Raw genomic sequence first — 56,632 nt, forward strand, 5'->3', positions numbered from 1 at the left:
GCCGGCTACGAGCACCTCTTCGCCCGCGAGATCACCGTCGAGCCCGGGCGCACGGACCCCATCACGGTCGACGTCGATCGACTGGGCACGATCACCGGTGAGATCGTCACCGTGCTCGAAGATGGCTGGACTCAGGACCTCCCCGGAGCCGACGTCACCATCACCCCCGGTGACGCTGACGATCCAGAGTTCACGACCTCCTCCGCCGAGGACGGCGGCTTCGCTGTGACGGGCACCGTCGAGCTGGAAGGACTGGTCGACGGGGAATGGAACGTGTCGGCCGAGGCTGAGCACCACGCGGACGCCGACGCTCAGGTCGTGCTCGACGACGGCGTCCAGCAGCAGGGTGGCGAACCCATCACCACGGTCACGCTCGGTCTGGAGCCCGACCCTGCGAGCCTGTTCGTGGCCGTCACCAACGGCACGAACCCGGTGGAGGAGTCGCTCGACGTCGTGCTCATGCTCTCCACCCCCAACGGCTTCCGGTCGGTCACCCCGTGCCAGGAGGGAACCACCGGTTGTGACACCGCGGATGGCACCTTCCACTTCGATGATCTGCTGCCGACCAGCTACACCCTCTTCGTGAGCGGGTCCGGCTACCTGCCGGTGAGCACGCCCGTCACGCTGGAGGCCGGCCAGCCGCAGCAGCTCCAGGTCCCGATCACCGCTCCCACGGGCTCAATCCAGGGGCAGGTCCTGCGCACCCTGCCCGACGGCTCCACCCGGCCGGTCGACGGAGCGCAGGAGGGGTTGTCGGTGATGCTGAGGAGCGATGGCGTCGACGACCGGCGCGTCAGCGTCAGCGCTGACGGCACCTACCTGGCCGATGACATCAATGCCGGTGTCCATCAGGTCGTGGTTCAGGAGGGTTCCGGGACCGACGCGACTGATGTGACGCCCGTCAGAACCGTCAGCGTGCTCGCCGGGCAGAGCCTTGCCCTGGACCTGACGATCCCGCTGATCACCCGGCCCGTCCAGCTCACGCTGAACTCGACCAACGAGACCGACCTGACCGGTGCCCTGGTGACCCTCACCGGCACGGTCGAGGGCGAGGGCGAGGAGCTCACCTTCGGCCCGCAGCCGGTGACCCGCAGCGGCGACCACACCTACGCCGTCACCTTCCAGCAGGTGCCGGTAGGCACGTGGACGGCCACCGTGGCCGGCCCGGCCGGCCACTACGGCACCCATACCAGCGGCGACATCGAGGTAGCTGGCGGCGACGGGGGTGATGGCGCTGTCACGGCCACGATGGACATCGCCGAGACCGAGCTGCGGCTGCAGGTCGCCCCGGTCACCGGGCCGCTGACCCCACCCTCGCGCGTCACGGTCACCGCGAGTCCTGACGGTACTGACGGCGAGACGGTCACCACCACACTGATCACCGGAGCCGGAGACACCGTGATCTATCTGCCCGCCGTCGGCTGGAACCTGGAGGCCGCGATCGAGGAGGATTCCGACTGGGAGGCGACGATCGACCCGGTCGCCATCGACGGCGGCGTCGCCAGCGAGCTCGCCCGGGTGAGCCTGGTCGCCCCCGAGATCGCGACGACGACCACGTTGGACCTTTCGTCAACGGAAGCCGTCATCGGAGCTGAGGTGACCGCCACGGTCACAGTGTCTGCGGAGGACGACACGACCATGCACCCGCCGAGCGGCACAGCCACGCTGAGCTGGCAGGGTCCGGGCGAGGGCAGCTGGACGGAGCTGGACACCGTGCACCTGACCGCTGGTACCGGACAGATCACGATCGACACCTCCACCTGGACTGCGGGCGAGTACCAGCTGCAGGCAACCGCGACACTGCCGGAGGGCTGGGCCCCCGAGCCGCCCGGCACCGCCGTGCTGACGCTCACCGAACCGGAGGACGACTCCGCAGGTGAGGGTGATCCGGAGGGCGGAGGCGACCCCGGCAGCGGTGACAGCTCCGGGGGGTGAGAGCGACCACCGGAGGGGCAGCGAGAGCGCAAGCGAGGGGCCCCGGGGAGGGTGGGGCGGCACCAGCCGGTTCAACCCCAGATCATGAACACGGCGATCACCACGCCCGCGGTCACGACTGTGGTGACGACCGAGGTGATCAGCAGCACCAACCAGATCGGCCAGTGGTCACACTGCACGATCTGCGCCGGCGGGTTGACGATCACCGGTGCGGGCGCCGGCGGCGGCTCGGGCTCCGGTGGCGGCGCCGGATGCAGCTCGGAACCGCACCGCACGCAGGTGCTCGCGCTCGCGAGGTTCCGCTCGGCGCACTCCGGGCAGGCGATCACCGAGGCGACCGTCGTCCCTGATGCGCCCGGTGCCCGGTTCAGCGCGCCGTCGGTCTCCGCTTCTGCAGGCCGTGCCGCCCGGCTCGGCTGCGCCCAGAACAACGGGTAGTCACAGGAAGGGCAGAAGTCGCTCGCGGCACGTCCGCCGCCCACGACCGTGATCGTGCCGCACTCCGGGCAGGTGATCTCGCGGCTGGTGCCGGTCGCCGTCATCGCTCCCGCCTTCCCGCCGATGCTGCCGACCCGTCCACCGGCCAGATCTGCTGGCCCGCGACGACGATCTCGACCCCTATATGCGCCGGCACCTCGTCGCGCACGAGCTCCACGAAGTCCTCCTCGGCCAGCGGACCCGTCGAGGTAACCTCCAACCGGACCCAGCGTGCGCCGTCGGGAGCTCGTCCTTGATCGAAGACGCCGCCGCTCTCGGAGATGATGGCCGGTTCCCCGGAATACAGCTCGAGCATGGTCGCCAACGCCTTCCGGGTGCCACGCCACGGCAGCGTCTTGGCGACGGTCAGCAGCATGAGGCGCTGCGCACGGGACCCGTAGGCGTCGTCGACCCCAGGGGCGGCGAGCCACCTGGAGAGATACCGGACCATCTCGATCGGGGCGAGGCGGGGGTCAGCCAGGTGCGGGAGGGTGTCGGCGTGGGAGAGGAGGGTCTGTGCCTCAGCCTGGAAGATCCTGACGAACCGGACGAAGAAGTCGTCCGCGAGCATGCCGGCCGGGAGCTGCCCGACCAGCCAGTCGTGCTGCCGGGCCGAATGGCCGACCACTGACGCCGGTGCGCTCGGCTGCTGTGTGGTGATCGCCGGGTCGGTCACCGGATCACCACCCGGTGGTCGGCGGAGAGGAACAGGGCGTTGTCGCTCAGCGGCAGACGCTCGCGCCCTTCGCCCAGACGCCGGCCGTTGCGCAGGTCGTAGGAGAACAGCTGCAGCTCGTCGACGGCCAGCACGCCGTCGACAGACTCGATCACCTGGGTGAGGGCTGCCGCCGTCAACGGCTCCCCGAACGGCCAGCCGACACCGTCGCTGCCGCCGACCCCCGGATGTACGAACCGGGTCAGGGCCTCCGTGACCCGTTGCCGGACCGCCGCGGCCGGACGGCCCGGCAACCCGCGCACCAGCGCCGCCACGCTCACCCCTTGGTAGTACGGGGTGCCCACCTCGACCGGGACCCCGACGAGGCGCCGTTCGTCGACCGCCCGTGCCACCTCTTCGAAGAGCTGCGTATCCAGCGCGTAGTCGTCGATGACGTGGGTCTGGATCGGCGTGCGCACCGTCGGCACCACGAGCAGCTGGACCACTCCCGAGCCGCTGGCATGAGTCGGCAGGCAGCGGGCGCGCGCCACCTCCACCGAGGCCTCCCGGGCCACCTGCTCGAAGTCGCCGGCGGTCACCGCGCGTTGCCCGCTGCGCAAGGACAAGGGACCTCGGACCTTGGCCTCGTCGACCGTCTCCGCGTCGACGCCGCCGACCGCGGAGCGAGGGTTGGACGCCGAGGCGACCATCGGCACCGCCGACCGGAGGACGGTGAGGGTGCCGGCACCGACGTTGCCGCGAGATCCACCGCCCGTGCGGTATCCGGTGACCCGCACGGTCGCGCCGTCGGGAGGGATCGCGCCGTACTGACGGCTGCTGCCGTCGGGTTGGCGCACGGCCGGGCCGAAGCGCACCTCACCTGTGGCCGAGTCCCAGACCACGTGCCGGTCGGTGGGTCCGGACCTGGCGAAGTCACTGACCTCGCTCCAGCGGTGGGACCCGCTCATATCGGCCACGACCACCCCCTCGTCCTCGCGCCGGGCGGCGACGGGGGCGGTCGAGACTGTGAACACCTGTCCGGCAACCCCGGCCGAGCGTCCGAGCACCTCTCCCGGCACGGCAGTGGAGTGCTCCGCTGGGACGCTGAGGCCCACCGTGCTCACGGTCAGCGCCCGGATCCGCGGTGATGCCTCGTAGCCGGGCCGCAGCGGTGTCGCGCGCAGCAACCGGGCACGGATCCAGAACGCTCCGGTGCCACCCAGCACCAGGAGGGCGTGGTCGGGCCCGATCAGCAACACCAGGCGGCCATCGGTGTTCAGACCGCCGGTGGTGTCCTGTTCCACCTGCGCTGGCGCCCAGGCCTCACCGGTCCAGACTTCCCACGCCAGCGGTGGCCGCGTCGGGTCGACGCCGATACCCGCCGCGTGCGCTGCGACGTCCAGCTGCACCACATGTCGCGCGAGCGAGCGGCGCATGCCGAGGTACAGGGCATCCCCCTCGATCAACGACTCGGAGAAGCAGGCAGCCTCCTCGCCGGGGACGTGTAGCGCTTCGGTGACGTCGATGATCTGCTCGCTGTCCGCGGCACGTGTGTGGGCGGCGAGCAGTTCGGGTGGTTCTGCCGTCGTCTCGGCCGAGGTGGTGAACACGACCGAGGACTCCCCGGTGCCTGCAGTCGTCGCTACCTCGGTCCCGGCGGGCACCACGACCGGCCGGGTCGCTGGTGCCGACAACCGGAAGATGATGTCGGTGCGGGCGACGCTCGGTGGGAACGGCTCGACGCCGACGAGGTTGAGGAAGTGGACGTACAGCCGCTCCGGTACCTGGTTGACCCGGTAGAGCACCGTCTCACTCATCCACGCGAACAGCTCGATCAGCGCGACACCGGGGTCGGAGAGGTTGTGATTGGTCCACTCGGGGGTGAACCTCGGGATCATGCGCTTGGTCTCGTCGACGATGTCCTGGAAGCGGCGATCGTCCAGGTTCGGCGGTTCGATCGGCATCAGGAGTCCTCCCGGGGGATCACGTAGAACGGATAGACCAGGTTGCGCCGGTCGTTGCTCGATCGGGTGCGGTAGGTGATGTGGATCCGCACGAGACCGGCCTGGTCCTCGTCCTGCACCGGGCTGACGTCCATGACCTCGATCCGCGGCTCCCACTGCGCGAGTGCGTCCCGGACCGCCTCGCGGATCAGCCCGAGCAGGTTCGCTGTGACCGGCTCGAAGAGCAGGTCCCAGATCCGGCACCCGAAGGCCGGGCGCATCACCCGCTCTCCCGGGGCCGTCAGCAGCACCACCCGGATCGCGTCGTCGAGCCCCGCCCCGTCACTGCTCATCGCGATGGCACCGGTGTGGTCGACGTGGAGCGGCCACGCGAACCCACTTCCGACGAAGTTGGCCGCATCCTGGCGTCGATCGTTCATGGTAGGCACCTCAGTTGATCTTCACGACGGCACCACTGATCTCGGTGCTGGTGCTGCCCTTGATCACAGTGGTCGTCCCGGTCACGACGGCACGAGTCTTCGCAGATGCCTCGAACGTCGTCGACGCCTTGGCTTCGACGTCCATGCCTTCGAGGGCCAGCGACCGCTTCGCCTTCATCGTGATGCTCGTGGCGTTGATCGTGAGGTTCCCCCTCCCGTCGAACGTGAGCGAGGCAGCGGCCGAGCCCTCCCCAGAGGTGATCACCAGCGGCTTCTCGGCAGCGTAGATCTCCGTCTTGTCCTTGCCGATCCGCACGTAACTGCGATCGTCGGCCAGCGCCATCCGCACGTACTGCTCCGCATCCGCCTTCCCGTCTGCCATCTCGATCCGATGACCTTCCCGGGAGACGAAGTGGCGGGTGCTCACCTCGGAGCTGTTCGGGGCGAGCGCCGGTTCCGGAACAGTGCTCTGCTTCCCGAACAACCCGCCGAGGACGACGGGCCGGCGTACGTCCCCGTCCTCGAACGCCAGGAGAACCTCATCGCCCACCTCCGGGAGCACCACCAGGCCCCGGTCGGGACCGGCGCCGAGGGAGAGCACCCGGGCCCACGACGAGGAGGCCGAGTCGGAGACACCTTCGAGTGCCACCCGGACACGGCCGCGTTTGTCCGGGTCATTGATGTCGTCGACCCGTGCGACCGTGATCCCGGTGTGTCGCAGGCTCGAGGCCGGTGGCGGCGCGCGCCACGGATCGGTGAGCCGCACCGGTGGCCGGTCCCCCACCACGAAGGTGGTGCGCAGGGAGGTGGAGTCGACCTGGTGCGAGACCTCACGCACGTAGTAGGTCCCGTCCGCGCTACCTGCGGACCGGATGGTGACCAGACCTCCCGGCCGGAGCCCCGGTAGGAAACCTCCTCTCCCTCTTCCGCTGACCCGGCCGGCAGCTGCCGCCAGTCCGCCGGCCACCTCCTCCGCCTCGGCATCGGTCATGGACAGCTGCCCGGTTGCCAGCACCGCGCTCTTCGTCCTGCTCTCGGCCGGAGCGAAGCCGTTCCGATCCCCTGGAATGCTGGTGGTCGCGGTTCCGGTCACGCTCCGTTGCTGCTCTGGGTCCCATCCCCGGACCGTGAAGGTGCTCGGCCCGGTCTCCTCGCGCCGGACCGCGAAGCCGATCAGCTCCACGCCGAGGTCCACCACGGGTGTCTGCCGCGCCCACGGTGCCGATCCCGTGACGGGCCAGATCGCGAACCGGTCCTCGAGCACTGCCCAGTCGCAGCCCAGTCTGCCCGCGATCTCGTCCACGAGGCCGAGCCGGGAGTCGGCCCGGAACGCCCACTCGTGGCTTCTGCCGGGGATGTCGACGTCAGCACGCAGCCCTGCCCCCTTGACCGTCGACCGGATGATGTCGGCATCGGACATCTTCTGGTGCGTGGTGACGGCGCGATCCCTGGAGAGGTTGTACGCCTGGTCGTGCACGGTGGCGGTCACGGTCGCGCCGCGGTCGGTCGCCTCGATCCCGACACCGGTCACGGTGCCGGAGAACACAACCTGAGCAGGCCAGACCGATGAGATCGCCACCGACTTTCCCAGCTCCACCACGCCGTCGGCGAAGGTCCCTCGGTCAAGGAACCGCAACTGTGCCCGCCCGATCGTCCGAACACCGGTGTCGACCCGAACCTCCAGCAGATCGTCAGCGAGCTCGGTCCGCAACTCGGTACCGTCGATCTCCACCCGCAGCTGGGTCTGGGTGTGCGGGTCCTGGTGCGCCTGCGCCGTCATGGTGCCTCCACCCGCGGCACGGCCAGCATCGTCCCAGGACGGACGGCCAGCGGATCGGCGACGCCGTTCGCGTCCGCCAGGATCCGCCAGCGGGTCGCGTCCCCGTAGTAACGGGCGGCGATGCGATCGAGGGTCTCCCCGGCAAGCACACGGTGCACGCGTTGGGGTTGCGGGGTCCCGGAGGTGGGGTTCTGCGGTCCGAATGCCCGTGACTCCTCGTACTGTCGCAGCACCAGGGCAAGCCGGGCACGCAGTGGCGTGCCGGAGGCAGCGAAGTACGTGAACGTGAGGTCGAGCGAGGCCACCACGGCCTTGAAGGAGTGCAGATCTCCCCAGTGGAAGGTCACGGCCGGTGGTCGCGCATTCCCGCTCGCGGCATCGGAGCCGGGCAGCGAGGGGTCGATCTCCATCAACTGCACGATCCGTCCGGTGTACTTCGTGACCGGGCTGCCGTCGTGGGTGGTATCGAAGAACAGGTCGACGGCGAGCGAGCCGGGTTCGGAGCCGGCGTACCGCAGGCGCGGTACACCGCGGCCGGGCCGGGTCCGGGCCTCCCAGCGGTTGCCCCTGGTCAGATGCAGCTGGGCAGGGTTGAACAGGCACGGTAACTTCTCGCCTCCCTCGACCTCGAGGAACGCCTTCACCGGTGCGGTCTCAGCCATCTAGAACACCTCCATCCCGCGGCGCCAGGCTCGTCGCTCGGTCTCCTCCCGCAGCTTCTCCTCGACGACGGCCATCACCCGGTCGTCGAGCTCGGTGTCGAGCCACGCATCGACCCGGCTCAGGACGCGGTCTTCGAGGTCACGCACCCACGTGGGCTCAGCGATGGCGCTGCTGCCACCGGGGTCACGCTCCTGGGCCGGCAGGAACGAATAGCTCATGCTCATCGGAGTGTCCTCTCGGCGGCGGGGGATCGATGGCGAGCCGGCAGCGGTCGGCGGTGGGGGCGGCCCGGAACCCGGGCGATGCTGCGCAGCCGGACCAGGCGGAGCCTGCAGTCCGGTCAGCCCCCGTGACCCCTGCGGGCCGGCACGGGTGTGGAGGTCGGCACGATCCTGGGGGCCGGCATGGTGCTGTGGCCCGGCGTGGGCCGGGGTGGCGGTCTGTGCTGGGGGGCGAGCCATCCGTGGCGGCACCACGGCGAGCCCCGGCGTCGCCAGGCTTGCGGACGGGAGGCCGCCGGGAGCCCCTCCCGCTGGGGGGCCCGGTGCGGGCCGGCCACCCATCACGTCGTCCCTCCCGGCCACTGCCGGCGTGACTGTGGTCGCGGCGGGCATGCCTCGGTGCCCGCCGATCGCTCCCAGGGTGCTCGGCCCGGGGGAAGCGCTCCTGCGGCCAGGTCCCGCACTGCCGGGTGGCGCCGGGTCCGCAGCCGGCCGCCAGGTTCCCCATCGATGCGACCCCGGCTGGAGCGACTGCCGAGTAGAGGCGCGGTCCCGGCCACGGCGCAGGTGCGCGTCGTCGATCCCGAGGCCGGTCCAGGAGCGACGCCGGATCGTGGCGGCGCGACGATGTCCGGCTCCAGGCAGGCGATGTGGACCGCCGGTACCCGGCAGGTGAGTTGGACCGGTACCCGGCAGGCGGTGTGACCCGATACCCATCCCCTTCGATGCTGTGGCACCGACGTGGTCCGGAGCCGCGCTGGAAGGGCGAAGCGTCAGAGGCATTCCGGACGGTGCCTCGCGATGTCCAGCGGCCCCCGCGGAGCCACCGGACGCGGGCACACTGCCCGTGGCCGTATCGCTGGCAGCACTCATCTCGGTGGACGTGGTCATCTCGGTGGGCAGGACACCGGGATCGCCGGCCCTGGGCACCCGCGACCCCGAGATCGCGTCACCGGTGGGCCGGCCCCGGACGCTCATGCGCCAGACCATCGCGGTAGCTGCCGGCCGCGGTCGTCCGAGGGGATGCACGCTCTGCACTGCCATCGATGCCGACGCGACAGGGCTGCTCGGGAAGTCGAGCAACCGCGCTGCCCTCGTGATCGGCCCGAGAACGCGACCGGACCGCTGTGCGAGTGCCCCTGGTGCGCCGTGGCCGCCTGCGCGCACGCGATCCGGCCGACCGCGCAGGCGGCGCAGGTCACCCCCGCCCGCCTCGTTGGGCGTGCGGCCCTCTGCCATCGTCTGCGCTGGCTCCGAACCGATTCGCGCTCGCCCGGGAGTGAGTGGGGCCGTCCCCCCGGTGGTGGCCTCGGCTCCCATTGCGGCCACTGCCTGCGTGGCCCGAACTCGGCGCCGCACCAGGCGTGAGGTCCGGGCTACAGCAGATCTACTGAGAGTCGACGCATAGCCCGGGTCTTCCCCGGCGGGCGAGCCCCCATCCGGCAACGAGCCCCACAGCGCCCCGGCAGGGCTCCTGGCACCGCCGGCCGCACTCGCCCCTCGGGCGCCGTCAGGACTCCTAGGATCGACGATAGGATCCGGGTTCCCTCCGGCTCGTCCGACATCGGGATCGGTTTCGTCACCGTGTCCGCCCGGCCCGTGGTGCGCATTCCGTCCGCCCTGTCTGCCGGGTCCACCCTGCCCGCCGTGCTGACTCTGCCCGGCCCGCCCGCTGTGCTGACTCTGCCCGGCCGGGCCACTCTGCCCACTCTGCCCGGCCGGCCCACTCTGCCCACTCTGCCCGGCCCGGCCACTCTGCCCACTCTGGCGTCCGCCGGAGACGGACCGCGGGCGACGGCGCACCACCCGGCGCGCACGCGCGTCGGCCGGGGTGGTCATCCGACCGACCGCTGTGACCTCCTCGGGCAGCTGCATCGGAACCGCCTGCGCCGTCATGGTGGCCGGGATCTCGCCGGGCCGGCGCGACGCCTCGTCCGGAACGGGTCCCACGGCCCGCCGCAGACCACGGGCGGGCAATGGGCTATCCGCGTTGGTGGCGCCGAACCACCAGCGGGGTGGCCGCACCCCAGACGCATCCAGATCCACGCTGCGGTAGGTCCCGGCCGTGGCCAGTGCCCGGCGCACGGCAGCCGGCCGGCCCCATCCGCTCACGAACCGCATCGACGAGGCGGCCACTGCCCCGATCGTGCTCGGGCGGGACCCACCCCAGGGGCCGGCATGCCGATAGCGCTCCGCGACATGCCCACCCACTGAGGTCTCGCCGGGCAGGTGCCGATCCGCCTGGTCCGGTTCCTGCCTCGCTGTCCGCTCCAGGTCCCCGGTCATGCCGTCACCGCACGGAATCCGTTGTGTGCGACCTCAAGGGTCTCGTTCAGCGGCGCATCCGAGTCCGCGAGTAGTTGCGGCCCGCTCCAGCTGACGGCGAAAACGCCCTCCAGCTCCCACGATCGCAACCGGTCGCCGGTGTGGTTGATCACCGTCACGGCCCCGGTGGCGCGGGTGAGCACGTTGTCGTTACCGGCGAAACCCGCACCCGAGCTCTTCGCCACCCAGGTGAACAACGCGTCGGACTGCACCAGCCCGCGGGTGAACACGAGGTGGGGCCAGCGCATCACACCGGGGAGCTGGTGCACGTAGGAGTTCTGGCCGCCCTCGGCGTACTCCTCGACCGCGACGTCCAACTGCAGTCCCGAGACCTCCCGGAACGTGCCGATCTCCACACCGTCGACCTCGAACAGGAAACGGCTGGACGTCGACGGCTCGCCTCCGAGCGGTGCCAGATCAGGCGTTCTCACGGACCATCTCCCACGCGTGTTCATTCATTGCCGAGACCGCACGGACCATCCGCACCCGGTCGAGATGCTCGAGGTCCAGCAGTTCGTCGAGCGGCCAGTGCAGGTGATAAGCGAGGTAGGCGATCTCCTGCCACAGCGCATCCGGCGGATAGTGGAGCATCCGGCGATCACCTGGTCTCGCCGGAGATCTCCTCGATGGCCGACCGGCGTGCCCGGTGCGGGCCGGCCGAGTTGGCAGAGGCGGCGGAGTCGGCGGAGTCGTTTGAGGCGCTCGGTGGCCGCGCCGGGGCCATATCGCCGGCCTCCGACCTCCGTTCTGCAGGCACCTGTTCCTCTGGCACCCGTTCGACCGGCAACGACTTCGCCAATGGCCGCTCGGCGACCGTCTGCGCAGCGACGAACTCGTCGAACTCTGCTTCGGTGCCGAAGTTGATCACGCCATAGAAGTCCTGCAAGAACGCCAGGTCCGCCGCGAACAGCCCCTCGATCTCGTGCGGCGTCACGAGTTCGAGCGATCCGAGCTGCTCGACCACGCGTGCCAGCACAAGCACGGTCAATCGCGGGTCGTCCGATCCCGTGATCGTCGAATCCCGCAACGGTTCGAGCTCGTCGCGCGCGGTCGCGAGCCGCATCGTGCCCTCGCGATGGACCGCGCCGTGATCGTCGACGTAGCCGCGCGGCAGCGTGAACTCATAGCTGGTACGCACGCCTACTTGATCCGTTCGAGCCGTTCGATGACGATCGTGATCGTCTCTTTCAGTGCATCCGATCCATCCACGGACAACTGATCGGTCGCGATCTTGCTCGGCCAGCCGTTGAAGAAGTTGAACCTGGCGACCTCTGTGCTCGCAGCGTCGTAGAGGACGACGGATCCGTTCTTGCGGTTGCTGGCGCGCTCGCCCGCGAGCCCACCTTCGCGGACCTTCTTGAACCACTTCCAGAGCTCGTCGTTGTCGATGTCTGCCGGAGCCACCCGGGTCAGTGACAGGTCGGGAACCTCGACGGTCTGGCCGAGGAACTTCACCTGCTGCTTCTGTCCCTTCTCGCCGATCTGGGTGGACTTCCCGACGCCGACTTCGACGTCGAGCCCGGAGACTGTCATGAGCGCGGAGACGACCTTGCCGTCAATCTCCAGGAAGAAGTTCTGCGTGATGATCGGGTCGGCGGTGAACAGGCCAGCCATGGGTTTGCTCCTCAGAATGGGGTCAAGCTCGGGTCAGGGGCGACGCAGCCGTCAGGAAGCGCTCAACTTGTTCTGACTGACGCGGAAGATGACGAATTCCGCCGGCTTGACCGGCGCCAGACCGACCTCGACCACGAGCTTGCCCGCATCGATGGACTCGGGTGGATTCGTCGTCTCATCACAGCGGACGAAGAACGCTTGGTCGGGTGTGGCGCCGAAGAGGGCACCTTCCTGCCAGAGCCCGTGGAGAAATCCGGTGAGCGTGCGCTTGACGCCTTCCCACAGGGCGGTGTCGTTCGGCTCGAAGACCGCCCACTGCGTGCCCTCGAGGATGGTTGACTCGACCATGTTGAACAGTCGACGCACGTTGAGGTACTGCCAGTCGGTGTCCGAGGAGAGCGTGCGCGCACCCCAGATCCGGATTCCGCGGATACCGAACGGACGGATGGCGTTGATCCCGATCGGGTTCAGGATCGACTGCTCGTTCTGAGTGATCGTCTGCTCGACGTCCAGCACCCCGCGGATCGTGTCATTCGCCGGGGCTTTCCAGACCCCTCGACTCTCGTCGGTGCGGGCCCACACCCCAGCCACGTGGCCCGACGGCGGGATCAGCACCTCGGCTGTGCCGTTGCTCCCGGTCGGATTGTCGACTTTGATCCACGGGTAGTAGAGCGCGGCGAAGCCCGAATCGTATTGCGCGACGTCGGCACGCCAGTCCCGCACGGCCTGCGGGCTCAGACCAGGAGGAGCGTCGAGCAGCGCCATCCGGTTGGAGTGCTGCTCGCAATGGGCGATCAACGCCGTCTGCACCGACTTCCACATCCCGAGGTCGAGCGAACCATCCTCCTTGGTGGCCGCCGTGACCAGGTCAGGGACGGCGACGATGGTGACGTCCTCGGCGAGCGCGAGTCCGTTGATGCCGGTGCGCGCAGTCTCGGACCCAGCGAACTTGCGCGGCGTGACGGGCACGCTCACCGGGTCGGCCTTCTCCAGCTCGTACACGCCGGGTTTGAGTAGTTCGAGTTGTTGCTCGATGTCGACATCCTCGGCGATCTCCACCTGGACCTTCACCTTGGTCGACCCCTCGTTCACGATGGTGGCGGCGTCGCGCGCGCCCCCGAACGTGAGATCGGCGAAGGTCTCAACCACCTCCTCGTTCTCCAGGACGATCAACGAGAACGGTGTCGGTCCCTCCAGATCATCCGGCGCATCGGCTGACTCGATCGCTATGGTGAGGTCGGCGTCAGGAGCAATCGACTCCACCGTGAGTGGCGTACCCAGCGCTCGATCAGCGGCCGGCAGCGCCCGGGTGGCGACCTCACCTGAGGGTTCGGCATGGGGCACCCGCACGATGTAGGCGAGAGAGCCACCGTTGAGGAAGTAGCCATAGACCGCCAGCGGCAGCATCGCCCCGTCGATAAATCCGCCGTACAGATTCTCGTACTGCGACCAGCTCGTCACCAGCCGGGGCGCGAGGCCCTGGGGATCGTCAGGGTCGGAGGGCGCGGACTGGGTGAACCCCACGAAGGCGGTCACCGCCGTCGGTGCGGCGGTCAGGACCTTCTGCGAGGAGGGGACTTCTTCGACGTAGACGCCGGGCGCTGTGTACGTGGGCACTGGACATCCTTTGGTAGGGCGAAACCGACGCTGGTGCGGGTCTCGATCACAGCCGTGGCCGGCCGCCTTCTCGAGCCCCGTCCGCCGTCAGCGTAGGAACCGCCCGCAGCTGGGCCATCGGTAATCGGTACCGAAGTTTCGGTACCGAGACCCACCGATCTGTGTACAACCGTTCAACCCTTCCCTATGGTCGATCGTTGTGAGAAGCGAGCCAGATCGCAACGGGCATGGTCCGCTCACGAGCGCCCATGCCGTGAGCGTGCGGCCCCATGACGTGGCCGGTCCTGCGAGTGCGAGTTCGCACCGAATCGACCATGTCACCCAGGTCGAGCAGTTCGAGCATGTCCACCAGGCCCACGAGATCCAGTTGGTGCGCTCGCTACGAGCCGGCCGCGGAGTCCTCGTCTTCGGCGAGGCCGGAACGGGGAAGTCCCATCTGGTCTCTCGCGTCCTCACCCAGGAGGGATACCCGGATGAGATCGCGCATTCCTCGCCCCCCGCCCTCCAGCGCACGGTTCCGCTGACCACAACCTTCGACGGTCTCGTCCACGCCCTCGGCCTCGATAGTCGCCCCGCCACGACCGACCAGGCTGCAATCGCGGTGCAGAAGCATCTGACACCCGCGCGCTCTAGCGCGTGCGCGCCGCTGCTGCGGATCGACCGGGCACACCTGCTCGACAGCGCCAGCGCCGCCGTGATCGCCGAGATGGTTCGCCTCCGGAAGATCACCCTCGTGGCGACGGCCCGCCCTCACACCGCATCGGCCGCCCCTTGGCATGGTCTGTGGCGCGACGAGGTTCTCGACCGCCTCGATCTGCACGCACTGGCCCCAGACGAGATCGCGGAACTGCTCACGACCATGGTCGGCGAGCCTGTCGCACCCGATGTCGTACGGCACCTGTGGGACCGCAGTGGCGGCAACGTCCTTCACCTGCGTGAACTCACCACGGGTCTGCCTGCACGCAGCGGCCTGGCAGCGACGGACCAGATCAGCTCACTCACCATCACGCCTGAACCCGTACCCGCACTACTGACGGTAGCCACGACCGAGCTGGCCGGCCTGAGCGACCGGGCACTGCAGGCGCTGCGGGCCCTGGCATTGCTGGGCCCCCTCACGCTCGGGACCCTGCTCGACAGCGTCGACCGGGATACGGTCGAGAACCTCCTGCACCGCGGGCTGATCCGCACCCGGCCGGCAGAACGTCTCCCGGAACTGATGGTCGAACCCGCCCACAACCTCCTCCGTGAAGCGTTGCTGAGCACCACGCCGCCCCATCAGCGTCAGGAGATCTTGCAGGAAGCGGCAGGCCGTGGCGCGAGCGGCGGGGTCCTCGGACGGCAGGCGGTGCTCCTGCTGCTGTCGAAGGGATGGCCGCTCGGGTACGCGACCATCCGCAGTGCTGTGGCAGAGGCATTCGCTCATCGCCGCCCGGACGAGGTCGTGTGGCTGATCGACGCCACCTTCGGCCCGACCGGCACCAATCGGCTGAGCACGATCGAGACGATCACCCTGCTGCTCGACCGCGCCGAGGCGCACCGGCTCCTGTCACACACCGACGACGCCCTGGACGACATCGCCGAGCTCCTGCCGCAGCTGCGGGGAGCCGTGGCCGCCGCCCCGGCCGATGCACGTCTTCCCATGCTCGTACTCACCGCGGCCCGGTTGCGCGCCGATCTCGAGCAGCACGACCGCGATGATCTCGACGCCGCGCTGAACTCCTTGGCGGAGGCGAACCGGTGGATGGCCGAGCTGCCGACGTCCGGCAACTCCAACCGGCCACGGATCGAGCTCGAGGTGTCCCGACTGCGCCATCTCGGATACGCCGGACGGCATCGTGACTCAGGCGCGCGCTCTCTCGACCTGCTGAACGAGATCGCCGACCCACGGGTGGTCCTCCCGCTCGTGTACCCCACCGGGCTCGGTCTGCTCCAGGCCGGGCGATTCGAGGAGACGTGGAGCATCGCCGCCCGCTATCGCGCCGCGATCGCCGCCGGATCGGATGTTCACGGTGACGCGGCGGCCGAGCTCGCTGCCCTCGGGGTCCTCGCGCACCTGGGGGCGGGTGAGATCGATCAGCTCGAGGCACTGACGCCGACGAGGTTCGAGAACCCTCCCACGGGGGCACCATGGTTGAACGCACAGGTCGGCGCAGGTCTGACCGCCGCCGCGCGCGGTACCTGGTCCCAGGCTCAGAGCAGGTTGTGCCGGGTACACGAGCAACTCGACCTGCATGGTCCCCCGGGGATCGGTGCCTACGCACGCGGGGTCGAGGCACTCGCGGCCGCAGCCGGAGGGGAACCGGCCCGCGCTCAGGATCTGCTCACCACCATCCGCGCCATGGCCCGGAGCCAGACAGCCGTGCTCAGCGGCGAGCTTCGCCTGCTGCGCCTCGACACCATGTTGTGGCTACGTGCACCATCGCTTCCCCGGGCAGCGCGTGCGCTCGCCTCTTGGGCCCACCTGTCGGGGCTCATGCGTATCGAGATGGAGGCGTTGCACCGATCCCTGGTGCTCGACCTGCGTGCCGGCCGTCCGCCCTATGACGGAGTCCTTGAACGTCTGCGTCAGCTCCGGGCTCAGTTCACGTCACCGCGGGTCGACGCACTCCTGGCACACGCCGAGGCCCTCGTGCGCGCAGACGCCGACCTCGCCGGAATCGCCGAGCGCCAGCTCAACGAACGCGGCCTGTGGCTGCCTCCCGGACCACAAACGCGTAGCCTCACGCCGCGCGAACGCGAGGTCGCGGCCCTCGCCCGGGCCCGCCTCACCAGTCGCACCATCGCCACCCGGCTCGGGGTCTCCGCCCGCACCGTCGACAGCCACCTCGCCAGCGTCTTCGCCAAGCTCGGCGTCTCCAGCAGGGAGGAACTGACCCATGCGCTCCGCTGAGCTCCCCGCACCCCCTCTCCCTCGTCAGCCGCCGACACCGTCTGAGCTGAACCAGCCGCCCCAGCCGGCGGAACCCCTGTCGGTCTCGCCCCTGGAGCCAACCCAGATCCTGGCGGCGCTCTCAACCGGTCACTCCGTCGTCGTCCAAGGAGAGCCCGGAAGCGGCAAGACGCACCTGATCAACGCCGCGCTGGGCGATGGCCTCCTACGAGAACGACGCCTCGTCGATCTCACATCCACCCCGAGCAACCCCTCATCGTGGCAGCCCCTGGTCGAGAAGGCCGGTTCCCGCGGCGATGTCGCAGCCGGGGCCAACGCACTGTGGGACTGGCTGGCGCTACCGAAGCAGGGCGAGACACTGCTCCGGCTCGATGACGCCCACCTCCTCGACGACGCGGTCCTGCGCGCTGTCGAGGAGGTAGCCGAGCGCCCGGGGGTGGCACTCGCCGCCAGCCACAGCGCCCATCCGAGCGGTCCGCCTGTGCTCGCGGACCTGACCGATGTGGTGGCGTTTCAGGTCCGGCCCATGAACACGGCGCAGACCGAAGCGCTCCTGGCGGACATGCTCGGCGGCTTTCCCACGGCGGACGCCGTCCACCGGCTCTGGATCGCCTCCCGCGGCAACCCCTTCTACCTGTCCGAGCTCGTGAGGGACCATCGGCAGCGTGGCGACCTTTTCGCCAGCGACGGTGTCTGGGTGTGGACAGGGGTCCCGACGCTAACGGACCGAATGATGGAGGCAGCCTTCCACGACCTCAGCGGCCTGGACGAGACGGAGCGAGCGGTCGTCGAACGCGCCGCCGTTGCCGGCGGGGTGCCCGCCACCGTTGCGGACAAGGTGAGCAGGCGACTCCTACGCCGCGGTTTGCTACGTCCTGGCCAGGGCGGGGAGAGTTCCGGCGGTCCTGCACACTTGGAAGTGACGCATCCGCTTCGGGCGGACGCCATCGCCGCTCAGGTCTCGAGCAGCCGGCGCCACGACCTGATCGCCGGTGGCCCGGTCGCACCGGCGCCGACCGCCCCGCAGGACCTCGTGCGGTCGGTCTCCCGTCGAGTGCGGGCCGAGGTCGATGTCCCACTGCCCGAGCTGCTGCGCGCCTGCGATCATGCGGTGCGCTCGGACGAACCGCAGATGGCCGTGGAGCTGACCGGTACGGTGCTGCGGCGCGGGATCGACCCTGTCGGGACCATCCAGCTCCTCACCGCCCGTGCCACGGCCCATCTGCGTCTCGGTGACATCAACGCGGCGCTGTCCGATCTCGCATCGGCTCGCTCAGCGATGGTGCTCTCGGACGGCTCCGGAGCGGAAGTCCTCGATGCCTACCTCCCGGCGATCCGCCACGAGACGACAGTGCGGCACTTTCTCGCCATGGACACCGAAGCGGCATTGGACATGCTCAGCTCCACCGCACGCTGGATGCGCCCCCAGGCGAAGACCAATGGGACTGTCGCACAGGCGCTGACGAACGTCGAGGCGCTGTATCTGTCCCACCTCGCCTGGGCTGGACGGCACCCCGAGATGGTGGACGAGGCACACCAGCGGTTGCGCGACACCCCGTACCTGGAGCAGGTCGTGCAGCTCGTCGGACCGGCGGCGGTTGCCCTCGCGCTCACCGGCCGCGCCCACGATGCCGACGCTCTGTTCCGCCGCTTTCTTCCGGTGATCTCTAGCGATCGTGTGCTGCGAGCGTGGAACCCGGGTTCCTTTACCCTGCTCAGATTCTTCCTGCTCGTGCTCACCGGCGAGATCGACGCGGCCGAACGCACCGAGCCGACCGCAGGCACCGATATCGACATGGTGGGCCGGCATCTGCGCCGCGGAACCGTGGCGTCTGCCCGCGGAGATTGGGTCACGGCACGACGAGAGCTCCGTGCAGCGAACGTCCGCCTGCGTGTGCGCGACACCCTCGGCGTCGTCGCCTACAGCCTCGCGCAGGAGGCGAAGGTGGCCGCAGCTGCCGGCGAGAGCAGCGACGCCCGAGCGCTACTCAGCGAGCTGGCTACGACACCCCGGCGATGCTCCTGGGTGACCGGCGCCTACCTGGACCTCCACAGGGTCGATGCCCTGCTCTGGCTGCGCGATCCGAGCATCACCGATGTCACGACGCACCTCGCGGCCGCAGCCGCCCGGGACCGCCAGTACGCCATCGAGCTCGAGTCGCTGCACCGGCTCGTCGTCGCCGTCGGCCCGTCGGCAGCACAGGCTGCGATCGGCGAACCACTGGCAGAGCGCGTCGCGCTGCTCGCCGACCGGGTCGACGGGCGGCGCAGCGATGCCGTGGTCGCCCACCTGAACGCGATGCTCGGGAGCCGGAGACGAGCGGCCACACAGGCGGCGGACCGACTGCGGGAGTGCGGTGTGGTCCTTCCTCCCACGCACGAACCTGCCCATCTGACCCGCCGCGAGCGGGAGGTCGCGATCCTCGCAGCCGGTGGGATGACCAGTAGGGCGATCGCGCAGCGGCTGGTGCTGTCGGTCCGCACGGTCGATTCCCATCTGGCCGGTGCCTACCGGAAGCTGGGGGTCTGCTCACGGGAGCGTCTCGCGGAGGCCCTGACTGCTGCTGGCGGGTGAGGGCGCTACCCCATCCCCGGGTCGTACCCTGCCCGCAACCAGACGTGCCGCGGAATCTGATCGACGATGCCGTACAGCAGGTTGGCGTAGGCGTCGATGTACTGCTCCTGCTGCCGCCCGCTGACGTACATCAGGATGTCCTGCCCCTCGATCGAGATGGTGCGGCGCAGAGCGTCCGGCTGCATCAACCGCTCCATCATCCGCGGGTGGATCACGTCATAGGCGTACTGCCCTGGAGGCGCTTTGACGCGCCATGCGTCGTTGAACGCCTCGGACTCGAACTCGATGTCCTGACCGCCGAAGAACTTGGCGATCGAGTCGCCCATGCCCTCCGGGCTCAGCTGCAACCATGGCAGTGGGGCGGGCAGGTGCATCGCAATCACGTGGAAGGTGTGGGTACTGCGGTTCTTCCCCGACCCGGTCGTGTACTTGTACGTCATCGACACCACGTGCCGGCCGTGAAAGTCGCCGCTGAGCACGTTGGTGGCCCGCCGTGAGCTTCCCCGCCCGAACGGCGCGCTCCGCCAGCGCGAGACCAGGTGCGGTGCCGAGGGCGTGTACTTCCACCCGCGTGCCGCCGCCCACCGAGCCAAGTGTTCCCGGCGCTTCTTCGCCTGATGGTGACTGAACACGATCACGCCGATGACGAACGCGGGTATGAGCACCCACATCAAGATCGGTACGAGCGAGAAGCCCGAGTCCACGCGTCACACCCTTCTTCGACTACTTCGCGACCCTAGCAACCCCACAGGCCCCGGCCGATGGGCACTCCTGCCCTCGGAACCAGGCACCGTGAGGCACAGAGAGGCACAGAGAGGTGGGACGGTCTCAGGCCCCTCCGGGCGGCCCCACCCACAGCATCACCCGGAACACGAGCGCGGTCACGGCCAGCGCCACAAGAGCGAACCGCACCGGACGGCGCAGCACCGCTGCGAGCACCCGTTCGACCAGCGTCCGCTCACCTCCAGCTCCTCGCAGCCGCCATTGCGGCCCCGCCAAGCCACGCCGCCGCACCCACCGTTCGAACGGGATCGTCGCGAACGGCGGGATGGCACTGGCCAGACCCAGCACGATCGTGCCGGCACGCCACCGCTGGTCGATCCCGACCACCACCGTGCTCACGCAGTACAGCAGGAACACGAACCCGTGGATCGGCCCGGCGATCGTCACCCCGAGGTCGGTGGTGGAGGTGAGGTACTTCAGCGCCATGCCGATCAGCAGCAGTGCCCAGGTGACCGCTTCGGCGTCGGCGAGGAGTCGGTGCAGGCGGCCAGGGCCGAGAGGTCTCATCGGGTCATTGTCTCGTGCCCGACGGCAGGCCGGTGAAGGATCGGCGCAGGCTGCGACGATCTGGTGAAGGCTCCGGGCGGATCGCGAGCAATGCGCCAGGTTCCCTCTCGCGCGCTGGCAGGCTCACCCACGTGACCCGCCAGCACCCCAGCCCCAGCGGCGAAGCCGCCCTTCCTGCCACCACGACGGCGCAGCGCACCCTCCTACGAAAGGTCACCTCCGCCGTCGTGCAGCTGACACGCTTCACCTGGCTGGAGGTGCAGTGCTGTCTGTTCCCGCTGGCGATCTTCGCCGGCCTGGCGGCCAGCGCTGTGGTGGATCTGCCGATCGCCCGCTACGACGCGCTCCTTGTCTACGCCCTCGCTGTGACAGCACTGTTCTGGGTGTTGCGGCTGGAGACCGGGCGGGAGGTGGCAGTGATCTTCGGCTTCCACCTGATCGGGCTGGCGCTGGAGATCTTCAAGGTGCACGTAGGGTCGTGGTCCTACCCGGATGAGGGCCTGCTCCGGGTGGGCGGGGTGCCGCTGTACTCAGGCTTCATGTATGCCGCGGTCGGTTCCTACATCTGCCAGGCGTTCCGGCGGTTCGACCTGCGGGTGGACCATTTCCCGGTGGTTCCGACCGCGATGCTGGCCGTGGCGGCGTATGCGAACTTCTACACCCACCATTGGCTGCCGGACGTGCGGTGGTTGATCGCGGTGGGGTTCGTGGTGGTGCTGTGGCGCTCGCGCGTCGCGTTCACCGTCGGCCAGGCGCGCTACCGGATGCCGCTGAGCGTGAGCTTCGTGCTGATCGGGTTCTTCCTGTGGGTGGCCGAGAACGCCGGTACGTTCCTCGGCGCGTGGCAGTACCCGAGCCAGGCGCAGATCTGGGAGATGGTGCACACCGGGAAGTGGGGCTCGTGGGCGTTGCTGGTCTCGCTCAGTTTCGTGCTGGTGGCTGCGGTGAAGATGCGCGAGGGCCGGTTCTACGGCGAGCGGGGCGCTACGCCTGCGGTGCAGCGGCGCTGACCTCGATCACCGTGTTCCACGGGTCGTCGAAGCGTAGGGTCTGCCCGTCGTGGCGCCCCTGGATGCCGGCGTGGGCGAGGCGGTCGGTGAGCGCGGTGACGTCGTCGGTGGTCGGTACCTCGATGCTGACCTGCCCCAGGCCGAGGGAGGCCGCGCGCGGACCCGCTCCGGCGGAGTTCCAGGTGTTCATGCCGATGTGGTGGTGGTATCCACCGGCCGCGATGAACATGGCCTGCCGCCCGAATGTGGCCATCACCTCGAAGCCGAGCGTGTCCACGTAGAAGGCCTTGGCGGTCGGGATGTCTCCCACCTGCAGGTGCACGTGTCCGATGACGGCGTCCGGCCCCGGAGCGGCGGCCTCACCCTGGGCAGGGGTTGCCAGGTGCTCACGCATGAAGGCGTTCGGGTCGAGCGGAAGGGAGTCCATCTGCACCCCGCCGCCGGATGTGCGGGTCCACTGCTCGCGAGGGCGGTCCAGGTAGAGCTCGACGCCGTTACCTTCCGGGTCGTCGAAGTAGAAGGCCTCGGAGACCAGGTGATCGGCGGAGCCGGTGAAGCTGGCGGGGGCGAAGCCCGCCACGCTGGCCAGGGAGCGGGCGAGCGCGGCGGCACTGTCGAACAGGATGGCGGTGTGGAACAGGCCGGCGTCGCGGCGGGAGAAGCTCGGCAGGTCGCGCTCTGCCCGCATCCTCACGATCGGCGTCCTCCCGCGGCCGAGCACGGCCGTCGGCCCGGCGTGCTCGAGCACATCGAGCCCGATCCCGGTGGCGTAGTAGGCGATCATGGCGTCGAGGTCGCGCACGAGCAGGTCCACGGTGCCCATGGCGGTGTCCTGGGCGAGACGGTCGGTCATGTCGATCACTCCTGGTAGTTGATGTTTAAACTATCTCACGGGGCCGAGCCCTTGACGACCCCTCCCTCCCCGAAATCAATCGTCGATCTGGCGGTTGGGAACGCGGCATCGACGACCACATCGACGTTTGATTTCACCCACCCCCGGGCAATACGTGGGTGACACTCCCCCCTGCTACGACAGCGCGTCGCGACGATACACGGATCTCTGTACTATGGGAGCATGCCTCTCTCCGCTGCTCGCTCCAGCACCGGTGGCGCGACGACGGCCTCCCTGGAGCTGCCGACCGCCACACTCACCCACACCGCTGCTGTCGCTCGGCTCGGGTACGCACTGTCCGACCACACCCGCACCCGCATCCTGCTTGCTCTCCGGGAAGCCCCAGCCTGCCCGTCCGACCTGGCCGGGGCACTGGGCGTCTCCCGGCAGGTGATGTCCAACCAGCTCTCCTGCCTCCGCGGATGCGGGCTCGTGGAGTCGGTACGAGAGGGCCGCCGCACCTGGTACCGCCTGGCCGACGACTCCCTCGCGCCGGCGCTGGACCAGCTCCTGACCCTCACCCTCGCCGTCGACCCGAACTGCTGCGGACCGGAGTGCACCTGCTCATGACCTCCCTTCCCCTCACCCCCCGCGCGCTCGACTCGGCCCGTCGCTGCGTGCTGGAGCGCCGCATCCGCTGGATCGTGACCGCGACCATCGCCTACAACGTGATCGAGGCGATCGTCGCGATCACCGCCGGCCGGATCGCCTCCTCTGCAGCGCTGGTCGGATTCGGGCTCGATTCCACGGTCGAGGTACTCTCCGCGGCGGCGGTGGCGTGGCAGTTCCGCGCCCCGGACCCCGAGGCCCGCGAGCGCATCGCGCTCCGGGTGATCGCCTTCTCGTTCTTCGGCCTCGCCCTGTTCGTCACGATCGATGCAGTGCGCAGCCTGCTCGGCGCGGCGGAGCCGGAGCACTCGACGGTCGGGATCGTGCTTGCCGCGGTGAGCCTGGCGATCATGCCGCTGTTGTCCTGGTTCGAACGTCGCACCGGCCGTGAGCTCGGCTCTGCTTCGGCGGTGGCCGACTCCAAGCAGACATTGCTGTGCACCTACCTCTCGGCGGTGCTGCTGGCGGGCCTGCTCCTCAACTCCCTGCTCAGCTGGACCTGGGCCGACCCCCTGGCAGCCCTGGTGATCGCCGGTGTGGCGGTCAAGGAGGGTGCGGAGGCCTGGCGCGGTGACGCCTGCTGCCACGCCCCCACGAGCGCGCTGACTCATGCCGACCAGACCACCGGCTGCGCCGACGGGTGCTGCACGGACTAATATGTCGCGTCGACATCTCTGAGATGACGCGCCACCCGGCACAACCCGGCGCGATCCGGCTCTCCCCTCACTCGCGTGGCCACTCACCACGGTGAGTCCGGCAGACTGACCTGCGATGACAACACTGGACGCAGACCTCGCCGTTCTCGGCCTCGGTGCCGCAGGCAGCTCCACCCTGTGGCGCTGCGCCACCCGCGGCGCCGACGTGATCGGCTTCGAGCAGCACACCCCCGGCCATCCGCACGGCTCCTCACACGGGCACAGCCGGCTGTTCCGCACCGCACTGGTGGAGGGCCCGCAGTACGTCGCTCTCGCCCAGCACGCCCTCCGGCTGTGGCGAGAACTCGAGCAGACCGACGGCACCGAGCTCCTCAGCCTCTGCGGCGGGATCTTCCTCGGCCCCGCCGACGGCCGCCTCCTGCCGCCCATCCTGGAGACCATCGAGGCGCACGATCTGCCGCACGAACGCCTCACCACAGCACAGATCCGGTCCGCCTACCCCCAGCACACCATCGAGGACGCCACAGTGGGAATCCGCGATCCTGGTACTGGGGTGCTGCGCTCCGAGGCGGGCATCCGCGCAGCGGTGAGGGCCGCCGTCGGGCTGGGAGCCCGGGTGCGCACCGGCGAACGGATCCTGGCCGTGCAACCTGGCGACCGCGGGGTCGAGGTGCGCAGCACCGGGCCTGAGGGGGAACGCACGTGGCGATTCGGCCGCGTCATCATGGCCACCGGCGCCTGGACGGCGGGGCTGCTGCCCGGACTGAGCATCCCGATGCAGGTGCGGCGCACGCTGCTGACCTGGTTCGGCGCACCCGACGCCGAGCAGTTCGGGCCGGGCAGTTTCGGGGTGTTCCTGCATGAGGCAGACGGGTACCTCGCCTGGGGCGCCCCCGCCCTGGAGGGGTACGGCGTGAAGGTTGGCCTGCACGACCTGCCGGCACCCGCCGTCGCGGATCCTGGCCGGAACCCGCTCGAGGTGGACCCGGCGGAGTGGGCCGAGGTGGCGGCGTGGGTGTCCCGGCGCCTCCCCACGTTGGACTCCGCCGACGTGCGCGCCGAGGGCTGCATGTACACCCACACCCCGGACGAGGCGTTCAGCATCGGCATCCCGCGCGCCTACCCCGGGGTGGTGCTCGCGGCCGCGTGCTCCGGGCACGGGTTCAAACACGCGACCGCTGTCGGTGACGTGGCCGCTGCCCTCGCCGTGGACGACGAGCCGCCGGTGGACCTGACACCGTTCTCCCCGGACCGGTTCGGCTGACGAAGCGCCAGTTAGAGCACGACGGCGTAGCCCGGCTCGATCCGCAACCTCACCTGCGCACCAGGTTCCGGTGCGGCCGCGCCCGCCACCGCGGTCACCTCACCCCACCCGGGCACCTGCACCCGGACCGTGGGCCGGCCCCGGGCGAACCCGGTGGCGACCACGCGACCGGCCGGCCCGTCACCGTCGGCAGCACCTGAGTTCGGATCCACCACCAGCGCACCCGGCCCGAGACCGAGAGTGCGCCCGTCGTGCTCGACCACCACGAAACCAAGAAACTGCGCGACCGTGGCATCGACCGGGCCCGCCCACAGCTCGGCCGGAGTGCCGATCTGCACGAGCCTGCCCTGCCGCATCACGGCCACCCGGTCGGCCACGGCGAAGGCCTCGTCGTGGTCGTGGGTGACGTACATCGCCGTGGTGGAGGTCTCGGTGAGGATGCGGCGCAGCTCCACCGACAAAGTCTCGCGCAGCTCGCGGTCGAGTGCCGAGAGCGGTTCGTCCAGCAGCAGTAGCCGCGGCCGGGGCGCCAGCGCCCGGGCCAGCGCCACCCGCTGCTGCTCACCTCCCGAGAGCGAAGCCACCGCACGGTCGCCGAAGCCGTCCAGACCCACCAGCGCGAGCAGCTCGTGCACGCGCCTGGTCCGCTCTGCCCGGGCCACACGCGCCATCCGCAGCCCGAACTCCACGTTGCCCGCGACGTCCCGGTGCGGAAACAGCTGCCCGTCCTGGAACATCAGCCCGAACCCGCGCCGGTGCACCGGTTCGCCGCTCACATCGGCGCCGTCCCACAGCACGTCCCCGCCGGTCAGCGGCTCCAGACCCGCGACGGCCCGCAGCAGCGAGGACTTCCCGCACCCGGACGGGCCGAGCACGGCGACCACCTCACCGGTGGCCACGTGCAGGTCCACCCCGGCGACCGCCGTCGTGGGTCCGTAGGCCACCCGTGCCCCGCGCACGTTCAGACCTCGTGACTCAGAACTCACCGGCCCGCTCCCCTCGTAGTCGTTCCGCCAACCCCATCACTCCTGCCGTCAGCAGGGCCAGCACCACCGAGGCCGCGAGCGCCATCCCGTAGTTCTCCGCACCGGGTTGCCCGATGAGGCGGAAGATGACCACGGGCAGGGTGGGCCGATCTGGACGGGAGAGGAACGCCGTCGCGCCGAACTCCCCGAGCGAGACCGCGAAGGCGAACCCGATGGCCAGCCCCATCGATCGGATCAGGAACGGTAGCTCGACGGCGGCGAGCACGCGGGCCGGGGAGGCGCCCAGCACGGTGGCGGCCTCCCGGAGGCGGGGGTCGATCGCACGCAGCACCGGCAGCACGGTCCTCACCACCAACGGCATCGCCACGATCGCCTGCGCGATCGGGATGAGCACCGGGGAGGAGCGCAGGTCCAGTGGCGGGGCGTCGAGGGTGATGAGGAAGCCGAAGCCCACGGTCACCGCCGATACCCCGAGCGGGAGCATGACGAGGGAATCCATCCACCCGATCGCCTGGCGGGCGGCCGGGTGCCGGGGGCGGCGCGAGAGCACGAGGGCCACCAGCACACCCATCACCACGGCCAGCACCGTGGCATCGACGGCGATGCGCAGCGAGTTCGCGGCCGCCTCCCATACGGTCACCGTGAGTGCGTTGTCACCACCGGTGGTGCCCAGCGCCACATAATTGCCCAGGCCCCAGCCCGACGGCGTGCGCAGCGACCTGATCAGCAGAGTCCCCAGGGGCAGCAGCACCAGGACGCCGACCACGGCGGCGGTCACCGCAGCCGGGAGGAGGTCGGCTCCGGCCCTCCAGGGGCCGAACTTTCGACCCTTGAAGCCGGGTTGCCCCGAATTTCGGGCCCGTGAAGCCGGGTGGGCCGGCTGCAGCCGGAGGGCGCGCTCGCGGCGGGCGCGGGTGCGGGCGAACAGAGCCAGCGACCCGGCCACCACCACCAGCTGCATCATCGAGAGCACGGCGGCGGCGCGCAGGTCGAGGAACTGGGTGGTCTGGATCCAGATCTCGGTCTCGATCGTGCCGAACTGGATGCCACCGAGCACGAGCACCACCCCGAACGCGGTGGCGCAGAACAGGAACACGACCGAGGCCGCCGAGGCGATCGCGGGAGTGAGCGCCGGGAGGGTGACGGTGAGGAACGCCCGGGCCGGGGACGCGCCCAGGGCACGGGCGGCCTGCTCGGTGCGGGGGTCCAGCCGTTCCCACATCCCGCCGACCGTGCGGACCACCACGGCGTAGTTGAAGAACACCAGCGCCAGGATGATCGCGGTGAACGTGCCGTCCAGGCCGAGGAAGCCGAGCGGGCCGGAGTCGGCGAGCAGCGTGCGGAACGCCACGCCCACCACCACGGTCGGCAGCACGAAGGGGATGGTCACGACCGCACGGACAAGGCGCTGTCCGGGGAAAGTGCAGCGGTAAAGCACGTAGGCGCCGGGGATGCCGAGCAGGACCGCTCCGGTCGTGCCGAGTATGGCCTGGGTGAGGGTGAGGCGGACGATCCGCCAGGTCCGCGGCCGGGCGAAGACCTCCCCGAAGCCACCCAGATCGAGAATCCCGTCCGTAACGAAGCCGCGGCCGATCAGGGAGGCGACCGGGTAGGCGAAGAAGACCCCCAGGAAGGTCAGCGGAACCGCTGCAGCAAGGATCCATATCAGGGTGCGGGTAAGACCGAGACCCGGTCGCCCGGTGCCACGGCCTCGACCATGCCCTCCGGCGTGGCCACTGCCGCCCGTGCCGTCCCCACCGGGGGTGAAGTTGACGTCGGTTATGGCGCCATAACCGACGTCAACTTCACCCCCGGTGAGCGGAGGGGCGGTGCGGCCCGTCGGGACGGCCGGGGCATCGGCTTCCGGCCGACCGGATCGCGCCCGGGTCACCCGATGACTGTCGCCGTCCATGCCTCGATCCACTCGTCACGGTGGGCGTCGATCTCCGCCGGGGCCACCTCGTGCGGGTCATCGGCGAGCGGGGCGAACTGCGTCCAGGACTCCGGCAGCTCAACCTGGTCGCTGACCGGGTAGACGTACATCTGCTCCGGGATGTCGGCCTGCACCTCGTCGGAGAGCAGGAAGTCGATGAACGCCTGCGCGCCCTCGGGATTGGCCGCACCGGAGATGACCCCGGCGTACTCGATCTGCCGGAAGCAGGTGTCCAGCAACGCACCGGTGGGCGCCTCGCTCTCTCCCTCGCCCACCTCGAAGGCCGGAGAGGTGGAGTAAGAGAGCACGATCGGCCGGTCACCCTCGCCGGTGGAACCGGAGAAGTCGACCGAGTAGGCGTCCGACCATCCGTCCACCACCTTCAGCCCGTTGCCGGCCAGCCCCTCCCAGTACTCGAGCCACCCCTCCTCACCGAACGCACCGACCGTGGCGAGCAGGAAGGCCAGGCCGGGGGACGACGTCGCCGGGTTAGTCACGACCAGCAGGTCCTCATACTGCGGATCGAGCAGATCCTCGAAGGACTCCGGCTCGGGGATGCCCGCCTCGGCGAACCACCCGTGGTCGACATTGAGGCACACGTCCCCGATGTCGATCGGGGTGAGGGCGTCGGAATCGCCGGCCAGGTACTGCTCGGCACTCGCCGGGAGCGCCGGCGAGGTGTACGGCTCGAACACCCTGGCGTCGATGGCGCGGCTCGCGAAGGAGTTGTCCACACCGTAGGCCACATCCCCGAGCGGGGAGTCGGTGGTGAGGATGAGCTGGTTCACCAGGGCGCCACCGTCACCGGGAGCGGACAGCTCCACCGTGTACCCGGACTCGGCCTCGAAGTCGGCGATCAGATCCTCCGAGACGTGGAAGGAGTCATGGGTGACCACCTGCACCACACCCGACCCTGCGCCGTCAGAGGTGCCGGAATCCGAGTCGTTCTCGGAACCGGTCCCGATCACCGAGCACCCGGCGAGGGCGAGCGCCACGAACCCGGCTCCCCCAGCGAGCCCAACCCGCTTCCGGCCGAACGCTGAGTTCTGCGGCACTGGTGGGCCCGAATGCCGCAGAAGCTGGCCTTCGGCGTTGTGAATGGTGGTCATCATGTCCTCCTCAGTTCAAAGGAGGGGTAAAGAGAGAAACTCGACTTCCTTCGCCGGTGCTAACCGGAGCAGGTTCGAGGGTCTGCGGCTGTCCGCACTCTCAGCGCCCGAGGCGCTCCCCTGTCGTGTGGGGCTCACAGTACACCTCCGGGCGCCACATCCCTGCCGCCGCCATCGCCCTCTCCGGACGGCGGAGAGCGGCTAGGCTGGACCGGCAGCACCCGATCTCAGGAGCCGAGCATGAACATCTCGAAGCTGGTCACCACGCTGGCCGCCATCGCGGCCGGTATCGCCGCGAACAAGCTGCTCACCATGGGGTGGAAGGCCGCAACCGGCCACGAGCCGCCCACTGGTGACGCCGATGACGGTGAGATCAGCCTCGGCGAGCTCGTCGTGTTCGCTGCCGTCAGCGGTGCGGTGGTCACGTTCGCGCGAACCTTCGCCACTCGCGGCGCCAAGAAGTGGCTCGATAGCGGAGACCTGCCGCCGAAGAAGTAGGCGCAGCGCACGCCCCGTTCACGACTCCTCTCGCGAGCGCGCCCGCTCCAAATCCTCGGTGAGCTCATCTCGCACCAGCAGGTCCGAGCGCACCTTCCCGGTGCGATACCCGGCACGGCCCACCATGTGCGCGGCCACCGGCGCCGTCAGCAGCTGGAAGACCACCACCAGCACCAGCTTCCAGGTGAGCTGACTCGATCCGAGCCCGAACGCCAGCCCGGCCATCAACAGCATCAGACCGAGCACCTGCGGCTTGGTGGCGGCATGCATCCGCGCCAGCATGTCCGGGAAACGCGCCACGCCGATGGCGGCGACGAGGGTGAGCAGGCAGCCCGCGATCAGGCATACCGACGCGGCGATCATCATCGGGTTCACCGGCTGTCCTCCCCCATCGACTCCTCGTCCTCGAGCTCGGCCGCCTCAGCTGCTGCAGCCTCGGCTTCGGTCAGGATCCGGCGTTCCTCTTCCGGTTCCGACGCCGCGAACCGCGCAAGTGTCACGGCCCCGACGAAGCCGACCAACGCGAGCACCATCAGCACCAGTACCAGGTCCTCCCGCCCGAACCACAGCGAGACCAGCGCCAGGCAGCCGATCAGCGTGGAGACCAGCACGTCGAGGGCGACCACCCGATCGAGCATGCTCGGCCCCTTCTCCACCCGGTACAGGGTCACCACCGCAGCCGCAGTCAGCAACGCGGCACACACCACCATCACCACCGGACTCACGACTCGTCCTCGCCGTCTCCCGGAAGCACCTTCCCGCGTTCGAACGAGTGCCGCTCCCGCGTCGAACGGGTTCCCCGGCCACTCCCACGCGAGCGCAGCCGCCACGGCCGGGGCTCGAAACCAGCTGCCTCGATGTCGGCGTCGGTGGCGAAGGCGTACATCACCCGGCGCTCCTGCTCGAAGACGTCGTGGCGCGCTCGCTCCAGCGCCCCCGGACGGGTCACATCGAGCACGTGCAGGTACAAGGTCCCGGTGAACCGGTGCGCCTCCACCACGAAGGACCCCGGTACCAGGGTGGTCAGCTCGGCAGTCAGAGTGAGGAACAGATCCGATTCCGAACGCAGCGGCACCCGGATCACGGCCCCGTGCGGGGTCTGCCGCCACCGCAGCGCCCTGATCGCCACCGACACCGAAGCACGCACCACATCCACCAGCAGCCGACCGGTCAGCAGCAGCACCCCGATCAGCGACACCCTGCCCTCGAATCCGACGCGCGGCATCGGGAAGACCCACAGCAGCAGGACGCTCACCAGCACCCCGGTGAGGACGTTGGCAACCGTCAGGTGCCCCCAGAGCAGCACCCACACGGCCGTCATCCACACGGCCATCGGCACCCGTTGCAGCCAGTCCCAGCGACCACGCCCGCTCATGAGTCACCTCCCTGAGCATCCGCGGATTGACCCTCGCCACGCCCGTCGTCCACGAGGACCGAGGAGATGTAGGGATCCTGCAGGCGCAAGTCCCGCGCGGCCGCGTCGGTGTAGGAGTACAGCGGCCCCGCCACCAGCGCGATCACCACACCGACCGCAGCCAGGACGGCCGTCGGCCCGAACATTCCCCGCGGCACGCTCGCCTCAGGCAGCGGCTCCGGCGCCTCTTGCCAGAACGCCTTGTTCCACGCCTTCACCACCGCGTAGAGCGTCAGCAAGGAGGTGGCCAGCCCGACGGCGACCCCCACCAGAGCCAATGGCGTCCCGTCCGCGAGGCCCGCCTGGAGCAGACCCGCCTTTCCGAGGAATCCGCTCATCGGCGGGATCCCCGCCAGGTTCATGGCGGAGACGAAGAACACCACGCCCAGCGCGGGGGCCACCTTCGCCAGGCTCCCCAGGCGCACCAGCGAGGTCGTCCCACCCCGCCGCTCGATCAGGCCGGACACGAGGAACAGCGCGGTCTGCACGGTGATGTGGTGGGCCACGTAGAAGATTGCTGCGGAGAGCCCGACATCGCTGGCCAGCGAGATCCCGAAGATCATGAAGCCGATATGGCTGACCAGTGTGAAGGAGAGCAGACGTTTGATGTCCTCCTGCGCGACGGCCCCCGCGATCCCGACGAGCATGGTCAGCAGCGCCGCCAGCATGAGCACGGTGTCGAGGGTGCCGTCGGTGAACAGCAGTGTCTGGGTGCGGATGATGGCGTAGACGCCGACCTTGGTCAGCAATCCGGCGAATACGGCGGTGACCGGGGCCGGTGCGGTCGGGTAGGAGTCCGGCAGCCAGGCCGAGAGCGGGAAGATCGCAGCCTTGATGGCGAAGCCCATGAGCAGCATGATCTGCAGGACGGTCTGCAGACCGGGATCCAGGGCGTCGATGCGGTCGGCCAGCTGGGCCAGGTTGAGAGTTCCGGTGGCCCCGTACAGCAGTGCGATCGAGATCAGGAACAGCAGTGAGGAGAGCAGCGAGACGACGACGTAGATGGCGCCGGCCCGGATGCGTTCACCGGTGCCACCGAGGGTGAGCAGCACGAAGCTGGCGGCGAGCAGGATCTCGAACCCGACGTAGAGGTTGAACAGGTCGCCGGAGGTGAACGCCATCGCCACCCCGGCTGCGAGCACCAGATAGGTGGGGTGGTAGATCGCCACGGGCGCACCCTTGGGGCCATCGGCGAGGCCCTGTGCCAGGGAGTACAGCAGCACTCCGAGCAGCACGACGGCCGAGACCACGAGCATCAACGCCGAGAGCCTGTCGGTGACCACCGCGATCCCGACCGGCGCTGCCCAGCCACCGACGTTCACCACCTGCGGCCCCACGGTGTGGGTGACGAAGATCAACGCGACCGCCACGATCAGCACGGCGGTGAGCGCCACCACGGAGATCACACCCTGGACGCGGGAGTGCTTCGCGAGGGCGAGAGCCAACCCGGCAGCGACAAGGGGGATCACCACGGGGAGCGCGACGAGCCAGGTCATGTGCTCTCACCCCGGTCGCGCTGCTCGGCCTCGTGGTCGTCGGCCCCCAGCCGAGGTCCATGATGAGCGGTCTCCAGCGAGTGCTCCTCCTCGGTCTCGTCGCGGGCTTCAGCGGCCTCGGTGGCGAGGTCGGTGCCGACGTCGTCGGCTCGGGAGTCTTCCTCGTGCCGGGCGGCGCGGCGGGCGATCCTGCGGTCTTCGAGGTCGTCCTGGACTTCGTCGTGACCGTGCAGCTGCCAGGAGCGATAGGCCATCGCCAGCACGAAGGCGGTGATCCCCAGATTGATGACGATCGCTGTCAGCACCATCGCCTGCGGCAGGGGGTCGGCCATCTGGTCCGGCTCAGTGGTCCCGACCAGCGGCGGCCCTCCTGCCGCTCCGCCTGCGATGAGGAAGAGCAGGTTGACCCCGTTGCTGATCAGCGTGATCCCGATGATCACCCGGGAGAGACTGCGTTCGAGCAGCAGGTACACACCCGAGCCCACCAGGACCCCGACGGCGAGCACCAGCGCCAGGCTCGGGCTCATCTCCACGCCCATCAGTGCTCACCTCCAGCGCCCACGAGCGGGCGGCTGTCGTCGGCACTGCTGCGCGGGGAGTCGTGGGCGATGTCCGGTGAGGCTGTGCCCGTGGCCTCACCCTGCCGGTCGATCTCGGCGCCGAGCGTGCGCAACACGTCCAGCATCAGTCCCACCACCACGAGGAACACGCCGATGTCGAAGAACAGTGAGGTGACCAGGTGCATCTCGCCGAGGATTCCGAGGTCGACGTCGATCTTCACCGACTGCAGCACCACACCCCCGAAGAACAACGGGACCGCACCCGCACCGGCAGAGAGGAACAGCCCGGTGCCCAGCAGCGCACCCGGCAGGATGGGCGCCGCCTCCCCGAGCTCGTACCGCCCGCCGGCGAGGTAACGGACGGTGAGCGCGATTCCGACGATCAAGCCCGCGACGAAGCCACCGCCAGGTGCATTGTGGCCGGAGAACAGCAGGAACAGCGCGAACACGAGCATGGTGTGGAACAGCAGCCGTGTCGCCACCTCGAAGATCACCGACCGCCGGTTCGGGGCGAGGGCGCCGGGACCGGTCAGCCAAGACCGCGCCCGGCGAGGGGCGGTTGCGGTGCCCTGGGCCGGGCGCAGTCTGGTGGCCGGGTCTTCCAACTCGCTCGGCCACACCTGCGCATCGCCACTGCGCCGGTCTCTCATCCGCTCCACCCGTCCGGTCCGGGTACGAGTGCGGGCGAACACCAGCGAGGCCACACCGGTTGCCGCCACCAGGAGTACGGCAATCTCACCCATCGTGTCCCAGGCGCGGATGTCGACGAGCGTGACATTCACGATGTTCTTGCCGTATCCGTACTCGTACGCCTCCGTCGGGAAGAGCACCGAGACCGGGTCGGCCACCCGTGCCGCCGGAACGATCAGGGCGAGCGCCATCGCCAGCACACCCACGAGTGCACCCAGTGCCGCCCGCCACCACCGGCTGGATTTGAGCGGCCGGTTGGAGAAGTACGCCGGAAGCCGCCGCAGCACGAGGATGAACACCACCAGTGCGATGGTCTCCACCAGTGCCTGCGTGAGAGCGAGGTCGGGGGCACCGTGCAGGGCGAACAGCACCACCACGCCGTACCCGGTCACGCCGAGCAGCACCACGGCCTTGAGCCGCCGCCGGGCCTGCGCCGTCAGGATCGCGCCGATCACGATGATCCCCGCGACCAGCAGCTGGGCGGGGCTGTCGAAGAGCCGCACCTGGCCGATCTGCACCCCCGAGCTCCCCAGCGCGATCGCCGCCGACACCACGGTCACCACCAGGATGATCCCGAGATAGCCGGGCAGGGATCCACGCTGCGTGGCGGAGGTGACGGCCACGGCCGCCCGGTCCAGGCGCCGCATCAGGGTGCGATACCCACGGTCCGCATCCGGGCCGAGAATTACCGCATCCTGCGCGCGTTCCACCAGCCCACGCAATGCGAAAAGCCCGAGCCCGACGGCGACGATCACCACGGTCAGCGCCAGCGCCGGTCCGATGCCGCCCCAGAGGGTCAAGTGCCCCGGCTCCCCGGCCGGGTAGGTGGCCGCGTACCGTTCGAACAACCCCTCCCCCAGCCCTGGGAGCAGCCCGGCGCCGAGGCCCAGGACGGCGAGGACGAACCCAGGCACGAACAGCCCCGGAGGTTCCCGGTCCAGCTGGGTGTCGGCCACACCAGACTTGCGGGCGAAGGCACCCCACAGGAAACGCATCCCGTAGGCGAAGGTCAGCACAGACCCGACCACCACGACGGCGAGGAGCGCACCCTCGTACGCTCCGCCGTCGTGGGTGAGGGCCTCCAGCACGGCCTCCTTGCCGACGTACCCGGCGAACGGTGGCAGGCCCACCATGGAGAAGGTGGCGAGGAAGCCGGGGATGGCGGCCCCGCGCAGGTTCCGCCCGAGGCCGGAGAGCTGACGCAGGTCGCGCGTGCCGGCGGAGGCGTCGATCACGCCGACGGTCAGGAACAGCGCGGCCTTGAACATCGCGTGGGCGCCGATGAGCGCCAGGCCCGCGAGCGCGACGGCCTGATTCGCCTGTCCCACCAGCAGGATCAGGAAGCCGAGCTGGCTGACGGTGCCGAACGCGAGCAGCAACTTGAGGTCGTGCTGCTTGAGCGAGCGGTACCCGCCGATGAGCATCGTGGCCGACCCGGTGATCAGGATGATCCAACGCCAGGTGTCCATCTCCGCGAAACCTGGTGCGAGGCGGGCCACGAGATAGACGCCCGCCTTCACCATCGCGGCAGCGTGCAGGTAGGCGCTCACCGGAGTGGGTGCGGCCATCGCGCCAGGGAGCCAGAAATGGAACGGCACGAGCGCTGACTTGCTGAGCGCACCCACCAGGACGCAGACGATCGCCACCGTGGCCGCGGTGCCTGCGGGCGGTTCGCTGACCAGCTCGGACAGCGAGAACGAGCCGCCGGGCATGGCGCCGAGGATGAGGAAGCCGGCGAACATGGCCAGGCCGCCGAACGTCGTCACGATGATCGCCTGCATGCCGGCGCGGCGGGAGCCCTTACGGGTGAAGTAGTGCCCGATCAGCAGGTAGGAGAAGACCGTGGTCAGTTCCCAGAAGGTGTACAGGGCCAGGGTGTTGTCCGTGGTGACCAGGCCCAGCATGGCGCCGGCGAAGCCGATGAAGATGCCGGAGAACCGGCCCAGGAACTTCGCACCCGTGGCGAAGTACCAGGCGCAGTAGATCAGCACGAGCGCGCCGATCCCGCCGACCAGCAGCACCATCAACCAGGCGAGCACGTCGAGCCGGAACGTCAGGTGCATATCCAGCGAGCCCACCCACGCCACACTCTGGACGGGCACCTCGCCGGCGAGGACATCGCCCAGACGGGTCAACGCCCAGATGGCGGCGGAGCCGGGCACGAGCGCCAGCGGAAGGAACATCCGCCGGCCGAAACGCGAGACCAGCGCCGGGGCAGCCAGAGCCGCGAGCAGGTGCACGGCGATCAGCTGCAGCACGTCGGCTCCCGGTCAGTCGGCGTGGTCAAGGGCAGGTGGTGCTCGGATGTGAGGTTGTGGGTGCGCGGCAGCACCGGCCCGAACGCCGGAGTGGACACCGCGGTTGAGCCAACCTTATCAATCGGGCGTTATCAACGATCGGCAGCGACCGCGGCACTGACCTCGATCCGGTCGGCCGGATCGAGATGAGTGAATCCGGAGGGTGCGCGGAGGTGGTCACCCTCGGCGGATGCGTCCTCGCCTACAGCTGGACGAGGAACTGATCGTCGTCGGTGACCTCACCATCGGTGGCGGCCTGAATTGCCCGGGCCGCAGCCTCGATCCGGGTGCGCGCATCCTCTCGCTGGTCCAGGACGACCCGCCCGGCCCGATGCTGCTCTAGCGCCACCGGGTCGGCCGGGTACCAGCGCAGGGAGTAAGCGATGGTGCCGGTCGCCGCCCACTCGAGGCCGGCGAGCACGAGTGGCACCAGCACCTCGGCCTCCACCGAGACGCCGATCGTGCCGCCGTCGGGGTAGGGCGAGACGGCGCCGTAGGCTTCGGTGACCTGCGGCTCGTTCAGGGCATGGGCGTCATAGGCGTCGGCCTCAGCGTGCAACCAGGCGCGCTCCCCCTCGTCCAGCTCCCGCACCCCCGGCCGAACGCTGAGTTGTTCGGCGTTCGAGGGGTGATTCGCCGAGGAACTCAGCGTTCGCGGCGGGTCGGGCTCGGCGAGCAGGCGGACACCAGGGAGGGCGGGCCGGAGCACGTGCACCAGCGCATCGGGGTGCAACCACACCGGTGCGTGCACCACCAGGTCCACACCCGCCATCGGGCCAGGTTCCAACACGTGGCCGGTTGAGGTGCGCACCACGCCGGCGAGGCGACGGCCCATCGCGCACAACACCTCGACGGCGGCCCTCTCCATCCCCTCGACGCTCCCCTGCCCGAACGCCGCCAGCAGGCCACCGACCGCCTGCAGCTCCTCCGGGACTGGTCCGCCGCGTTCGGGCGGGCACGTCAGCAGGTACGCATGCTCAGCCCAGACGGGCAGGCCCAGCTCCGCCCGATCGGCGGCGGTGACCAGGAACGGGCCGGAGAGGTAGGTCTCCTCCTCCAGCTGCAGGACGTCGTCGGCGACCCAGTGCGCCCGGGGGTAGCGGGACAGGGCGAGCGCCTCCACCTCCTCGACCGTGACGTCGTCGGGAAGGGCAAGCAGGTGCCGGGCGAGGGCGGCGGCGAGGTCGAGTGGCGCCGCACTCTCGGGGTGGCCGGCAGCACCAGTGCTGGCCATGGCGACCTAACCCTCGACCCGGGTGCGGTGGAAGTTCTGGTGGGAGCGGGACGCCGTCGGGCCACGTTGACCCTGGTAGCGCGAGCCCTGGGCTCCGGACCCGTACGGATGCTCGGCCGGGCTGGTGAGGCGGAAGTAGCAGAGCTGGCCGATCTTCATCCCCGGCCACAGCGTGATCGGCAGGGTGGCCACATTCGACAGCTCCAGCGTGACGTGACCGGAGAAGCCCGGGTCGATGAAGCCGGCGGTGGAGTGGGTGAGCAGGCCGAGTCGGCCGAGGCTGGACTTGCCCTCCAGGCGGGCCGCGATGTCGTCGGGGAGGGTGATGAGCTCGTAGGTGGAGCCGAGCACGAACTCGCCCGGGTGCAGTACGAACGGCTCGTCCGGGTCGACCTCCACCAGCCGGGTGAGGTCAGGCTGGTCGGCGGCCGGGTCGATCACCGGGTACTTGTGGTTGTCGAAGAGCCGGAAGTAGCGGTCGAGGCGCACGTCCACACTGGAGGGCTGGATCATGTCGGCGTCGAACGGGTCCAGGCCCACACGGCCGGAGGTCAGTTCGGCCCGGATGTCGCGGTCGGAGAGCAGCACGCAGGCCACGGTAGCCGAGACGGCTGAGCGGTGCGGCCCCCGACTGTGCCGGGTAACGGCGGAGATTAGGTATGCTGGTTCCCGCAGTGGCCCACAAGGCCGCTCGTGCGGGTGTAGTTCAATGGTAGAACATCAGCTTCCCAAGCTGATAGCGCGGGTTCGATTCCCGTCACCCGCTCGCTTAGCAAAGGCCGCCTCGACTCGTCGGGGCGGCCTTTGTCGTGCGAGGGGTGTGGGAGTCGGCGTCTCAGGCTGGCTGTCCCGCGGCGTTGACGAGCCACCGGATCCCGAACGGGTCGATCAGCATCCCGAAGGTGTCACCCCAAGGTGCCGCCACGAACGGCTCCACCACGGTGCCGCCGGCAGCGAGCCCATCGAAGTAGCCGCGCAGCTCGTCCACGTCATCGCCACTGAGGGAGATGTGGACGTTGGTCCCCGGCTGGTACTCCATCTGGGCGGGTACGTCGGCCGCCATCAGGGTCATTCCGCCCGGGGTCTGCAGCATCGAGTGCATCACCTGGTCGGCCTCGGCCGGGTCCTGGTTCATCCCGAACTCGCCGAAGGTGCTGAACGTCGGAGTGCCACCGAGCACCGAGGCGTAGAACTCCATCGCCTCCCGGGCCTGACCGCGGAAGTTGAGGTACGGATTGAGTACGGTCATCGTAGAGTCCTTTCTCCTGGGCTCTCATCGTCCCATCCACCTGCCGGTCGCGCGGCGGAACCGCACCATCAATCCCGAACGAAGGCACCGATGCCCCGCACCCTCGCACCCGGCCAGCGCTGCCGGATCCACGTCCTCGACGTCACCACCGGAGCCACCCGGCTGGTGCACGAGTCGGCCGACGTGCTCTATGAGGCCCCGAACTGGAGCGCTGAGGACCTGATCGTCAATGGCGACGGCCTGCTCTTTCGACTGCCCGCCGACGGGTCGGGTGATCCGGCGCCGATCGATATCCGAGGCCTGCCGGCGGCGAACAACGACCATGTGCTCGCTCCGGACGGGATCCACGTGTTCGTCTCCGCCGAGGACGGGCACATCTACCGTGCCCCGCTCGCCGGCGGCGAGGCCGTGCGAATCACCAGCGACGACGGGCTGCTGCATTTCCTGCACGGCGTCAGCCCCGACGGCGTCACCCTCGCCTACGTTGGCGTGGTCACCGATCCTGCAGGCACGTGGCGGGCGCCGAACCTGTTCACGATCCCCGCTACCGGCGGCCCGAGCGTCCAGCTCACAGATGATGAGTTCCCCGACGACGGAGCCGAGTTCTCCCCGGACGGCGCCTGGATCTACGTCAACACCGAGCGACCCCTCGATGGCACGCCCCGGGAGGCCGGGCACGCCCAGTTGGCGCGGATGCGGCCCGACGGCTCCGGAGCCGAGCAACTCACCGACGACGAGCGGGTGAACTGGTTTCCGCACCCCTCCCCCGACGGCACCCGGCTCGCCTATGTGTCCTTCCCGCCCGGGACCGTGGGACACCCGGCCGACCACGACGTGATCATCCGGGTGTGCGGACCGCGAGGCGAGGGTGTGCGCGACCTGGTCACGCTGTTCGGCGGGCAAGGGACCATGAACGTGCCCAGCTGGGCCCCGGACGGCACGCGGCTGGCATTTGTGGACTACCCACTGAGCGACTGAATGCTTGCGAATCCTGGTCAGTCGCTCGTCTGCGCCGGATAGGTCCGGATCGGACCCACGACCCGGGCGCGCACGAGGTCCCCGACCTGCACGGCGGCATCGCGTCCGCTCACCGCCAGGGAGAGCACGGTCGTGCCGGCGACGTCCAGGCTCACCATGGCGTCATGGCCCCGATAGTCGATCCGGCGAACCCGGGCCGGCACACCACCGGACTCCGGCTCCGTCCCGAGCATCACCTGCTCGGGACGGATGACTGCGACCATCGCGGCGCCGTCGGGGGTTGGCTCGGCCAGCTGCACCTCTCCGAGCACGCACCGGCCGAGACTTCCCTCAGCCTGGATCCCGAACACCATCGCCTCACCCACGAACTGCGCCACCCAGGGCGTCCCCGGCCGGCCGTACACCTCGGCGGGGCTCCCGGTCTGCAGGATCGAACCGTCGCGCATGACGGCGATCTGATCGGCCATGGAGAGCGCCTCACCCTGGTCGTGCGTGACGAGCACGGCCGTAGCGCCGTCCGCGTGCAGCGCATCCCGGATGTCCCGACGCAGCCCCGATCGAAGGCCGGCATCGAGGGCACTGAACGGTTCGTCCAGGAGGATCAGCGGCGGCCGGGGTGCGAGTGCTCGGGCCACCGCCACCCGTTGCTGCTGCCCGCCGGAGAGCTCGTGCGGCATCCGGTTGGCGCTCCCGTTCAGCCCGACCAGCTCCAGTACCTCCTCCACCCGGACCGCCGCGGCGGAGTCCGACCGGCCGCGCCCGGGAGTCAGACCGAAGCCCACGTTCTCCCCGACGCTCAGGTGCGGGAACAGTGCGCCCTCCTGTGGGACCACGCTGACCCGCCGACGGTGCGCGGGGACATGTCGGCGATGATCGGTCACGATCTGGTCAGCCAGCGTGATCGAGCCGCTGTCGGGCCGCTCAAACCCCGCAAGGCACCGCAGCAGGGTGGTCTTCCCACACCCGGACGGTCCGAGCACGGCGAGCAGCTCCCCTGTCTCGACCCGCAGGTCCACGCCATCGAGCGCACGGGTGGCACCGAACCGCTTGCGCAGATCCTGCACCGTCACGGCGACCATGCCTGGGCTCCTTTCGACCGGCCTTGTCCCCGCGGCGACGCACCGTCGCGCACACCGATCACCCCGCTGCCAGCGACGAGCGCCCACGTGGGCACGGCCGCAAGCAGGACCAGCAACACAGCGTACGGCGCGGCAGCCGCGTAGCTGCCGACCTCGGTATGCGACCACAATCGCGTGGCCATCGTCTCCAACCCGGTGGGCCGGAGCATGAGCGTGGCCGGCAGCTCCTTCATGATGGTGAGCAGCACCAGCGCTGCACCCATGCCCACGCCCGGCAGCGTCAGCGGCGCCGTCACGCGGCGGAAGGTGCGCCACGGCCCGTGGCCCAGGCTGCGCGCGACATCCTCCAGCACCGGCGGCGCGTGGGCGGCCGCACCCGCCACCGCCCCCACACCGAGCGGGAGGAACAGCACGGCATAGGCCAGGGCAAGCATCCAGGTGGTTTGGTAGAGCGGGTAGGCGAACGTGACGCCGAAGAACACGAGGGACAGGCCCACCACCACACCGGGCAGGGCGTGCGCAATGTAGACGGTGCGGTTCAGTAGCGCCGAGAAGCGCCCCGGCACCCGCGCCACGAGTAGTCCGAGCGGGATAGCCAGGGCCATGGTGAGCATGGTCCCGGTCGCGGCTACCGCCAACGATCCGCCCATCGCGGTCAGCACGGCAGCGATCGAACCCGGGCGTGAGATGCCTTCACCGAACCACCGGATCATCGCCAGCAGTGGCAGCCCCAGGGCCAGGATCAGGACTCCAGCGAACGCCGCCGTCGCGAACGGGCGCGCTGCACCCAGTGGCACGGCGACGTGCGGGCGACGCACCCCCGACCCCACCCGGGCTACCCGCTCGGATGCCGCCCGGGTGCGCCCTTCAGCGACCAGGATCACCACGGTGACCAGGACCAGGATCGAGGACAGGCCGACGGCGGTGCCCCGGTCGAATCCGACGTTGAAGGCTGTGAAGATGGCCCGGGTGAAGGTGTCCACCCGCAGGATCGCGACCGCCCCGAAGTCGGAGAGCACGTAGAGCACAGCGAGCAAGCCACCGCCAAGAATCGCCGGGCGCACCTGTCGTAGCGTGAGCGAGAACAGGGTCGCCACCGGCGTTCGTCCGAGCGAACGGGCCACTTCCTCCTGGCTCCGGTCGACCCCGGTCAGCGCCGCCGCCACCGGTAGGTACACGTAGGGATAGGTGCACAACGTGAGGACGACGGCGGCCGTCCCGAATCCCTCCAAGCGCACCGGGGTGGGCCATAGGGAGCCGAGGGCGAGCCAGGAGTATGCCGCCACATAGCTGGGGACAGCGAGCGGGAGCGCGGCGAGCACAGCGAAGTGGCGCCGTCCCGGCAGGTCGGTGCGGGTGACCAGGACCGCGCTCGCCACTCCGATCACGAGCGAGGCGGCCCCCACCACGGCTGCGAGCGCCAGGCTCCGGATGGTGAAGGCCGCCACTCGCTCCGTGAGCACGATCGTCAGGATCGAGCCCCAGCCGGTCTCCGTTCCCCGTACTCCGAGGTAGACCAGGGGGAGCAGCGAGACACCCACGGCCACGCAGGAGAGCACCACCAGCACCGGGCGGCGACTCAGGGCTCGGGTCGCGGTGCTCAGCTCAGCCCGGCCTCGGAGATCATGGCGACAGTCCCCTGGAGGTCGTCGAGGTCGTTGAGGTTCACATCGGGCACCTGCAGGTCGGTCAGCGCAGGCAGGCCATCCGGACCTGGAACGCCCTCGATCATCGGATACTCGCGGGTCTCCTCGGCGAAGTACTGCTGGCCGGCCTCCGAGAGCAGGAAGTCAACCAACGCCTGCCCGTCGCCATCCGGCTGGTCGGTGAGCAATCCGACACCGGAGACGTTCACGAGGCCGCCTACGTCGCCGTCGGGGAAGAAGTGCAACTGTGCGGCCATCTCAGAGGGATCGACGCCCAGCTCGGCGGCCCGCTCGAAGACGTAGTAGTGGTTGATGAGGCCGACCGGGACGGCGCCCTCGTCCACGGCAGCCAGGATGTGCCCGTTCTTCTCGTAGATCTGCGGGTCGTTGCCGGCCAGACCAGTGAGGAACTCCTCGGCCGCCTCGTCACCGTCCTGCACGCGCACTGCGGTCACGAACGACTGGAAGGACGCGTTCGTGGGCGCGACGCCGACCCGACCGTTCCAGTCCGCACTGGTGAGGTCGAGCACCGAGTCCGGCAGGTCCGCCTGGTCCACGAGGTCGTGGTTGTAGACAAGTACGCGGGCGCGTCCGGTCACTGCCACCCATTCGCCGTCCGCGGACCGGAACTCGTCGGCGACCAGATCGAGCGTCTCCGCCGGGAGTTGCTCGAACAGTCCGGCCTGCGCCACGGCACCGAGCGCGCCCGCATCCTGGGCGAGGAAGACATCAGCCGGAGATCGCTCTCCCTCTTCGAGAATCTGGGCAGCGAGCTGAGCAGTCTTGCCGTCCCGGATGTCGACCTCGATCCCGGTCTCGGTGGTGAACTGCTCGAGGATCGGCTCCACCAGTTCCAGGTTGCGGCCCGCGTACAGCACGACGGTGCCGTCCGACTCTGCCGTGGTCATCTCGTCGGTCGCGCTCGAGGTCTCCGGCTCCTCACCCCCCGCCTCGGCGGGGCTGCCGGAGCAGGCGGCGAGCGTCATGGCGGCGGATACGGTCACGGCGCCAACAAGCAGGCGACGGGTCGGGGTCATCAAGTCTCCAAGCGAGCAGGGGGAATCAGGCAAGCCTAACCTAATTGCCGAATCGCCAATCGGATCCAGACCCCACAGCCCGTTCGACCAGTGAGACGGTTGGTCTCGTCCGGCCGCCCGTCAGCGCATCGCATCCAGCAGTGGTCGCCCACGCACTGCTCTGGCCCTACCGTTGCCCTATGGGAGACGCGCCGGAGCAGGGTCAGCGCCTGATCACCTCACACAAATTGTCGCGTGGCGCGGTCGCTGCGTGCTGGACGATTTCGCTCCTGCTACTGGCCTCGGGGATCGCGTCGACGTTCCTGGACAAGGCGGGCGCCGCGGCGGCGACGATGCTGGCGACGGGCGGAATCCTGGCGATCCTCGCTCTCATGAAGCGAGTCCCCTTGCGCCTCGAAGTGGCTGGGACCAAGCTCGATGCCACCTATCCGCCGCCGGACGAAGCTTTCGCAGCTGGTCGGGAGCGCGGTCTGCAGGAGGGCCTCGAGCGCGCCGTCAGGGAGTTGGACAGAGCCACGGACTCGGGTGAGAGTGTGGAGGAGCTCAACCGGGAACTCCAACAGCTGTTCACCGCCACCTTCGCCGCACGTCCCTTGGATGCAATCGGCCCGTCAGCGCCGCCTGGTGAGGACCCCGATGACCGAGTCATGTCAGGGACGCTTGGCTATCGCGGTCCGACCGCAGCCCGCGTCGCTGGGATCACGTACCGCCAACTCGACTATTGGGCTCGTACAGGTCTCGTGTCGCCGAGTCTTGATCACCCAGACCGACGCCTGTACTCAGTGCGCGACATCGTGATCCTCACCGTCGTCAAGCGCCTCCTCGACACCGGTGTCTCCTTGATCCAGATTCGGACGGTCGTCGAGCTTCTCAAGGATCGCAGCCTGCCTGACTTCGCCTCGATCACGCTGATCAGTGATGGCGAATCCGTGCATGATGTGACATCACCGGATCAGATGTCTGACCTACTCAAAGACGGGCGCGGTCTGTTCGGAATCGGACTTGGCGGCGTCGTTCAGGACGTCCAGCAAGCGCTGCGCCACCTCCCCGGCCCAGCAGGGCACTGAGAGCCAGCCGAGACGGGACTGTAGGTGCAAACCACCCGACAAGGAGACCGGCTCGGCGAGCCGTCAGATCCCGGTGACGAGACGAACTCCGCCGGCCACCTGAGTCATCAGATAGCCGGGAAGCCGACCAATCGGGTGCGGCTCGAGGAAGCCCCGGTCGATCGGTCCCACCTGGGAAACGACAGCAACGGAGTCGCGATCCAGACTAGAGGCCAGCGCCGGAATCCGCACATTCCCCGGGAACACCTCCAGTTTCAGGTTGGAAGTCATGGGTACCACGATCACTGTGCTGATGGCTGACTCAATCAGCCAGTCCTCCTGCAGCACCACGGCGGGACGCCGCTTGGCGGGCTCGCTGCCGCGCGGGGTACCGAAGTCGACCCAGACGACGCTGCCACGTGCGATCACCACTCGACCTCACGCGAGGCGGCTTCGCGGGCCGCGTTCAGGAACAACCGGTCTTCGGCAGGTTGGCCGGCGGCCTCTATCGCTGCGTCCGCCAGTCGAGTGAGTTCGCTCGTCCCCTCTAACTCGTCCGCCAGCCGTTCACCAGCACGACGGAAGAACTCCGAACGATTCATCGCATGACGCTTCGCTACCCGCTCGAATCGCTCGAACTCTTCATCGGGCAGGGAGATTGCGGTCTTCATTAAGCAAGTATAACTGGTTATACTCGCTCCCGTCACCCCTCCAACAGCAGCGCCTCGCCCTGGCCTCCCCCACCACAGAGCCCGACGGCGGCCCTTCCGCCGTGCGACGCCCGCTGGTGGGCGGCGTGGACGACCAGGCGCGCTCCGGAGGCACCGATGGGGTGCCCGAGGGCGATCCCACCCCCGTGCGGGTTCACCACGTCCAGCCCCACACCGAGCTCAGCCACCGAGTGGGCCACCACCGCCCCGAATGCCTCGTTGATCTCGATGTGGTCCAGGTCGGCCACCGCCCAGCCCTGCCGGTCCAGCGCAGCCAGGATCGCCCGCGCCGGCTGAGAGTGCAGCGACGTATCGGGACCGGCCACTTGACCGGCTGCGCGGACGGTCGCGAGCACGACCCACCCCTGGTGCTCCGCGTGGGCGCGCGTAGTCAGGACCAGGGCGGCTGCGCCGTCGGAGATCTGCGAAGCGTTGCCTGCGGTGATGGTGCCCTCGGGGGTGAACGCAGGCTTCAGCCTCGCCAAGGTCTCCGTGGTGGTGTCCGGCCGGATGCCCTCGTCACGGTCGACGATCACCTCCCCCTTCCGCGTCATGATCGCGACCGCCGCGATCTCCGGGGTGAAGACTCCCGCCTCCCACGCCGCCGCCGCCCGCTGGTGCGACCGGGCGGCGATCGCGTCCTGGTCGGCGCGGCTGACATGGAAGCGCTCGGCGTCGTAGCGGTCGGTGGCCAGGCCCATCGCCTCGTGGTCGAAGGCGTCGGTGAGGCCGTCGTGGGCCGTCACGTCGAGCGCTTCGACCGATCCGTAGGCCCAGCCCTGCCGCGACCCGGGGAGCAGGTGCGGGGCGTTGGTCATCGACTCCATGCCACCTGCCACCACCACCTGCGCCTCACCGCAGCGCAGCAGCCGGGCCGCGTCGATCACCGCCGTCAGGCCGGACAGGCAGACCTTGTTCACGGTGTTGGCGGGTGCGTCCCAGCCGATCCCGGCGCCGATGGCGGCTTGGCGGGCGGGGTTCTGCCCGGCTCCGGCCTGCAGCACCTGGCCCATGATCACGGTGTCCACCGCTTCCGCGGGAACACCCTCGAGCGCCCCGCGGATCGCGATCGCGCCCAGCTCCGTGGCCGCCAGCGGCGCCAGCTGGCCGCGCAGCTTCCCCTGCGGGGTGCGTGCCGCACCCACGATCACGACGTCGTCAGCTGCTCTGGTCATAGGGAGTTCACCTCGGTCAGATCGGGGTCGACGGCGATCTCTGGTTCCGTACATTCGCGCACCTCATCCGCGGTGACACCGGGAGCGAGCTCACGCAGCACCAGCCCGCCGCCGGTGACGTCCAGGACCGCGAGGTCAGTGATGATCCGGTTCACCACGGCGCGCCCGGTGAGCGGCAGGGAGCACTCCCGGACGATCTTGGGCGATCCATCCTTGGCCGTGTGCGTCATCAGCACCACCACCCGCCGGGCACCCTGCACCAGATCCATCCCCCCGCCGGGACCCTTGACCATCTTGCCGGGGATCATCCAGTTCGCCAGGTCGCCGGCGCCCGAGACCTGCATGCCGCCGAGGATGGCCACGTCGATTTTCCCGCCGCGAATCATCCCGAAGGACATCGCGGAGTCGAAGAAGGACGTGCCCGGGAGGGTGGTGACGGTCTCCTTGCCGGCATTGATCAGGTCCGGGTCCACGTTCTCCTCGGCCGGGTAAGGCCCGACGCCGAGGATCCCGTTCTCGGATTGCAGCACCACCTCATGCCCCGCCGGCACGTAGTTCGGCACCAGCGTGGGGAGCCCGATTCCGAGGTTCACGTAGGCGCCGTCGGGCAGCTCCCGGGCGGCGCGGGCGGCCATCTCTTCCCTGGTCAGTGCCATCAGACCGCTCCCTCGCCGTCGGCCGGAGCGACCGTCCGCTTCTCGATCCGCTTCTCGATATCCGGCCCCACCTCGACCACCCGGTGCACGTACACACCGGGCAGGTGGATCTGGTCCGGAACCAGCTCACCCGGTTCCACCAGCCGCTCCACCTGGGCGATGCACACCCGCCCGGCCATCGCCGCCTGCGGGGTGAAGTTGCGGGCGGACTTGTTGAACAGGAGGTTGCCCTGCCGGTCTGCGATGGCGGCGTGCACGAGCGCGAAGTCGGCATGGATGGCCTCCTCCAGCACAAACTCACGGGGCCCAGCCTCCGTGGCGAAGGTGCGCACCTCCTTGGGCGCCGACGCCTGGGCAACGCCACCTGCGCCGTCGTACCGCTGCGGCAGCCCACCGTCGGCCATCTGGGTGCCAGTGCCGGCCCGCGTGAAGAACGCCGCAATCCCCGAACCGCCGGCCCGCAACCGTTCGGCGAGGGTGCCCTGCGGAACCAGCTCCACCTCCAGCTCACCGGAGAGGAACTGGCGCTCGAACTCCTTGTTCTCCCCCACGTAGGAGGCGGTCATCTTGCTGATCCGCCCGGCGCCGAGCAGCAGCCCAAGCCCCCAATCGTCCACGCCGCAGTTGTTCGAGACCACGCGCAGATCGGTGGTGCCCTGCTCGAGCAGGGCCTGGATCAGAACGGACGGGATACCGCACAGGCCGAAGCCCCCGACGGCGAGGGTGGCGCCGTCCGGGATGTCCGCCACCGCGTCAGCGGCGGAGGCGACCGTCTTGTCCAGGCCGCGGGAGGTGTGGGTGGTCATCGTCGAGCCCCTTTCTCTTCGTCCATGGTGCGACAGGGGCTCGGAGACGGCACGTCAAGACGGCAATGGCCCGCTCCGAACGGCCGAGATCGGTCACTGAGGGGGTTGACGCCCTCTCCACACACCCGTATCGTTGCGATGCATTCAGAGTTGAATAGATACCCAGGAGGCAATGTGGCATCCCGCTGGACGATCGACGAGTTCCCGTGGCTGGACAGGGATCTCACCGGCACGCCCGAGGCGCGAGTGATCGTGGACAACGACTTCGCCGGCGACCCCGACGACCTGTACCACGTGGTCCACCACCTGCTGACACCGTCGGTGGACACGCCCCTGCTGGTCGCCTCGCACCTAGCTGTCGGCGATCGCTGGGACCCCAGCGGGCACTCGGCGGCAAACGCTGCCACGGTGCTCGGGAAGACGCTTGAGCTGATGGGCCTGGACCCCGCCGACCGCGTGGTCACCGGATCCGAGGTGGCGCTTACCGACCGCACCACCCCGCAGGACACCCCAGCCGCCCGCGCCATCATCGACGAGGCGATGCGGAAGTCCGACACTCCGCTCTACTACGCGGCCGGCGGCGGCCTGACCGACCTGGCCAGCGCGTACCTGCTCGAGCCGCGTATCGCGGACCGGCTCACCCTCGTGTGGATCGGCGGTCCCGAGTACGCGGGGCACGCCTTCCCGCCGGACGGCAAGCTCGATCCCGAGTACAACCTCAACATCGACGTGACCGCCGCGCAGGTGCTGTTCAACGACTCGACCATGCCGATCTGGCAGGTCCCGCGGAACATGTACCGGCAGTGCCTGGTCTCCGACACCGAGCTGCGTCGCCGGGTGAAGACGAAGGGCCCGCTCGGCGAGCACCTCTACCAGGCGCTGCGCGAGGTGGCCCTAGCGACGGGCTTGCTGCGGTCGGAGACGTACGCCCTCGGCGACCAGCCGCTCATTCTGCTCACCGGCCTGCAGTCGTTCTTCCAGCCCGACACCACCTCCAGCGACTACGAGGTGCTCCCGGCGCCCCTCGTGCAGGACTCCGGCCGGTTCGTCCCTACCCACACCGGGCGCGCCATCCGTGTCTACACGCGCATCGACGTCCGCCTCATGTTCGAGGACATGTTCCTCCGACTCGACGAGTTCGCCGAGTGGCTCTACTCGGACACCCGTCCCTGATTCCCGACCCACGGAGACTCCCATGACCACCACCACCGTCCGACGCCGCGCACTCATCGCGGCCACACTCACCGGCGCCCTCGCCCTCACCGCCTGCAACAGCGGCGGAGAGGCCGACGGCGGCGACGATCAGCTCACCATCTGGATGCTCACCAACGAAGACTCCCGCGTCGAGGCCATGGATCTCATGACCAGCGGCTTCGAGGAAGCGAATCCCGGCGTGGAGATCGTGGTCGAGGAACGCGGCACAGACGCGCACAAGGACGCGATGCGCCGCGCAGCGGGCACCGAAGCCGGACCCGACATCTACTGGTATTGGCGCGGACCGGGCCTTGGGGGTGAACTCGTGGACCTCGGCGTCAGCCTGGACATGACCGAGTACTACGAGGAGTACGGCTGGGACGACCGCTTCACCGAACCGGCACTGGCGAACATCACCCAGTACGGTGGCTACCACGGGGTGCCGTGGACGGTGCAGGGGCAGGGCATCTACTACAACAAGGAGCTGTTCGAGCAGGCCGGCATCACTGACCTACCCACGAGCTACGACGAGCTCGTGGCGGTCGCCGATCAGCTGGCCGCCGCGGGCACCACCCCGATGGCGCTCGGCGGCACCGTGAACTGGCACGTGATGCGCCTGCTGGACAATCTCCTGGAGACATTCTGCGGCGCCGAGACCGCCGACCGGCTCAACACCGAGCAGACCGGCTGGGACTCCGAGGCCTGCGTCACCGAGGCCTTCACCGAGCTGCAGACCTGGGGAGATGAGTATCTCAACGAGGGCTACATGGGCGTGGCCCAGGAGGACTCCGCACAGTTGTTCTTCCAGGGCAACGCCGCGATGACCATCGAGGGCACCTGGTTCAACCAGCAGATCGTGGACAACGGGATGGATCCCGAGAACGTCGGTGTCTTCCTCTTCCCCACCGACACGAACCGCATCTACGGATTCGGTGAAGGTCCGTACGTGAACGCGATGAGCGACAACCCGGACCTGGCCGCCGAGTTCCTCGACTACATCACCAGCGCCGAGATCCAGGAGCAGGTGTACCAGGCATGGGGCGCGATCTCGGTGAACCGGGAGGTCGAGGCGGACACCTCAAACCCGCTGAACAGCGCCTGGGTGGAGTACTTCGCGAACGCCGAAGGCATCTTCACCAACAACGACCAGAACCTCAGCCTGGAGCAGACCACCGAGTACTGGCGGATCCAGAACTCGGTGCTCACCGGTGACATCGCGCCCGAGGACGCCGGCACCACGTTCCAGGGGTTCGTGGACAGCTCGTCCTGAGGCGCTGATGACCACCCACACCTCCACCGCTCCCCGGTCGGCGTCGCACCCTCGCGGCGTCAACCGGGGCCGCGGCCTCCGTGCCGTTCCGTTCCTGGTCCCCGCAACCCTGCTGTATGTGTACTTCCTGGCCTACCCGATGGTCGACTCGGTACGCCTGTCGTTCTTCGAGTGGTCCGGCTTCCGCACCGAGGAACCCGTCTGGGTAGGGCTGCAGAACTACGTCCGCCTGTTCACCGCGGACCCGGTGTTCTGGACGGCGGCGAAGAACTCCATCATCTGGGTGGCGCTCTCCCTCGCGCTCCCCGTGACACTGGGGCTGCTGATCGCGCTCGGCCTGAACCGGGCGATGCTCGGCCGCAACACGATGCGGGCCGTGATCTACCTGCCGGCCGTCTTCGCTCCCATCACCGTGGCTGCCATGTGGCGGTGGATCTACAACCCCACGCTCGGTGCGCTGAACCAGTTCCTCACAGCGGTCGGACTCGAGTCCTGGGCCCAGCAGTGGCTCGGGGATCCCACCTTCGCACTGTACTCAGTGTTCGCCGCCTCGGTGTGGACCGGTGTCGGCTTCACCATGGTGCTCTTCCTCGCCGGGCTGCAGCAGGTCCCACCGGAGCTGGTGGATGCCGCCAAGGTGGACGGCGCCGGCCGGTGGCAGGTCTTCCGGAACGTCACCGTGCCGGCACTGCGCCCCACGACCGCCGTCGTGGTAATCCTGACCATCATCAACTCGCTCAAGGTGTTCGACCTGGTGGTCGGGATGACCGGCGGCGGGCCGGCCCAGTCCACCCAGGTGCTCGCCCTGTGGTCCTACACCCAGTCCTTTGCGAACCACACCTTCGGCCTGGGAGGGGCGACGGCGACCGTGCTGCTGATCATGTCTCTCGCCCTGGTCGTGCCGTACCTCGTGTGGGCGCTGAGAGGAGACGACCGATGACCGCCACTGCCGTTGCGCGCCCGACGGGCACGCGCACACCGGACGGTCCGCGCCGCCGTCGGCCTACCGACTGGACGAGTATCGGCCTGTGGGTCTCCCTCGTGATCACGTGCCTGATCTGGGCAATCCCGTTCATCTTCATGTTCCTGACGGCGGTGAAGACCCAGGCGGACGTCAGTACCCGACCGGTGTGGGCGCTGCCCGAACTGTGGGCGTGGGGGAACTTCGCCGAGGGCGCCCAGACCGGTGACCTGTGGAACACCGGCCTGAACAGCCTGCTGGTGTCCGTGATCAAGGTGCCGCTCGGTCTGCTGCTCGCGGCCGCCGCGGCCTACGTGCTGGGGACCATCCGGTTCCGGCGGCACAAACTGGTCGTGGCGATCTTCGCCGTCGGGTCGATGGTGCCGATTCAGATCGCTCTGGGGCCGCTGTTCAACACCATGCTGAGCCTCGGACTGCTGGACTCGCTGCCGGGTCTGATCCTGCCGTACCTGGCGTTCGGTATCCCGTACCAGATCTTCATGCTGTACGGCTTCTTCCGGGCCATCCCGGAGGAGATGATCGAGTCCGCACGGGTGGAGGGCGCCTCGACGTTCCGCATCTTCTGGCAGATCTGCCTGCCGATGGCCAAACCGGCGCTCGCCGCGCTGTTCATCCTGGACTTCGTGGCCACCTGGAACGAGTACGCCATCGCTGTGACGCTGCTGCAGAGCCAGGCGAACTACACGATCCCGCTCGCGGTGCAGAACTTCAGCACCCAGTTCTCCACCGACTACGGCCAGCTCAACGCATTCATCTTCATGTCGGCCATCCCGGTGCTGATCGTGTACCTGATGTTCCAGCGGTACTTCGTCCAAGGCGCGTTCGCGGGGTCGGTGAAGGGCTGAGCGGGAACTCACTCACACCTCACCCCCCGAGCAGATACCTCGCCGTCCGGCTGTCCGTGATCAGCACATCCACCCAGCCACCCCGCACGGCACCGCGGATCGCATCCCACTTCCGCTCACCACCGGCCACACCCACCGTGCGCGGGACGGCCTTGAGCTGCTCGGTCCCGATACCCACCACGCGGTCATCGAGGTCGCTGACCACGGGCGCCCCGTCGGTGTCGTAGAAACGCAGGCACACGTCACCGACGGCGCCGAGGTCCCGCAACCGTTCGAGCTCCTCCTCACCCAGCGCGTTGCCCGACTGGAGCAGCAGCGGGGAAGGCTGCACACTCCCGATGCCGGCGAGCACCACCGTGAGGTCGTCCCAAGCCTGCACGAGCTCCTGCGTGTAGGGCTCGGCGAGCAGCGCATCGCGCAGCGCCGACCCGGCCACGATGCCCGGCGCCGGCAGATACCGCGGCACGGCCTTGGTCATTCGTGCGAGCCGGTCCGCGAGCTGAGTGGCCTGCACCTGCACGTTGGGCCGGCCCACCCCGCCGAGCACCTGCACCACATCGGTGGCCGCGCGGGTGTTGCGGGGCGTCATCGCCTCCACTGTCGCCAACAGGGTGGAGGACCACGAGGAGATTCCCACGCGGTCCTTCCCGGTCAGCGTGGTCTCCAGATACCCGGCCGCCGCAGAGCCCACTGCCGAGAGCAAGCCCGTCTCGGTCTCGTCGACGTCGGCGATCACGACGTCGGCGAGCCCGTACGCCTCCTTGAGTTCCTGCTCCAGCGCCGCATGCACTCCCGGGGGCGGCACCACGATGGTGCGCACCACCCCGATCTGCACGGCTTCCTTCAGCAGCCGGGACACCCGGGACTGGCTGATGTGCAGGCGCGCGGCGATCTCCGGCTGCAGGACACCCTGCTCGTGGTACATGAGCGCGACCTTGGTCAGCAGCGAGAGGCGCTCCGACGCGGGCTGGGTCACCGTGGACATACCGACAGGCTAGTCGAGGTCGAATAGCGCCTCTTGCGCGATGCGTCCTGCCGCCACGGCGTCATGCCTGGCCTGCGCCTGCGCCAGTGCGTCCATGTCGAGTCGGTCGAGGCCGCGCTCGACCCGCTTGAGGAAATCGATCGCCCAGGTGGCCGCCTGCACGCTGTCCTCCCGGAACGGGAACTGGTCGAGCTGCCACACGCCCTCCCAGCCGTTGCGGCGCAGCACGTGGAAGAACTCGAACAGCTCGATCGGGTGCACCGAGCCGGCGATCATGTCGTCGTCCCAGCCGCGCAGGTTGTCGTTGACGTCCATGCCGAACAGGCGCCCGTAGTCGATCGCGAGCTGGGCCGAGTCCGCCGGGGACTCCCCGCCGAAGAGCGCGTGCCCGAAGTCGAGCAGGATACCCACGTTCGGCAGACCGATCTTCTCGATCCCGAGCAGGGTGCGGGCCACCGAGTCGAAGCTCATGTGCACGCGTGGTTCGCGCGGCTTGTACTCGATCACGAACTTCAGATCCGGGTTCTCCTGCGCGAGCTGACCCACGCCGTCCAGGGAGTTCTTCCACAGGGCGCCGTGGTCCACCTGGAAGGGGTAGTCCCAGCCGTCCTGTCCGGGCCACAGCTTGACGTAGTCGGCACCGAAGTGGCGCACCACGCCCGCGGCCTCGGTGCACAACTCATGGGCGAGGCGGCGCACGCCCGGGTCGGGGTTGGTGAATGAGCCCTTGGCGAATACGCGGGTGTAGATCTCCGGGGTGATGCCGATGACGTCGAGCCCCGCCTTCTCCAGCTCGGCGCCGATCTGCTCGTTGCTGAAGTCGCCCCCGAAGAAGGGGTAGTTCAGGTCCACGACGGACAGGTCGGGCACCTGGCCGGCCAGTGCGATGGCGTCCAGGATCGTGCGCGGTTCGCCGTAGCCGTCGGTGGCGTACCGGTCTACATAGGTGGCGAAGTGCCAGATTCCGGCACCGTATCGCTGTGTCATGAGGGTCCTCTTCTCTCGCCTTGCGTCACTGCTGAAGTCCACGTGCCCGCCCGACGGCGGCCGCCCACCTCTGTCTGCGGGTATCCGCCCGTGTGGGGTCGAGTCGGGGGGTAAAGATGTCGGGGCCGTCCTGGCCCAAGGGCGTGGGCGGTGCATCTGTCCAGAGCCCGGCCACGTCCCCGGCCAGGTGCGCGGCCCCGAGGGCGGATAGGTCACTCACCCGCGCCCGGTGCACCTGCCGGCCGGAGAGGTCGGCCTGGTGCTGCATGAGCCAGTCGTTGGCGGACCCGCCGCCGTCGGCGAGCACGGTCGCCACCGGAGTACCGGCCCTGGACACCGCCTCGAGCACGTCCTCGACCTGCAGCACGACGGCGTCAACGGCCGCCCGGGCAATCTCGGCGCGCCCGGTGCCCAGCGTCATCCCGGTCAGCGTGGCTTGCGCGGCCGTGTCCCACCAGGGCGCCCCCAGGCCGGAGAATGCCGGGACCAGATCGACTCCGCCATCCCCGACCCCAACGGCCAGGTCGGCCAGTTCAGACACACCCACCCCGAGCAGATCGGCCGCCCACACCAAGGTGGCACCCGAGGCGAGGATGTTGCCCTCCAGGGCGAGCTGCGCCGTCGGGCCTCGTTGCCAGGCCACCGTGCGTACGAGCCCTCCCGACGACGGAGCCTCCTCGGCCAGTGCCATCACCGAGGAGCCGGTGCCGTAGGTGACCTTCACCTCGCCGGGGCGCCGGGCGCCGTGGCCGTACAGGCTGGCATGGGAGTCGCCGAGAACGGCGGTCAGGGGTGCGCTGACGCCGCCCCAGTCGGCAGTGGCCGCCGGTTCATCGGAGGCCACCACGTGCGGCAGAGCTTCGGCCGGGATGGCGAAGCGGTCGAGCAACTCGGGTGCCCAGCCCGTGGTGGCCAGGTCGAGCAGCTGGGTGCGGCTGGCGTTGCCGGCTTCGATGCGGTGCTCACCGGTGATCCGGGTGACGATCCAGGAGTCCACGGTGCCCAGGCAGATCTCGCCGGCCCGGGCGCGGCGGCGGCCGGAGTCCACCTGGTCCAGCAGCCAGGCGAACTTCAGTGCGGAGAACATCGGATCCACGGGGAGCCCGGTGATCTCCTGCACCCGTGCGGCATCGCCGGCACCGAAGGCGTTCGCTCCGTCGCTGGTGCGCCGGTCCTGCCAGCCGAGAACGGGTCCGAGCGGTGCGCCGGTGCGGCGGTCCCAGATCAGTGCCGACTCGCGCTGGGTACTCAGGCCGACACTCACCACGGCACCGCTGTTCTCGACAGCGGCGTCGGCCATGGCGTCACGTACGGCGGAGTGCACGCTGGCGAGCAGCTCGGTGGCATCCTGCTCCACCCACCCCGGCCGCGGGTGGGTCAGGGAGACCGGCACGCTCGCCCGCCCCACCACCCGGCCACGCGGATCCACCACCAGTGCCTTCGTGGCGCTGGTGCCCTGGTCCACGCTGACCACGAGCGGTTCAGGCACGGGCCATCGCCGCCTTCGCGGCTTCGGCGAGGTGCTCGGGATCGAGACCGAAGTGGGTGAGCAGTGCGTTGGTACTACCCGTCGGGGCGAAGTCGTGCAGGCCGAGGATCTCCACCGGAACTCGCTGCCCCGCGGGCAGGGCGGCCACCAGACTGGCCACGGCGGCCCCGAGCCCGCCTGACACATTGGCCTCCTCGACGGTCACGATCGCGCGCGTCTGCGCGGCGGCTGCACGCACAGCCTCGGCGTCGAACGGGGCGATCCAGGAGGCGTTCAGCACCCGCGCGGTGACGCCGTCAGCGGCGAGTGCTTCGGCCGCCTGGAGCGCGCGGGAGACCATGGTGCCGACGGCGACAATGGTGACATCTGCGCCGTCACACAGTTGCTGGAACCGGCCCCGCTCGAGGGCGGAGGACTCCGGCAGGTCGGGCACCTTGTGCCGGCCCACCCTCATGAATGCCGGGCGCGGCTCGGCGGCGAGCATCCGCACCGCGTCCCGGGTCTGTGCACGATCCGCGGGAAGCACAATGTCCAGCCCGGGAAGGGCGCGCAGCCAGGAGAGATCTTCCACCGAGTGGTGGGTGGGGCCGAGTTCGCCGTAGGCCATGCCGGGGCTCATCCCACACAGGATCACCGGGTGCTGGGAGTAGGCCACGTCCGCCTTGATCTGCTCCAGGGACCGGCCAGTGAGGAAGGGCGCGGCAGCGCAGACGAAGGGCACGAAGCCCATACTGGCAAGCCCGGCACCCACGCCCACCATGTTCTGCTCGGCGATCCCGACATTGATCAGCCGGTCCGGGAAGCGTTCGCGGAACTCCACCAGGTTGCTCGAGCCGACCGAGTCGTTGCACACGGCCACGATCCGGGTGTCGGCCGCCGCGAGCGCCATGAGCTCCTCGGCGAACGCCTTGCGGTTGTCGTGCACAGGAGCTGTGACGTCGACGGCCGTCATGCTGTCCCCCTTTCGCCTGCCCACTGCGGTGCCTCACTCCGGTGTACCTCGTTCCTCGGCGCCCCTACGCGGGGGCTCCTCGCGCTCATGCTGTGGCTCCTCGTGCACGACCACTGCGGTGCCTCACTCCGGTGCACCTCGTTCCTCGGCGCCCCTACGCGGGGGCTCCTCGCGCTCATGCTGTGGCTCCTCGTGCACGACCACTGCGGTGCCTCACTCCGGTGCACCTCGTTCCTCGGCGCCCCTACGCGGGGGCTCCTCGCGCTCATGCCAACTCCAGGAGTGCCTGATCGGCCTGCTCGCTCGTCGGCACCTTGTGGTGCCACTCGACCCGGTCCTCCATGAAGCTGATTCCTTTGCCCTTGATCGTGTTGGCGATGACCGCGACGGGGCCACCCGTGGTGGACGGTGCGTATGCCTCGGCCAGTGCCAGGTGGTTGTGCCCGTCCACGGACCGCACCTCGCACCCGAAG

The 56,632-nt window shown here is 69.3% G+C and carries 55 protein-coding genes, 1 tRNA gene and 1 riboswitch (2 of these 57 cut by a window edge); of the genes, 16 read left to right on the plus strand and 40 right to left on the minus strand.

Annotated features, from left to right (window positions below; genetic code table 11):
- Positions 1-1,935: the end of a carboxypeptidase regulatory-like domain-containing protein gene (locus IM660_RS17430; RefSeq protein WP_193497039.1), read on the plus strand. Its footprint begins 3,840 nt before the window's first position; the window shows 1,935 of its 5,775 coding nt (coding positions 3,841-5,775); the start codon falls outside the window, past its left edge; the stop codon is at positions 1,933-1,935.
- Between the two features lie 71 nt (positions 1,936-2,006).
- Here IM660_RS17430 and IM660_RS17435 read toward each other — a convergent pair whose 3' ends face one another.
- The 7 genes from IM660_RS17435 to IM660_RS17465 are packed head-to-tail and all read right to left on the minus strand — an operon-like array spanning position 2,007 to position 8,117.
- Positions 2,007-2,477, minus strand: a complete 471-nt coding sequence (locus IM660_RS17435) for a hypothetical protein (protein ID WP_193497040.1) — start codon at positions 2,475-2,477, stop codon at positions 2,007-2,009.
- Positions 2,474-3,088: a phage tail protein gene (locus tag IM660_RS17440; RefSeq protein ID WP_246465017.1), complete on the minus strand. Its 615-nt coding sequence runs from the start codon at positions 3,086-3,088 to the stop codon at positions 2,474-2,476. Before IM660_RS17440 ends, IM660_RS17435 begins: the two co-directional genes overlap by 4 nt.
- Positions 3,085-5,031 (minus strand): putative baseplate assembly protein, encoded by a 1,947-nt coding sequence (locus tag IM660_RS17445; protein ID WP_193497041.1) that lies wholly within the window; start codon positions 5,029-5,031, stop codon positions 3,085-3,087. Before IM660_RS17445 ends, IM660_RS17440 begins: the two co-directional genes overlap by 4 nt.
- A complete protein-coding gene (locus tag IM660_RS17450; protein WP_193497042.1) occupies positions 5,031-5,450 on the minus strand; it encodes a GPW/gp25 family protein in 420 nt (139 codons plus the stop codon). The genes IM660_RS17445 and IM660_RS17450 overlap by 1 nt, the downstream gene beginning before the upstream one ends.
- A 10-nt stretch (positions 5,451-5,460) precedes the next feature.
- Complete coding sequence (locus tag IM660_RS17455; RefSeq protein WP_193497043.1) at positions 5,461-7,230, minus strand: phage baseplate assembly protein V; 1,770 nt, start codon at positions 7,228-7,230, stop codon at positions 5,461-5,463.
- Complete coding sequence (locus IM660_RS17460) at positions 7,227-7,892, minus strand: CIS tube protein (RefSeq protein WP_193497044.1); 666 nt, start codon at positions 7,890-7,892, stop codon at positions 7,227-7,229. Before IM660_RS17460 ends, IM660_RS17455 begins: the two co-directional genes overlap by 4 nt.
- Entirely contained in the window at positions 7,893-8,117 is a 225-nt protein-coding gene (locus IM660_RS17465; RefSeq protein WP_193497045.1) for a hypothetical protein, read from the minus strand.
- Positions 8,118-8,624: 507 nt separating this feature from the next.
- Here IM660_RS17465 and IM660_RS17470 point away from each other — a divergent pair.
- Positions 8,625-8,819, plus strand: a complete 195-nt coding sequence (locus IM660_RS17470) for a hypothetical protein (RefSeq protein ID WP_193497046.1) — start codon at positions 8,625-8,627, stop codon at positions 8,817-8,819.
- Between the two features lie 1,577 nt (positions 8,820-10,396).
- Here IM660_RS17470 and IM660_RS17475 read toward each other — a convergent pair.
- The 5 genes from IM660_RS17475 to IM660_RS17495 are packed head-to-tail and all read right to left on the minus strand — an operon-like array spanning position 10,397 to position 13,670.
- The gene (locus IM660_RS17475) at positions 10,397-10,870 is read right to left on the minus strand and encodes a phage tail protein (RefSeq protein WP_246465018.1); all 474 of its coding nucleotides are present in this window, start codon (positions 10,868-10,870) and stop codon (positions 10,397-10,399) included.
- Positions 10,857-11,030 carry a DUF6760 family protein gene (locus tag IM660_RS17480; RefSeq protein ID WP_193497048.1) on the minus strand — a complete coding sequence of 58 codons (174 nt, stop codon included), beginning with the start codon at positions 11,028-11,030 and terminating at the stop codon, positions 10,857-10,859. Before IM660_RS17480 ends, IM660_RS17475 begins: the two co-directional genes overlap by 14 nt.
- 7 nt (positions 11,031-11,037) lie before the next feature.
- The gene (locus IM660_RS19780; protein ID WP_210769013.1) at positions 11,038-11,577 is read right to left on the minus strand and encodes a hypothetical protein; all 540 of its coding nucleotides are present in this window, start codon (positions 11,575-11,577) and stop codon (positions 11,038-11,040) included.
- Positions 11,578-11,579: 2 nt separating this feature from the next.
- Positions 11,580-12,053 carry a phage tail protein gene (locus tag IM660_RS17490; protein WP_193497049.1) on the minus strand — a complete coding sequence of 158 codons (474 nt, stop codon included), beginning with the start codon at positions 12,051-12,053 and terminating at the stop codon, positions 11,580-11,582.
- A gap of 51 nt (positions 12,054-12,104) precedes the next feature.
- Complete coding sequence (locus IM660_RS17495) at positions 12,105-13,670, minus strand: phage tail sheath family protein (RefSeq protein WP_193497050.1); 1,566 nt, start codon at positions 13,668-13,670, stop codon at positions 12,105-12,107.
- A gap of 253 nt (positions 13,671-13,923) precedes the next feature.
- Between IM660_RS17495 and IM660_RS17500 the strand changes: the two genes are divergently transcribed.
- Complete coding sequence (locus tag IM660_RS17500; protein ID WP_193497051.1) at positions 13,924-16,560, plus strand: helix-turn-helix transcriptional regulator; 2,637 nt, start codon at positions 13,924-13,926, stop codon at positions 16,558-16,560.
- The gene (locus tag IM660_RS17505; protein WP_193497052.1) at positions 16,547-19,135 is read left to right on the plus strand and encodes a helix-turn-helix transcriptional regulator; all 2,589 of its coding nucleotides are present in this window, start codon (positions 16,547-16,549) and stop codon (positions 19,133-19,135) included. Before IM660_RS17500 ends, IM660_RS17505 begins: the two co-directional genes overlap by 14 nt.
- Positions 19,136-19,140: 5 nt before the next feature.
- On the opposite strand, the gene IM660_RS17510 is transcribed toward IM660_RS17505, so the two are convergent.
- Positions 19,141-19,839: a hypothetical protein gene (locus IM660_RS17510; protein ID WP_193497053.1), complete on the minus strand. Its 699-nt coding sequence runs from the start codon at positions 19,837-19,839 to the stop codon at positions 19,141-19,143.
- Positions 19,840-19,963: 124 nt separating this feature from the next.
- Positions 19,964-20,425 (minus strand): DUF3817 domain-containing protein, encoded by a 462-nt coding sequence (locus IM660_RS17515; protein WP_193497054.1) that lies wholly within the window; start codon positions 20,423-20,425, stop codon positions 19,964-19,966.
- Between the two features lie 131 nt (positions 20,426-20,556).
- Between IM660_RS17515 and IM660_RS17520 the strand changes: the two genes are divergently transcribed.
- Positions 20,557-21,435, plus strand: a complete 879-nt coding sequence (locus IM660_RS17520) for a DUF817 domain-containing protein (protein ID WP_246465019.1) — start codon at positions 20,557-20,559, stop codon at positions 21,433-21,435.
- Here the strand turns inward: IM660_RS17520 and IM660_RS17525 are convergent.
- Positions 21,410-22,288: a VOC family protein gene (locus tag IM660_RS17525; RefSeq protein WP_193497055.1), complete on the minus strand. Its 879-nt coding sequence runs from the start codon at positions 22,286-22,288 to the stop codon at positions 21,410-21,412. The genes IM660_RS17520 and IM660_RS17525 overlap by 26 nt on opposite strands.
- A 222-nt stretch (positions 22,289-22,510) precedes the next feature.
- On the opposite strand from IM660_RS17525, the gene IM660_RS17530 reads away from it, so the two are divergent.
- The 3 genes from IM660_RS17530 to solA all read left to right on the plus strand — a co-directional run bounded on the left by IM660_RS17530 (position 22,511) and on the right by solA (position 24,856).
- A complete protein-coding gene (locus IM660_RS17530) occupies positions 22,511-22,897 on the plus strand; it encodes an ArsR/SmtB family transcription factor (protein WP_193497056.1) in 387 nt (128 codons plus the stop codon).
- Positions 22,894-23,592 (plus strand): cation efflux transmembrane domain-containing protein, encoded by a 699-nt coding sequence (locus tag IM660_RS17535; RefSeq protein WP_193497057.1) that lies wholly within the window; start codon positions 22,894-22,896, stop codon positions 23,590-23,592. The genes IM660_RS17530 and IM660_RS17535 overlap by 4 nt, the downstream gene beginning before the upstream one ends.
- A gap of 115 nt (positions 23,593-23,707) precedes the next feature.
- Entirely contained in the window at positions 23,708-24,856 is a 1,149-nt protein-coding gene (gene solA, locus IM660_RS17540; protein WP_193497058.1) for an N-methyl-L-tryptophan oxidase, read from the plus strand.
- 11 nt (positions 24,857-24,867) lie between these two features.
- Here the strand turns inward: solA and IM660_RS17545 are convergent, their stop codons facing one another.
- The 3 genes from IM660_RS17545 to IM660_RS17555 form a co-directional block, all read right to left on the minus strand.
- Complete coding sequence (locus IM660_RS17545; protein ID WP_193497059.1) at positions 24,868-25,842, minus strand: ABC transporter ATP-binding protein; 975 nt, start codon at positions 25,840-25,842, stop codon at positions 24,868-24,870.
- Positions 25,832-27,511, minus strand: a complete 1,680-nt coding sequence (locus tag IM660_RS17550; protein ID WP_246465352.1) for an ABC transporter permease — start codon at positions 27,509-27,511, stop codon at positions 25,832-25,834. The genes IM660_RS17545 and IM660_RS17550 overlap by 11 nt, the downstream gene beginning before the upstream one ends.
- 218 nt (positions 27,512-27,729) lie before the next feature.
- Positions 27,730-28,884, minus strand: a complete 1,155-nt coding sequence (locus IM660_RS17555) for a thiamine ABC transporter substrate-binding protein (RefSeq protein ID WP_193497061.1) — start codon at positions 28,882-28,884, stop codon at positions 27,730-27,732.
- 28 nt (positions 28,885-28,912) lie between these two features.
- Positions 28,913-29,016, minus strand: a riboswitch (TPP riboswitch).
- A gap of 108 nt (positions 29,017-29,124) precedes the next feature.
- Here IM660_RS17555 and IM660_RS17560 point away from each other — a divergent pair.
- Positions 29,125-29,382, plus strand: a complete 258-nt coding sequence (locus IM660_RS17560; RefSeq protein ID WP_193497062.1) for a DUF4235 domain-containing protein — start codon at positions 29,125-29,127, stop codon at positions 29,380-29,382.
- 18 nt (positions 29,383-29,400) lie between these two features.
- Here IM660_RS17560 and mnhG read toward each other — a convergent pair whose 3' ends face one another.
- From mnhG to dcd, 8 genes are all read right to left on the minus strand, one after another.
- Complete coding sequence (mnhG, locus tag IM660_RS17565) at positions 29,401-29,748, minus strand: monovalent cation/H(+) antiporter subunit G (RefSeq protein ID WP_193499501.1); 348 nt, start codon at positions 29,746-29,748, stop codon at positions 29,401-29,403.
- A gap of 5 nt (positions 29,749-29,753) precedes the next feature.
- Entirely contained in the window at positions 29,754-30,107 is a 354-nt protein-coding gene (locus tag IM660_RS17570; RefSeq protein ID WP_210769014.1) for an MrpF/PhaF family protein, read from the minus strand.
- Positions 30,104-30,757, minus strand: a complete 654-nt coding sequence (locus tag IM660_RS17575; RefSeq protein ID WP_193497063.1) for a Na+/H+ antiporter subunit E — start codon at positions 30,755-30,757, stop codon at positions 30,104-30,106. Before IM660_RS17575 ends, IM660_RS17570 begins: the two co-directional genes overlap by 4 nt.
- Complete coding sequence (locus tag IM660_RS17580; RefSeq protein WP_193497064.1) at positions 30,754-32,292, minus strand: Na+/H+ antiporter subunit D; 1,539 nt, start codon at positions 32,290-32,292, stop codon at positions 30,754-30,756. The genes IM660_RS17575 and IM660_RS17580 overlap by 4 nt, the downstream gene beginning before the upstream one ends.
- Positions 32,289-32,831 carry a Na(+)/H(+) antiporter subunit C gene (locus IM660_RS17585; protein WP_343072039.1) on the minus strand — a complete coding sequence of 181 codons (543 nt, stop codon included), beginning with the start codon at positions 32,829-32,831 and terminating at the stop codon, positions 32,289-32,291. The genes IM660_RS17580 and IM660_RS17585 overlap by 4 nt, the downstream gene beginning before the upstream one ends.
- Positions 32,831-35,800: a Na+/H+ antiporter subunit A gene (locus tag IM660_RS17590; protein WP_193497065.1), complete on the minus strand. Its 2,970-nt coding sequence runs from the start codon at positions 35,798-35,800 to the stop codon at positions 32,831-32,833. Before IM660_RS17590 ends, IM660_RS17585 begins: the two co-directional genes overlap by 1 nt.
- A gap of 241 nt (positions 35,801-36,041) precedes the next feature.
- Positions 36,042-37,073, minus strand: coding sequence for a hypothetical protein (locus IM660_RS17595; protein WP_193497066.1), 1,032 nt, complete (start codon positions 37,071-37,073; stop codon positions 36,042-36,044).
- Positions 37,074-37,079: 6 nt separating this feature from the next.
- Positions 37,080-37,661: a dCTP deaminase gene (dcd, locus tag IM660_RS17600; protein WP_159618094.1), complete on the minus strand. Its 582-nt coding sequence runs from the start codon at positions 37,659-37,661 to the stop codon at positions 37,080-37,082.
- A 107-nt stretch (positions 37,662-37,768) separates the two neighbouring features.
- On the opposite strand from dcd, the gene IM660_RS17605 reads away from it, so the two are divergent.
- Positions 37,769-37,839: transfer RNA gene (locus IM660_RS17605), tRNA-Gly, on the plus strand.
- Between the two features lie 69 nt (positions 37,840-37,908).
- Here the strand turns inward: IM660_RS17605 and IM660_RS17610 are convergent.
- Positions 37,909-38,322, minus strand: coding sequence for a VOC family protein (locus IM660_RS17610; protein WP_159618100.1), 414 nt, complete (start codon positions 38,320-38,322; stop codon positions 37,909-37,911).
- A 90-nt stretch (positions 38,323-38,412) separates the two neighbouring features.
- Between IM660_RS17610 and IM660_RS17615 the strand changes: the two genes are divergently transcribed.
- Positions 38,413-39,300, plus strand: coding sequence for a TolB family protein (locus IM660_RS17615; RefSeq protein WP_193497067.1), 888 nt, complete (start codon positions 38,413-38,415; stop codon positions 39,298-39,300).
- A gap of 17 nt (positions 39,301-39,317) precedes the next feature.
- On the opposite strand, the gene IM660_RS17620 is transcribed toward IM660_RS17615, so the two are convergent.
- The 3 genes from IM660_RS17620 to IM660_RS17630 are packed head-to-tail and all read right to left on the minus strand — an operon-like array spanning position 39,318 to position 43,062.
- Positions 39,318-40,379 carry an ABC transporter ATP-binding protein gene (locus tag IM660_RS17620; RefSeq protein WP_193497068.1) on the minus strand — a complete coding sequence of 354 codons (1,062 nt, stop codon included), beginning with the start codon at positions 40,377-40,379 and terminating at the stop codon, positions 39,318-39,320.
- Positions 40,367-41,938, minus strand: a complete 1,572-nt coding sequence (locus tag IM660_RS17625; protein WP_246465020.1) for an ABC transporter permease — start codon at positions 41,936-41,938, stop codon at positions 40,367-40,369. The genes IM660_RS17620 and IM660_RS17625 overlap by 13 nt, the downstream gene beginning before the upstream one ends.
- 41 nt (positions 41,939-41,979) lie before the next feature.
- Complete coding sequence (locus IM660_RS17630; protein WP_193497070.1) at positions 41,980-43,062, minus strand: iron ABC transporter substrate-binding protein; 1,083 nt, start codon at positions 43,060-43,062, stop codon at positions 41,980-41,982.
- A gap of 179 nt (positions 43,063-43,241) precedes the next feature.
- On the opposite strand from IM660_RS17630, the gene IM660_RS20040 reads away from it, so the two are divergent.
- Positions 43,242-44,129, plus strand: a complete 888-nt coding sequence (locus IM660_RS20040; protein ID WP_425503847.1) for a MerR family transcriptional regulator — start codon at positions 43,242-43,244, stop codon at positions 44,127-44,129.
- Between the two features lie 63 nt (positions 44,130-44,192).
- On the opposite strand, the gene IM660_RS17640 is transcribed toward IM660_RS20040, so the two are convergent.
- Genes IM660_RS17640 through IM660_RS17660 form a run of 5 tightly spaced genes read right to left on the minus strand, consistent with a single transcriptional unit; the run spans position 44,193 to position 47,455 of the window.
- Entirely contained in the window at positions 44,193-44,537 is a 345-nt protein-coding gene (locus IM660_RS17640) for a type II toxin-antitoxin system PemK/MazF family toxin (protein ID WP_193497071.1), read from the minus strand.
- On the minus strand, positions 44,534-44,779 hold the full coding sequence (locus IM660_RS17645; RefSeq protein ID WP_159618118.1) for a ribbon-helix-helix protein, CopG family: 246 nt from the start codon (positions 44,777-44,779) through the stop codon (positions 44,534-44,536). Before IM660_RS17645 ends, IM660_RS17640 begins: the two co-directional genes overlap by 4 nt.
- Before the next feature lie 32 nt (positions 44,780-44,811).
- On the minus strand, positions 44,812-45,993 hold the full coding sequence (locus tag IM660_RS17650) for an acetyl-CoA C-acyltransferase (RefSeq protein ID WP_193497072.1): 1,182 nt from the start codon (positions 45,991-45,993) through the stop codon (positions 44,812-44,814).
- Positions 45,990-46,649, minus strand: coding sequence for a CoA transferase subunit B (locus tag IM660_RS17655; RefSeq protein ID WP_193497073.1), 660 nt, complete (start codon positions 46,647-46,649; stop codon positions 45,990-45,992). The genes IM660_RS17650 and IM660_RS17655 overlap by 4 nt, the downstream gene beginning before the upstream one ends.
- Positions 46,649-47,455: a CoA transferase subunit A gene (locus IM660_RS17660; protein WP_193497074.1), complete on the minus strand. Its 807-nt coding sequence runs from the start codon at positions 47,453-47,455 to the stop codon at positions 46,649-46,651. Before IM660_RS17660 ends, IM660_RS17655 begins: the two co-directional genes overlap by 1 nt.
- Before the next feature lie 174 nt (positions 47,456-47,629).
- Between IM660_RS17660 and IM660_RS17665 the strand changes: the two genes are divergently transcribed.
- The 4 genes from IM660_RS17665 to IM660_RS17680 are packed head-to-tail and all read left to right on the plus strand — an operon-like array spanning position 47,630 to position 51,746.
- Entirely contained in the window at positions 47,630-48,628 is a 999-nt protein-coding gene (locus tag IM660_RS17665; protein ID WP_210769015.1) for a nucleoside hydrolase, read from the plus strand.
- Between the two features lie 22 nt (positions 48,629-48,650).
- Positions 48,651-49,919, plus strand: coding sequence for an ABC transporter substrate-binding protein (locus IM660_RS17670; protein ID WP_193497076.1), 1,269 nt, complete (start codon positions 48,651-48,653; stop codon positions 49,917-49,919).
- A 7-nt stretch (positions 49,920-49,926) separates the two neighbouring features.
- Positions 49,927-50,859: a carbohydrate ABC transporter permease gene (locus tag IM660_RS17675; RefSeq protein ID WP_193497077.1), complete on the plus strand. Its 933-nt coding sequence runs from the start codon at positions 49,927-49,929 to the stop codon at positions 50,857-50,859.
- Positions 50,856-51,746 carry a carbohydrate ABC transporter permease gene (locus IM660_RS17680; protein ID WP_193497078.1) on the plus strand — a complete coding sequence of 297 codons (891 nt, stop codon included), beginning with the start codon at positions 50,856-50,858 and terminating at the stop codon, positions 51,744-51,746. Before IM660_RS17675 ends, IM660_RS17680 begins: the two co-directional genes overlap by 4 nt.
- A gap of 19 nt (positions 51,747-51,765) precedes the next feature.
- Here the strand turns inward: IM660_RS17680 and IM660_RS17685 are convergent, their stop codons facing one another.
- From IM660_RS17685 to IM660_RS17705, 5 genes are all read right to left on the minus strand, one after another.
- A complete protein-coding gene (locus tag IM660_RS17685) occupies positions 51,766-52,731 on the minus strand; it encodes a sugar-binding transcriptional regulator (RefSeq protein WP_193497079.1) in 966 nt (321 codons plus the stop codon).
- Between the two features lie 9 nt (positions 52,732-52,740).
- Positions 52,741-53,718: a sugar phosphate isomerase/epimerase family protein gene (locus IM660_RS17690; protein ID WP_193497080.1), complete on the minus strand. Its 978-nt coding sequence runs from the start codon at positions 53,716-53,718 to the stop codon at positions 52,741-52,743.
- 25 nt (positions 53,719-53,743) lie between these two features.
- On the minus strand, positions 53,744-55,207 hold the full coding sequence (locus tag IM660_RS17695; protein ID WP_193497081.1) for an FGGY-family carbohydrate kinase: 1,464 nt from the start codon (positions 55,205-55,207) through the stop codon (positions 53,744-53,746).
- A complete protein-coding gene (locus tag IM660_RS17700) occupies positions 55,200-56,159 on the minus strand; it encodes a transketolase family protein (protein ID WP_193497082.1) in 960 nt (319 codons plus the stop codon). Before IM660_RS17700 ends, IM660_RS17695 begins: the two co-directional genes overlap by 8 nt.
- A gap of 265 nt (positions 56,160-56,424) precedes the next feature.
- Positions 56,425-56,632, minus strand: the final stretch of a protein-coding gene (locus IM660_RS17705) for a transketolase (protein ID WP_193497083.1). 668 nt of this gene lie beyond the right edge of the window; the window shows 208 of its 876 coding nt (coding positions 669-876); its start codon lies off the right edge, out of view; the stop codon is at positions 56,425-56,427.

Source organism: Ruania alkalisoli (genome assembly GCF_014960965.1).
Classification (GTDB): domain Bacteria; phylum Actinomycetota; class Actinomycetes; order Actinomycetales; family Beutenbergiaceae; genus Ruania; species Ruania alkalisoli.

Excerpts from the sequence above, each read along its gene's own strand:
- IM660_RS17435 (WP_193497040.1), bottom strand. The coding sequence starts at position 2,477 with ATGACGGCGACCGGCACCAGCCGCGAGATCACCTGCCCGGAGTGCGGC.
- IM660_RS17445 (WP_193497041.1), bottom strand. The coding sequence starts at position 5,031 with ATGCCGATCGAACCGCCGAACCTGGACGATCGCCGCTTCCAGGACATC.
- IM660_RS17450 (WP_193497042.1), bottom strand. The coding sequence starts at position 5,450 with ATGAACGATCGACGCCAGGATGCGGCCAACTTCGTCGGAAGTGGGTTC.
- IM660_RS17455 (WP_193497043.1), bottom strand. The coding sequence starts at position 7,230 with ATGACGGCGCAGGCGCACCAGGACCCGCACACCCAGACCCAGCTGCGG.
- IM660_RS17460 (WP_193497044.1), bottom strand. The coding sequence starts at position 7,892 with ATGGCTGAGACCGCACCGGTGAAGGCGTTCCTCGAGGTCGAGGGAGGC.
- IM660_RS17465 (WP_193497045.1), bottom strand. The coding sequence starts at position 8,117 with ATGAGCATGAGCTATTCGTTCCTGCCGGCCCAGGAGCGTGACCCCGGT.
- IM660_RS17470 (WP_193497046.1), top strand. The coding sequence starts at position 8,625 with ATGCGACCCCGGCTGGAGCGACTGCCGAGTAGAGGCGCGGTCCCGGCC.
- IM660_RS17480 (WP_193497048.1), bottom strand. The coding sequence starts at position 11,030 with ATGCTCCACTATCCGCCGGATGCGCTGTGGCAGGAGATCGCCTACCTC.
- IM660_RS17490 (WP_193497049.1), bottom strand. The coding sequence starts at position 12,053 with ATGGCTGGCCTGTTCACCGCCGACCCGATCATCACGCAGAACTTCTTC.
- IM660_RS17505 (WP_193497052.1), top strand. The coding sequence starts at position 16,547 with ATGCGCTCCGCTGAGCTCCCCGCACCCCCTCTCCCTCGTCAGCCGCCG.
- IM660_RS17515 (WP_193497054.1), bottom strand. The coding sequence starts at position 20,425 with ATGAGACCTCTCGGCCCTGGCCGCCTGCACCGACTCCTCGCCGACGCC.
- IM660_RS17525 (WP_193497055.1), bottom strand. The coding sequence starts at position 22,288 with ATGACCGACCGTCTCGCCCAGGACACCGCCATGGGCACCGTGGACCTG.
- IM660_RS17530 (WP_193497056.1), top strand. The coding sequence starts at position 22,511 with ATGCCTCTCTCCGCTGCTCGCTCCAGCACCGGTGGCGCGACGACGGCC.
- IM660_RS17535 (WP_193497057.1), top strand. The coding sequence starts at position 22,894 with ATGACCTCCCTTCCCCTCACCCCCCGCGCGCTCGACTCGGCCCGTCGC.
- solA (WP_193497058.1), top strand. The coding sequence starts at position 23,708 with ATGACAACACTGGACGCAGACCTCGCCGTTCTCGGCCTCGGTGCCGCA.
- IM660_RS17555 (WP_193497061.1), bottom strand. The coding sequence starts at position 28,884 with ATGACCACCATTCACAACGCCGAAGGCCAGCTTCTGCGGCATTCGGGC.
- IM660_RS17560 (WP_193497062.1), top strand. The coding sequence starts at position 29,125 with ATGAACATCTCGAAGCTGGTCACCACGCTGGCCGCCATCGCGGCCGGT.
- mnhG (WP_193499501.1), bottom strand. The coding sequence starts at position 29,748 with ATGATGATCGCCGCGTCGGTATGCCTGATCGCGGGCTGCCTGCTCACC.
- IM660_RS17575 (WP_193497063.1), bottom strand. The coding sequence starts at position 30,757 with ATGAGCGGGCGTGGTCGCTGGGACTGGCTGCAACGGGTGCCGATGGCC.
- IM660_RS17580 (WP_193497064.1), bottom strand. The coding sequence starts at position 32,292 with ATGACCTGGCTCGTCGCGCTCCCCGTGGTGATCCCCCTTGTCGCTGCC.
- IM660_RS17585 (WP_343072039.1), bottom strand. The coding sequence starts at position 32,831 with ATGGGCGTGGAGATGAGCCCGAGCCTGGCGCTGGTGCTCGCCGTCGGG.
- IM660_RS17595 (WP_193497066.1), bottom strand. The coding sequence starts at position 37,073 with ATGGCCAGCACTGGTGCTGCCGGCCACCCCGAGAGTGCGGCGCCACTC.
- IM660_RS17610 (WP_159618100.1), bottom strand. The coding sequence starts at position 38,322 with ATGACCGTACTCAATCCGTACCTCAACTTCCGCGGTCAGGCCCGGGAG.
- IM660_RS17615 (WP_193497067.1), top strand. The coding sequence starts at position 38,413 with ATGCCCCGCACCCTCGCACCCGGCCAGCGCTGCCGGATCCACGTCCTC.
- IM660_RS17620 (WP_193497068.1), bottom strand. The coding sequence starts at position 40,379 with ATGGTCGCCGTGACGGTGCAGGATCTGCGCAAGCGGTTCGGTGCCACC.
- IM660_RS17630 (WP_193497070.1), bottom strand. The coding sequence starts at position 43,062 with ATGACCCCGACCCGTCGCCTGCTTGTTGGCGCCGTGACCGTATCCGCC.
- IM660_RS20040 (WP_425503847.1), top strand. The coding sequence starts at position 43,242 with ATGGGAGACGCGCCGGAGCAGGGTCAGCGCCTGATCACCTCACACAAA.
- IM660_RS17645 (WP_159618118.1), bottom strand. The coding sequence starts at position 44,779 with ATGAAGACCGCAATCTCCCTGCCCGATGAAGAGTTCGAGCGATTCGAG.
- IM660_RS17650 (WP_193497072.1), bottom strand. The coding sequence starts at position 45,993 with ATGACCAGAGCAGCTGACGACGTCGTGATCGTGGGTGCGGCACGCACC.
- IM660_RS17655 (WP_193497073.1), bottom strand. The coding sequence starts at position 46,649 with ATGGCACTGACCAGGGAAGAGATGGCCGCCCGCGCCGCCCGGGAGCTG.
- IM660_RS17660 (WP_193497074.1), bottom strand. The coding sequence starts at position 47,455 with ATGACCACCCACACCTCCCGCGGCCTGGACAAGACGGTCGCCTCCGCC.
- IM660_RS17670 (WP_193497076.1), top strand. The coding sequence starts at position 48,651 with ATGACCACCACCACCGTCCGACGCCGCGCACTCATCGCGGCCACACTC.
- IM660_RS17675 (WP_193497077.1), top strand. The coding sequence starts at position 49,927 with ATGACCACCCACACCTCCACCGCTCCCCGGTCGGCGTCGCACCCTCGC.
- IM660_RS17680 (WP_193497078.1), top strand. The coding sequence starts at position 50,856 with ATGACCGCCACTGCCGTTGCGCGCCCGACGGGCACGCGCACACCGGAC.
- IM660_RS17685 (WP_193497079.1), bottom strand. The coding sequence starts at position 52,731 with ATGTCCACGGTGACCCAGCCCGCGTCGGAGCGCCTCTCGCTGCTGACC.
- IM660_RS17690 (WP_193497080.1), bottom strand. The coding sequence starts at position 53,718 with ATGACACAGCGATACGGTGCCGGAATCTGGCACTTCGCCACCTATGTA.
- IM660_RS17700 (WP_193497082.1), bottom strand. The coding sequence starts at position 56,159 with ATGACGGCCGTCGACGTCACAGCTCCTGTGCACGACAACCGCAAGGCG.